General features: G+C 42.9%; 67 protein-coding genes, 1 pseudogene and 2 riboswitches (2 of these 70 cut by a window edge). Of the genes and pseudogenes, 7 read left to right on the top strand and 61 right to left on the bottom strand.

The genetic code is table 11. From position 1 onward, the window contains the following. The 5 genes from SB658_RS04390 to SB658_RS04370 form a co-directional block, all read right to left on the bottom strand. Positions 1 to 259: the 5' portion of an NAD(P)H-dependent glycerol-3-phosphate dehydrogenase gene (locus SB658_RS04390; RefSeq protein WP_015251807.1), read on the bottom strand. Its footprint begins 779 nt before the window's first position; the window shows 259 of its 1,038 coding nt (coding positions 1-259); the start codon lies at positions 257 to 259; the stop codon falls past the left edge of the window. A gap of 17 nt (positions 260 to 276) precedes the next feature. Further along, positions 277 to 1,587, bottom strand: coding sequence for a ribosome biogenesis GTPase Der (gene der, locus SB658_RS04385; RefSeq protein WP_021481550.1), 1,311 nt, complete (start codon positions 1,585 to 1,587; stop codon positions 277 to 279). 153 nt (positions 1,588 to 1,740) lie between these two features. Continuing rightward, entirely contained in the window at positions 1,741 to 1,935 is a 195-nt protein-coding gene (locus SB658_RS04380) for a capping complex subunit for YIEGIA (protein WP_038828580.1), read from the bottom strand. Continuing rightward, positions 1,932 to 2,825 carry a YIEGIA family protein gene (locus SB658_RS04375; protein WP_003230562.1) on the bottom strand — a complete coding sequence of 298 codons (894 nt, stop codon included), beginning with the start codon at positions 2,823 to 2,825 and terminating at the stop codon, positions 1,932 to 1,934. The genes SB658_RS04380 and SB658_RS04375 overlap by 4 nt, the downstream gene beginning before the upstream one ends. Then, positions 2,822 to 3,421: a YphA family membrane protein gene (locus tag SB658_RS04370; RefSeq protein ID WP_144500728.1), complete on the bottom strand. Its 600-nt coding sequence runs from the start codon at positions 3,419 to 3,421 to the stop codon at positions 2,822 to 2,824. Before SB658_RS04370 ends, SB658_RS04375 begins: the two co-directional genes overlap by 4 nt. A 77-nt stretch (positions 3,422 to 3,498) precedes the next feature. Here SB658_RS04370 and SB658_RS04365 point away from each other — a divergent pair, with 77 nt between their 5' ends. Further along, positions 3,499 to 3,630 carry a YpzI family protein gene (locus tag SB658_RS04365; protein ID WP_065423464.1) on the top strand — a complete coding sequence of 44 codons (132 nt, stop codon included), beginning with the start codon at positions 3,499 to 3,501 and terminating at the stop codon, positions 3,628 to 3,630. A gap of 42 nt (positions 3,631 to 3,672) precedes the next feature. Here the strand turns inward: SB658_RS04365 and fni are convergent, their stop codons facing one another. The 17 genes from fni to SB658_RS04280 all read right to left on the bottom strand — a co-directional run bounded on the left by fni (position 3,673) and on the right by SB658_RS04280 (position 19,531). After that, positions 3,673 to 4,722, bottom strand: a complete 1,050-nt coding sequence (fni, locus tag SB658_RS04360; protein ID WP_041850191.1) for a type 2 isopentenyl-diphosphate Delta-isomerase — start codon at positions 4,720 to 4,722, stop codon at positions 3,673 to 3,675. 12 nt (positions 4,723 to 4,734) lie between these two features. Further along, the gene (gene rpsA / locus SB658_RS04355) at positions 4,735 to 5,883 is read right to left on the bottom strand and encodes a 30S ribosomal protein S1 (RefSeq protein ID WP_014477197.1); all 1,149 of its coding nucleotides are present in this window, start codon (positions 5,881 to 5,883) and stop codon (positions 4,735 to 4,737) included. A gap of 232 nt (positions 5,884 to 6,115) precedes the next feature. Further along, on the bottom strand, positions 6,116 to 6,790 hold the full coding sequence (cmk, locus tag SB658_RS04350; protein WP_049141263.1) for a (d)CMP kinase: 675 nt from the start codon (positions 6,788 to 6,790) through the stop codon (positions 6,116 to 6,118). A 78-nt stretch (positions 6,791 to 6,868) separates the two neighbouring features. Further along, entirely contained in the window at positions 6,869 to 7,045 is a 177-nt protein-coding gene (locus SB658_RS04345; protein WP_032726051.1) for a YpfB family protein, read from the bottom strand. A gap of 44 nt (positions 7,046 to 7,089) precedes the next feature. After that, positions 7,090 to 7,743: a cyclic di-GMP receptor DgrA gene (dgrA, locus tag SB658_RS04340; protein ID WP_049141262.1), complete on the bottom strand. Its 654-nt coding sequence runs from the start codon at positions 7,741 to 7,743 to the stop codon at positions 7,090 to 7,092. Positions 7,744 to 7,836: 93 nt separating this feature from the next. After that, entirely contained in the window at positions 7,837 to 9,189 is a 1,353-nt protein-coding gene (gene ypeB / locus SB658_RS04335) for a germination protein YpeB (RefSeq protein WP_029726759.1), read from the bottom strand. Positions 9,190 to 9,223: 34 nt separating this feature from the next. Continuing rightward, entirely contained in the window at positions 9,224 to 10,141 is a 918-nt protein-coding gene (gene sleB / locus SB658_RS04330; protein ID WP_014480142.1) for a spore cortex-lytic enzyme, read from the bottom strand. 138 nt (positions 10,142 to 10,279) lie between these two features. Further along, a complete protein-coding gene (gene prsW / locus SB658_RS04325; RefSeq protein WP_003230542.1) occupies positions 10,280 to 10,936 on the bottom strand; it encodes a glutamic-type intramembrane protease PrsW in 657 nt (218 codons plus the stop codon). Between the two features lie 119 nt (positions 10,937 to 11,055). Next, positions 11,056 to 12,030 carry a YpdA family putative bacillithiol disulfide reductase gene (locus tag SB658_RS04320; protein ID WP_029317974.1) on the bottom strand — a complete coding sequence of 325 codons (975 nt, stop codon included), beginning with the start codon at positions 12,028 to 12,030 and terminating at the stop codon, positions 11,056 to 11,058. A 108-nt stretch (positions 12,031 to 12,138) separates the two neighbouring features. Further along, the gene (gudB, locus tag SB658_RS04315; RefSeq protein WP_003230536.1) at positions 12,139 to 13,413 is read right to left on the bottom strand and encodes an NAD-specific glutamate dehydrogenase; all 1,275 of its coding nucleotides are present in this window, start codon (positions 13,411 to 13,413) and stop codon (positions 12,139 to 12,141) included. Between the two features lie 154 nt (positions 13,414 to 13,567). Further along, a complete protein-coding gene (locus SB658_RS04310) occupies positions 13,568 to 14,152 on the bottom strand; it encodes a genetic competence negative regulator (RefSeq protein WP_003230533.1) in 585 nt (194 codons plus the stop codon). A gap of 158 nt (positions 14,153 to 14,310) precedes the next feature. Further along, positions 14,311 to 15,090 (bottom strand): metallophosphoesterase, encoded by a 780-nt coding sequence (locus SB658_RS04305; RefSeq protein WP_029726758.1) that lies wholly within the window; start codon positions 15,088 to 15,090, stop codon positions 14,311 to 14,313. Between the two features lie 85 nt (positions 15,091 to 15,175). Next, entirely contained in the window at positions 15,176 to 15,619 is a 444-nt protein-coding gene (locus SB658_RS04300) for a YpbF family protein (protein ID WP_014480147.1), read from the bottom strand. A gap of 62 nt (positions 15,620 to 15,681) precedes the next feature. Then, complete coding sequence (locus SB658_RS04295) at positions 15,682 to 16,410, bottom strand: LysM peptidoglycan-binding domain-containing protein (RefSeq protein WP_015251801.1); 729 nt, start codon at positions 16,408 to 16,410, stop codon at positions 15,682 to 15,684. Continuing rightward, positions 16,361 to 16,963 (bottom strand): CPBP family glutamic-type intramembrane protease, encoded by a 603-nt coding sequence (locus SB658_RS04290; protein ID WP_410601206.1) that lies wholly within the window; start codon positions 16,961 to 16,963, stop codon positions 16,361 to 16,363. The genes SB658_RS04295 and SB658_RS04290 overlap by 50 nt, the downstream gene beginning before the upstream one ends. Before the next feature lie 26 nt (positions 16,964 to 16,989). Next, positions 16,990 to 18,480 (bottom strand): RecQ family ATP-dependent DNA helicase, encoded by a 1,491-nt coding sequence (locus SB658_RS04285; RefSeq protein WP_015251799.1) that lies wholly within the window; start codon positions 18,478 to 18,480, stop codon positions 16,990 to 16,992. Next, positions 18,473 to 19,531 (bottom strand): YpbB family protein, encoded by a 1,059-nt coding sequence (locus tag SB658_RS04280; protein WP_029726756.1) that lies wholly within the window; start codon positions 19,529 to 19,531, stop codon positions 18,473 to 18,475. Before SB658_RS04280 ends, SB658_RS04285 begins: the two co-directional genes overlap by 8 nt. 265 nt (positions 19,532 to 19,796) lie before the next feature. Here SB658_RS04280 and SB658_RS04275 point away from each other — a divergent pair, with 265 nt between their 5' ends. Then, on the top strand, positions 19,797 to 20,045 hold the full coding sequence (locus SB658_RS04275; protein WP_003225461.1) for a ferredoxin: 249 nt from the start codon (positions 19,797 to 19,799) through the stop codon (positions 20,043 to 20,045). 39 nt (positions 20,046 to 20,084) lie between these two features. On the opposite strand, the gene fmnP is transcribed toward SB658_RS04275, so the two are convergent. Then, positions 20,085 to 20,657: a riboflavin transporter FmnP gene (gene fmnP / locus SB658_RS04270; protein WP_004399159.1), complete on the bottom strand. Its 573-nt coding sequence runs from the start codon at positions 20,655 to 20,657 to the stop codon at positions 20,085 to 20,087. Between the two features lie 153 nt (positions 20,658 to 20,810). Continuing rightward, positions 20,811 to 20,945: riboswitch (FMN riboswitch) on the bottom strand. A 208-nt stretch (positions 20,946 to 21,153) separates the two neighbouring features. On the opposite strand from fmnP, the gene serA reads away from it, so the two are divergent. Further along, positions 21,154 to 22,731: a phosphoglycerate dehydrogenase gene (gene serA / locus SB658_RS04265; protein ID WP_004398713.1), complete on the top strand. Its 1,578-nt coding sequence runs from the start codon at positions 21,154 to 21,156 to the stop codon at positions 22,729 to 22,731. Between the two features lie 42 nt (positions 22,732 to 22,773). On the opposite strand, the gene aroD is transcribed toward serA, so the two are convergent. The 15 genes from aroD to scpA form a co-directional block, all read right to left on the bottom strand. Then, on the bottom strand, positions 22,774 to 23,541 hold the full coding sequence (aroD, locus tag SB658_RS04260) for a type I 3-dehydroquinate dehydratase (RefSeq protein ID WP_015714185.1): 768 nt from the start codon (positions 23,539 to 23,541) through the stop codon (positions 22,774 to 22,776). Between the two features lie 111 nt (positions 23,542 to 23,652). Further along, complete coding sequence (rsiX, locus tag SB658_RS04255) at positions 23,653 to 24,759, bottom strand: anti-sigma-X factor RsiX (protein WP_144500727.1); 1,107 nt, start codon at positions 24,757 to 24,759, stop codon at positions 23,653 to 23,655. After that, the gene (sigX, locus tag SB658_RS04250) at positions 24,695 to 25,279 is read right to left on the bottom strand and encodes an RNA polymerase sigma factor SigX (RefSeq protein ID WP_003230521.1); all 585 of its coding nucleotides are present in this window, start codon (positions 25,277 to 25,279) and stop codon (positions 24,695 to 24,697) included. The genes rsiX and sigX overlap by 65 nt, the downstream gene beginning before the upstream one ends. A gap of 203 nt (positions 25,280 to 25,482) precedes the next feature. Then, positions 25,483 to 27,252, bottom strand: coding sequence for a sensor histidine kinase ResE (gene resE / locus SB658_RS04245; protein WP_144500726.1), 1,770 nt, complete (start codon positions 27,250 to 27,252; stop codon positions 25,483 to 25,485). After that, positions 27,249 to 27,971, bottom strand: coding sequence for a DNA-binding response regulator ResD (gene resD / locus SB658_RS04240; protein ID WP_003246107.1), 723 nt, complete (start codon positions 27,969 to 27,971; stop codon positions 27,249 to 27,251). Before resD ends, resE begins: the two co-directional genes overlap by 4 nt. 80 nt (positions 27,972 to 28,051) lie before the next feature. Continuing rightward, positions 28,052 to 29,227, bottom strand: a complete 1,176-nt coding sequence (gene resC / locus SB658_RS04235) for a cytochrome c biogenesis protein ResC (protein WP_004398799.1) — start codon at positions 29,225 to 29,227, stop codon at positions 28,052 to 28,054. A 19-nt stretch (positions 29,228 to 29,246) separates the two neighbouring features. Then, the gene (resB, locus tag SB658_RS04230; RefSeq protein WP_069703890.1) at positions 29,247 to 30,875 is read right to left on the bottom strand and encodes a cytochrome c biogenesis protein ResB; all 1,629 of its coding nucleotides are present in this window, start codon (positions 30,873 to 30,875) and stop codon (positions 29,247 to 29,249) included. Then, entirely contained in the window at positions 30,872 to 31,411 is a 540-nt protein-coding gene (resA, locus tag SB658_RS04225) for a thiol-disulfide oxidoreductase ResA (RefSeq protein ID WP_144500725.1), read from the bottom strand. The genes resB and resA overlap by 4 nt, the downstream gene beginning before the upstream one ends. A 94-nt stretch (positions 31,412 to 31,505) precedes the next feature. Next, entirely contained in the window at positions 31,506 to 32,240 is a 735-nt protein-coding gene (gene rluB, locus SB658_RS04220) for a 23S rRNA pseudouridine(2605) synthase RluB (protein WP_069703930.1), read from the bottom strand. Positions 32,241 to 32,331: 91 nt separating this feature from the next. Then, positions 32,332 to 32,868: a spore maturation protein SpmB gene (gene spmB, locus SB658_RS04215; protein WP_003230509.1), complete on the bottom strand. Its 537-nt coding sequence runs from the start codon at positions 32,866 to 32,868 to the stop codon at positions 32,332 to 32,334. A 4-nt stretch (positions 32,869 to 32,872) separates the two neighbouring features. After that, entirely contained in the window at positions 32,873 to 33,463 is a 591-nt protein-coding gene (gene spmA / locus SB658_RS04210) for a spore maturation protein SpmA (RefSeq protein ID WP_004398980.1), read from the bottom strand. Further along, positions 33,451 to 34,599, bottom strand: a complete 1,149-nt coding sequence (dacB, locus tag SB658_RS04205; protein ID WP_003230505.1) for a D-alanyl-D-alanine carboxypeptidase DacB — start codon at positions 34,597 to 34,599, stop codon at positions 33,451 to 33,453. The genes spmA and dacB overlap by 13 nt, the downstream gene beginning before the upstream one ends. 122 nt (positions 34,600 to 34,721) lie before the next feature. After that, entirely contained in the window at positions 34,722 to 35,261 is a 540-nt protein-coding gene (locus SB658_RS04200) for a YpuI family protein (protein ID WP_144500724.1), read from the bottom strand. Between the two features lie 54 nt (positions 35,262 to 35,315). Next, positions 35,316 to 35,909, bottom strand: a complete 594-nt coding sequence (scpB, locus tag SB658_RS04195) for an SMC-Scp complex subunit ScpB (RefSeq protein ID WP_003223904.1) — start codon at positions 35,907 to 35,909, stop codon at positions 35,316 to 35,318. Then, positions 35,899 to 36,654 (bottom strand): segregation/condensation protein A, encoded by a 756-nt coding sequence (scpA, locus tag SB658_RS04190; RefSeq protein WP_144500747.1) that lies wholly within the window; start codon positions 36,652 to 36,654, stop codon positions 35,899 to 35,901. The genes scpB and scpA overlap by 11 nt, the downstream gene beginning before the upstream one ends. Positions 36,655 to 36,935: 281 nt before the next feature. Here scpA and SB658_RS04185 point away from each other — a divergent pair, with 281 nt between their 5' ends. After that, entirely contained in the window at positions 36,936 to 37,460 is a 525-nt protein-coding gene (locus tag SB658_RS04185) for a DUF309 domain-containing protein (RefSeq protein WP_043940148.1), read from the top strand. Between the two features lie 13 nt (positions 37,461 to 37,473). On the opposite strand, the gene ribT is transcribed toward SB658_RS04185, so the two are convergent. The 7 genes from ribT to sipS all read right to left on the bottom strand — a co-directional run bounded on the left by ribT (position 37,474) and on the right by sipS (position 42,940). Beyond that, entirely contained in the window at positions 37,474 to 37,848 is a 375-nt protein-coding gene (gene ribT / locus SB658_RS04180) for a GNAT family N-acetyltransferase RibT (protein WP_003223910.1), read from the bottom strand. A 112-nt stretch (positions 37,849 to 37,960) separates the two neighbouring features. Continuing rightward, complete coding sequence (ribH, locus tag SB658_RS04175; RefSeq protein WP_003223915.1) at positions 37,961 to 38,425, bottom strand: 6,7-dimethyl-8-ribityllumazine synthase; 465 nt, start codon at positions 38,423 to 38,425, stop codon at positions 37,961 to 37,963. Positions 38,426 to 38,457: 32 nt separating this feature from the next. Beyond that, a complete protein-coding gene (locus SB658_RS04170) occupies positions 38,458 to 39,654 on the bottom strand; it encodes a bifunctional 3,4-dihydroxy-2-butanone-4-phosphate synthase/GTP cyclohydrolase II (protein ID WP_032726065.1) in 1,197 nt (398 codons plus the stop codon). Between the two features lie 14 nt (positions 39,655 to 39,668). Then, the gene (gene ribE / locus SB658_RS04165) at positions 39,669 to 40,316 is read right to left on the bottom strand and encodes a riboflavin synthase subunit alpha (protein ID WP_014480161.1); all 648 of its coding nucleotides are present in this window, start codon (positions 40,314 to 40,316) and stop codon (positions 39,669 to 39,671) included. Between the two features lie 10 nt (positions 40,317 to 40,326). Further along, positions 40,327 to 41,412: a bifunctional diaminohydroxyphosphoribosylaminopyrimidine deaminase/5-amino-6-(5-phosphoribosylamino)uracil reductase RibD gene (gene ribD / locus SB658_RS04160; protein WP_077671404.1), complete on the bottom strand. Its 1,086-nt coding sequence runs from the start codon at positions 41,410 to 41,412 to the stop codon at positions 40,327 to 40,329. A 129-nt stretch (positions 41,413 to 41,541) separates the two neighbouring features. Beyond that, positions 41,542 to 41,686: riboswitch (FMN riboswitch) on the bottom strand. A 120-nt stretch (positions 41,687 to 41,806) separates the two neighbouring features. After that, positions 41,807 to 42,151 carry a hypothetical protein gene (locus SB658_RS04155; protein ID WP_003230488.1) on the bottom strand — a complete coding sequence of 115 codons (345 nt, stop codon included), beginning with the start codon at positions 42,149 to 42,151 and terminating at the stop codon, positions 41,807 to 41,809. 234 nt (positions 42,152 to 42,385) lie between these two features. Next, positions 42,386 to 42,940 carry a signal peptidase I sipS gene (sipS, locus tag SB658_RS04150; RefSeq protein WP_003246166.1) on the bottom strand — a complete coding sequence of 185 codons (555 nt, stop codon included), beginning with the start codon at positions 42,938 to 42,940 and terminating at the stop codon, positions 42,386 to 42,388. A gap of 266 nt (positions 42,941 to 43,206) precedes the next feature. Between sipS and SB658_RS04145 the strand changes: the two are divergent. Further along, positions 43,207 to 43,445, top strand: a pseudogene (locus SB658_RS04145) (hypothetical protein). Here the strand turns inward: SB658_RS04145 and SB658_RS04140 are convergent. Next, positions 43,388 to 43,594: a zinc ribbon domain-containing protein gene (locus SB658_RS04140; protein WP_021481576.1), complete on the bottom strand. Its 207-nt coding sequence runs from the start codon at positions 43,592 to 43,594 to the stop codon at positions 43,388 to 43,390. The pseudogene SB658_RS04145 and the gene SB658_RS04140 sit on opposite strands and share 58 nt — an antisense overlap. Before the next feature lie 163 nt (positions 43,595 to 43,757). Here SB658_RS04140 and SB658_RS04135 point away from each other — a divergent pair, with 163 nt between their 5' ends. Further along, a complete protein-coding gene (locus SB658_RS04135; protein WP_003230479.1) occupies positions 43,758 to 43,970 on the top strand; it encodes a spore germination protein in 213 nt (70 codons plus the stop codon). Between the two features lie 135 nt (positions 43,971 to 44,105). Here the strand turns inward: SB658_RS04135 and SB658_RS04130 are convergent, their stop codons facing one another. Then, a complete protein-coding gene (locus SB658_RS04130; RefSeq protein WP_003223931.1) occupies positions 44,106 to 44,537 on the bottom strand; it encodes a peptidylprolyl isomerase in 432 nt (143 codons plus the stop codon). Between the two features lie 256 nt (positions 44,538 to 44,793). Between SB658_RS04130 and SB658_RS04125 the strand changes: the two genes are divergently transcribed. Beyond that, on the top strand, positions 44,794 to 45,666 hold the full coding sequence (locus SB658_RS04125; protein ID WP_014480169.1) for a DUF1002 domain-containing protein: 873 nt from the start codon (positions 44,794 to 44,796) through the stop codon (positions 45,664 to 45,666). A 29-nt stretch (positions 45,667 to 45,695) separates the two neighbouring features. Here the strand turns inward: SB658_RS04125 and lysA are convergent, their stop codons facing one another. From lysA to deoB, 14 genes are all read right to left on the bottom strand, one after another. Beyond that, the gene (lysA, locus tag SB658_RS04120) at positions 45,696 to 47,015 is read right to left on the bottom strand and encodes a diaminopimelate decarboxylase (RefSeq protein WP_038430022.1); all 1,320 of its coding nucleotides are present in this window, start codon (positions 47,013 to 47,015) and stop codon (positions 45,696 to 45,698) included. A 105-nt stretch (positions 47,016 to 47,120) separates the two neighbouring features. Further along, a complete protein-coding gene (gene spoVAF, locus SB658_RS04115; RefSeq protein ID WP_088326393.1) occupies positions 47,121 to 48,602 on the bottom strand; it encodes a spore germination protein SpoVAF in 1,482 nt (493 codons plus the stop codon). Beyond that, the gene (spoVAEA, locus tag SB658_RS04110; RefSeq protein ID WP_003230469.1) at positions 48,553 to 49,164 is read right to left on the bottom strand and encodes a stage V sporulation protein SpoVABEA; all 612 of its coding nucleotides are present in this window, start codon (positions 49,162 to 49,164) and stop codon (positions 48,553 to 48,555) included. Before spoVAEA ends, spoVAF begins: the two co-directional genes overlap by 50 nt. 7 nt (positions 49,165 to 49,171) lie before the next feature. Next, positions 49,172 to 49,522 (bottom strand): stage V sporulation protein AE, encoded by a 351-nt coding sequence (gene spoVAE / locus SB658_RS04105; protein ID WP_003230467.1) that lies wholly within the window; start codon positions 49,520 to 49,522, stop codon positions 49,172 to 49,174. Position 49,523: 1 nt separating this feature from the next. Continuing rightward, the gene (spoVAD, locus tag SB658_RS04100; protein WP_003230465.1) at positions 49,524 to 50,540 is read right to left on the bottom strand and encodes a stage V sporulation protein AD; all 1,017 of its coding nucleotides are present in this window, start codon (positions 50,538 to 50,540) and stop codon (positions 49,524 to 49,526) included. A 12-nt stretch (positions 50,541 to 50,552) separates the two neighbouring features. Further along, a complete protein-coding gene (gene spoVAC, locus SB658_RS04095) occupies positions 50,553 to 51,005 on the bottom strand; it encodes a stage V sporulation protein AC (protein WP_029726751.1) in 453 nt (150 codons plus the stop codon). Positions 51,006 to 51,017: 12 nt separating this feature from the next. Continuing rightward, entirely contained in the window at positions 51,018 to 51,443 is a 426-nt protein-coding gene (gene spoVAB / locus SB658_RS04090) for a stage V sporulation protein SpoVAB (protein WP_003230463.1), read from the bottom strand. After that, a complete protein-coding gene (gene spoVAA, locus SB658_RS04085) occupies positions 51,433 to 52,053 on the bottom strand; it encodes a stage V sporulation protein SpoVAA (RefSeq protein WP_122894955.1) in 621 nt (206 codons plus the stop codon). Before spoVAA ends, spoVAB begins: the two co-directional genes overlap by 11 nt. A gap of 126 nt (positions 52,054 to 52,179) precedes the next feature. Beyond that, positions 52,180 to 52,947, bottom strand: coding sequence for an RNA polymerase sporulation sigma factor SigF (sigF, locus tag SB658_RS04080; protein ID WP_003230458.1), 768 nt, complete (start codon positions 52,945 to 52,947; stop codon positions 52,180 to 52,182). An 11-nt stretch (positions 52,948 to 52,958) separates the two neighbouring features. After that, the gene (gene spoIIAB / locus SB658_RS04075) at positions 52,959 to 53,399 is read right to left on the bottom strand and encodes an anti-sigma F factor (RefSeq protein WP_003230452.1); all 441 of its coding nucleotides are present in this window, start codon (positions 53,397 to 53,399) and stop codon (positions 52,959 to 52,961) included. Continuing rightward, entirely contained in the window at positions 53,396 to 53,749 is a 354-nt protein-coding gene (gene spoIIAA, locus SB658_RS04070) for an anti-sigma F factor antagonist (RefSeq protein WP_004398633.1), read from the bottom strand. Before spoIIAA ends, spoIIAB begins: the two co-directional genes overlap by 4 nt. Positions 53,750 to 53,844: 95 nt before the next feature. Continuing rightward, positions 53,845 to 55,014: a D-alanyl-D-alanine carboxypeptidase DacF gene (gene dacF / locus SB658_RS04065; protein WP_015714206.1), complete on the bottom strand. Its 1,170-nt coding sequence runs from the start codon at positions 55,012 to 55,014 to the stop codon at positions 53,845 to 53,847. A gap of 154 nt (positions 55,015 to 55,168) precedes the next feature. Then, the gene (locus SB658_RS04060) at positions 55,169 to 55,984 is read right to left on the bottom strand and encodes a purine nucleoside phosphorylase I, inosine and guanosine-specific (RefSeq protein ID WP_015714207.1); all 816 of its coding nucleotides are present in this window, start codon (positions 55,982 to 55,984) and stop codon (positions 55,169 to 55,171) included. A 12-nt stretch (positions 55,985 to 55,996) separates the two neighbouring features. After that, positions 55,997 to 56,331, bottom strand: partial view of a phosphopentomutase gene (gene deoB, locus SB658_RS04055; protein WP_144500723.1) — the end only. Its footprint extends 850 nt past the window's final position; the window shows 335 of its 1,185 coding nt (coding positions 851-1,185); its start codon lies beyond the right edge, outside the window — the gene reads right to left on this strand; it ends in the stop codon at positions 55,997 to 55,999.

Raw genomic sequence — 56,331 nt, 5'->3', positions numbered from 1 at the left:
CTTCCCGAATTGCTTTTGTTGGAACAGCAACGATAATGAAATCCGCGTCTGAAACAGCTGTCTTCATATCCGTTGTTGCCTCTATTGATTCTGGAAGCTTGACGTTCGGCAAATAATCTTTATTTTCATGCTGATCATTGATTTGATGGATCAGATCTGCACGGTGCCCCCACATGGTTACATCATGATGATTATCAGCTAACACTAAAGCCAGTGCTGTTCCCCAGCTCCCCGCTCCGAGCATTGTGACTTTTTTCATATTTGCTTCACACCTTTTTATTTTCTAGCTCTTGCAAATATTTTGATTGGTGTCCCCTCAAAACCGAACGCGTCTCTGATTCGGTTTTCTAAAAACCGTTCGTATGAAAAATGCATCAATTCCGGATCGTTTACAAACACAACGAAGCTTGGCGGCTTTACCGACACTTGAGTCGCATAGTAAATCTTCAAACGAGAACCGTTATGAGTCGGTGTCGGATTCATTGCCACAGCGTCCATGATGACATCATTTAAGACGTTTGTTTGAACTCGAAGTGAATGATTTTCACTTGCTTTAATAATCGCAGGCATCAGCGTATGGATCCGTTTTTTCGTTAAGGCAGACATAAATAGGATTGGCGCATAATCCAGAAATTGAAAATGATCGCGAATATTTTCTTCAAATTCTTTCATTGTGCTCTCATCTTTGTCAACAGCATCCCATTTGTTTACGACGATTACGACGGCCTTGCCCGCTTCGTGTGCATAACCGGCGATACGCTTGTCCTGTTCAATAATGCCTTCTTCGCCATCCAGCACAACTGCCACGACTTCTGAGCGGTCAATCGCTTTCAGCGCCCTCAGTACACTATACTTCTCAGTCGTTTCATAGACTTTCCCTTTTTTTCGCATACCTGCAGTATCGACAATGACAAACTCCTGCTGGTTGTAAGTAAATGACGTATCAACAGCATCTCTTGTCGTTCCAGCCACGTTGCTGACAATAACGCGTTCTTCGCCGAGCATTGCGTTCACAAGTGAAGACTTTCCGACATTCGGACGTCCGATCAGACAGAATTGAACAACTTCCTCATTGTATTTCGTTTCTGGAATGTTTTTAAAATGCTCTGCAACGGCATCCAGTAAATCACCCAGTCCGAGTCCGTGTGTTCCCGAAATTGGATATGGCTCGCCAAAGCCTAGCGAATAAAAATCATACATATTCGCTCTCATTTCTGTGTTATCCAGTTTATTAACCGCTAAAACAACAGGCTTTTTTGTGCGGTACAAAATTTTCGCCACTTCTTCATCAGCAGCTGTCACGCCTTCACGGCCGTTCACCATAAAAATAATCACGTCCGCTTCATCCATGGCGATTTCAGCCTGCTGGCGAATCTGCGCTAAGAACGGCTCATCACCGATATCAATACCGCCCGTATCAATCAAATTAAAATCATAATTCAGCCATTCAGCCGAGCTGTATATCCGATCCCTTGTCACGCCAGGGGTATCTTCTACTATTGAAATTCTTTCTCCCGCAATCCGGTTAAAGATTGTGGATTTTCCTACATTTGGTCTCCCGACAATGGCTACGACAGGTTTACCCATAGTACCCTTCCTTTCAATCCAGCCGCTTTCATTTTTACATAAATTTTCAACCGGTTATTAAAATCATTTCATTCACTTTTATGAAAAGAAACCCTTCAGAGGAAGGGCTTAACTCATTTATTATATCAGTTTTTACTGGGATCACAACTATTCTTAAAAATGTTTCACGATCAAATACACGTCATCTCCGATTCTGTGAGCTATTCCATCAAGGATCGCCTCAAGATTTTTAGCGAAAAGCTCCATCTCCTTTTGGTCATTGCAAAAAAAGACAGGTGCTCCCCCTGCAGCCCGGTTTGGATTTGTCGTGATTACAGACAAAATCACTTTCGTAAGAGATTCACTCATCCTATCACCTTATCCTGATTCTTGATAAATTCAGTCGGCATTCTAATCGCATTTTCCAGGGTTGGAACATTGCTAATAATTTGAACAGCCGTTTCGGGATGGTGAATTTGCGGGAGAACAAATACCGCCACTCTCCCATCATTTAAATCCCGTTTTGCAATTGGTGTCAAAGATGGCTCTCCTGAATCCCGATAAACCCCGAGCACATTGGAAACATCAAATAAAATGGCCTGACGCTGCCCTAAATTTGCTATCGTTGCTGCTGAATTAAAGTTTTTTGGCGTTAAAATAAAGCCCATGCCATGCTTTAAAATCAGTTCCTGTTTCTCTGGAAGCCCGATATTCATCATATAAATATTATCAACAAACAGTCCCGGACCGTCAAAGCGCGGCTTTATGTACTCGATGTCTACAATATCCTTCAACACACTGCCCGACATAAATTTCATGGCCAGTAAAAAACAAACGACAGCCGCTATGACAGCAGCCCAGATGGATAAAAACACATACGCAGAGGTTGTCAAAAGCGCTGTAAAGATCACAATATAATTTCTGCTTTCAAACGCAATGGCAATCCCCTCAATATATGTGCTTCCCCTTGAGACAAGTTCATACGAATCCATTTGCGTCAATGTGTTCCGCTCCATGTTTCGGACATCTCTAAATTGCGTCGCTGCCAATGTTAAAAATGTGATGGCCGTAAATTCCTCCTGCAAAAGCGCCGGCATAATAATTGCACCTAAACCAGCCGCTATCAACCCCAGCGCGATGTGAATCACTTTCCCATGAACATAGGTCGGATACTGGCGGTAATCCGTTTTCAGCATATAAAGCCTTGTCGCAATTCCGGCAATGACCCCAGCAATAATCGGATAGATGTAATCACTCATGAAATTTTGGTAGCTCCTTTGTTTGATCTTTTGCTTTTCTGACCAATCTGGCTTGCGAGGTGTTCGTATTTAGATATGCCAAACAGCAATATCATCCCCGCAGAACACGCATTCAGCCATTGAAAGCCGCCGACAGCCATAGCCCCGGCCAACTTCTGGATCACAAATGAATACACCAGTTCGCCTTGGCACATCCCTAGGACAAATAAGACAAGCTGCTTCTCAAAATTCCTTTCAACAGAAGCTGTTAAAAGCACTATTAATATAACAGCAGCCCACTCAGGTTTTATGATGAACCAAACCGGGTCATATAATGCAAAAAGATAAACAAACGCATACGCGGCAACAAGCGTCAAATAGACCATAATGTAACGAAAACGATACATTCCCAAATACCCGGCATAGACACATCCGCAAACGAAAAACATCATATATGCAGCATTCAGGGAAAAATATAAAGCGATGTCATGTATGCTTAGAATAATATTAGTTAAAATAAAGACAGAGACGGCAATTCGTCTTTTCGTCTTTTCAAAAATAAATGTTGTCAAAACCCACAGAAACCACATTGACCAATAGTAATAAAATTGTTCCATTTTACTTCCTCCATATTCCCAGTATGGAGTTCAAGCACATTTTTTAAACAATCGATCTCACATTAAGGAGTATGATCATGGGAAAAGACAGACAAGAGAAAAAACTCAAAGCTTCAGGCAGAGTCGAATCAGACCGCGACCAGTCCATTCACTATGACGGAGCGACAAGCCTTGAACAAAACGGAAGAATCAAAAAGCGAAAATCATAACACAAAAAGCCCAAACCACATATGGTTTTGGGCTTTTATCATTTATCGCACACTATAGCTTGATGTATTGACCCCTCTCTCTGTGAGCCAATGATGGGTTTCACCTTTGATCACAAGGGGCGCCTTTTGTAAATCGTCAATCGTTCTGGCGCCCAGCACGGTCATAATCATCTTTAATTCCTCAAGGATCAGCTGAATCTCCTCAAGCAGTCCTTCCTCACCGCTGTCAGTCAGCGTTTTTAAAAAATGCCCTGCCATTCCGGTGCAAGAGGCCCCAAGCGCAATGGCCTTTGCCACGTCAAGTGCATCTTGCAGACCGCCAGAGGCGATCATGGTGCTTGCAGGAAACTCGGAGCGGATTTCCGCCAAACTTGCAGCTGTCGAAATGCCCCACGAGTTAAAAAAGGAGATTTGCCGCTGTCTTCGGAGATTTTCGATTTTCGAGAAATTTGTTCCCCCGTAACCGCCAATGTCAACAGCTGCAGCACCAGCTTCATACAGCTTTCCTGCTGATTCTTTGCTCATACCGAATCCGACTTCTTTCACAATGACTGGTACACTGACATGACTGCAAATTTGTTCAATACGTTCCAGTGCGCCGCCAAAGCTTCTGTCTCCTTCAGGCATCACAATTTCCTGAATCACATTGAGGTGGATCTGCAGCGCATTTGCTCCAATCATCTCAACGGCTTCCTTTGCCTGAGCAGCCGTTGCCTCGCTTCCCAGGTTGGCAAAAATCAGCCCGTTTGGGTTTTCCTTCCGAACGATTTCATAGGAAAGACGCTCTGATGGATCTTTTAATGCTGACATTTGCGATCCCACAGCAAGGGGAATTCCAGCCTGAGAAGCCGCTCGCGCAAGCGATTTATTAATCTCATATGTAAGTTTTCCGCCGCCGCCAGTCATTGCATTGATAAAAATCGGCGAACTGCTTGAAAGTTCGCCGATTTTTGTGGAAATATCTACTTGTTCTAATGCAAGATCGGGCAGACTGACGTGAACAAACGTAATATCATCAAGACCTGTTTCCCGCTTTTGGCCGGTGGACAGGGCATGATTGATGTGTTGTCTTTTCCGTTCTGCTCGAGTCACGTTTATCACCAATTATTTTAGTTTATTCAGCTTATCTCCGATCAAATCTCCAAGCTGGAAGCCAGTGCTTGTTTCTTCCTTCGCTTGATATTGACGGTAATCTTCCTGATCAGCTTTAGGCGTTTCTTCAAGTTCACGCATGCTTAATGAAATGCGCTCCTCATTTTCATTCACATCAAGAACCTTCACTTTTACAGTCTGTCCTTCTTCAAGAACTTCATGCGGCGTGCCGATGTGTTTATTGGAAATTTGAGAAATATGAACGAGACCTTCAACACCTGGAAGGATTTCAACAAAGGCACCGAAGCTTACAAGACGCTGTACGGTTCCTTCAAGCACATCGCCAGGCTTCACTTTTTCGCCGATTTGGCTCCAAGGTCCAGGCAGTGTATCTTTGATTGATAAAGAAATACGTTCATTATCACGGTCAACCGATAGCACTTTCACTTTTACTTCTTGTCCCTCTTCAACAACGTCAGACGGCTTCTCTACATGAGAGTGGGAAAGCTGTGAAATGTGTACAAGTCCATCGATGCCGCCGATATCAACAAACGCGCCAAAATCAGTCAGGCGCTGTACTTTGCCATCAAGTACACTTCCAACTTCAAGAGACTGAAGAAGTTCTTGTTTTTTATTCGCTTGTTCACTTTCAACAACAGCACGGTGTGAAAGGATCACGCGGTTTTTATCACGGTCAAGCTCTACAACGAGCAGTGACAGTGTTTTTCCTTTATAGTCAGTGAAGTCTTCAACGAAATGTGCTTCAACAAGTGATGCCGGAATAAAACCGCGAACGCCGATATCAACGACAAGGCCGCCTTTCACGACATCTTTCACTTCAGCTTCAAACACTTCTTTTGTTTCAAATTTTTTCTCAAGGTCTTCCCAAGCGCGGTCTGCATCAACAGCACGTTTAGATAAAATCAAAGCATCGTCTTCCACTTTTGTTACTTTCAGGTCAAGCTCGTCGTCTACTTTAACAACATCCGATGCTTTCTCTACATGAAGACTTGATAATTCACTGATTGGAATAATACCGGATTGTTTGACATTGATAATTTCTACATCTACATGTTTGTCTTCTACCTTTGTCACAATCCCTTTAACTACATCTCCAACCTCTGGCACTTGAACATCAATTTGATTCATTTCCTCTGTCATTTGAATAACCTCCTTGGTCCAAACCTACACAGCTTAATTAAAACGGTTTGAAAGCTGAACATATAACATGCCCGCTTTTAGCCGAATATGTATTAAAGAATCATCCAAAAAAGTTTTTTGAATGATCAATAAAAAGTTTTATTAGTATTAACTTCTAATAAAAGGACAGGTTTGTCAAGCAATAACATTCTATCTTCGTTGAAAAATTCAAAAAAAGTGGCATTTGCCATCCTCAGCGGGACTTTTGCTCCACAGCCTCGAGGATTTTATCAGCTACCTCTTGAATGGAAAGCGATGTCGTGTCGATTTCAATAGCGTCTTCTGCTTTACGCAGCGGAGATACTTCGCGCTCTGAATCAAGCTTGTCTCTTCTTGCAATTTCCTCAATTAATGTTTCGTAGTTGACATCAAAGCCTTTTTTCACATTTTCTTCATAACGGCGTTTCGCTCTCTCTTCAACAGATGCCAAAAGAAAGATTTTTACTTCTGCATTTGGCAGCACATGCGTCCCGATGTCACGACCATCCATGACGACGCCGCCTTTTTCCCCAAGCTGCTGCTGGCGTTTCACCATTTCTTCTCTGACACTTCTGTGCTTGGCCGCAATTGAAACTTGGTTGCTGACTTCATCTGTTCTGATCGCCTCAGTTACATCGGTGCCGTTTACAAGCACTTTTTGTCCATCTTTTGTTGTAATCAGCTCAATGTCTGTCCGCTTTAGCAGCTCAGCCAGTTTTTCTTCATTTGTCAGCTCAACGTTTTCCTGTAAAGCCGCGTACGTTATCGCCCGATACATTGCTCCTGTATCAATATATATGTACGATTTTTTCTCAGCCACAATTTTGGCAACGGTGCTTTTCCCTGCAGCTGCCGGGCCGTCAATTGCAATCGATAATTTCTTTTCCATAATTCCTCTCCTTGCTCTTTTCTCCTCTATGGATTGTATCACGAACTTTATGAAAAAGGGTGAAAAATTGATGAATAATTAATGTTTGAAGGTTTCAATCCTATTGTTTTCCTCCATTTTATCCACCCCTTCATATTGAATCACTTTTGATACGTATGGTTCAATATGCTGATAGTGAAAAAGAAATTGGACACCAAGTAAAATGATGGCCTGAATGAACAATATTTTGATCAGCAGCCGTTCAAATGTTTTCATTGGAGCACCTCCATTACAAATAGTATGGAAGTGTTTGCCGATGTTTATTCCATTCGGGCCTTTCTTCTCTTATTTAACTGGCGCCTGATGCAGTATTGAAGCAAAGCCTGCTGGTCACCTGCTGCAATTTCTGAATACTCTAAAGTCATTTTGCGTTTTCCTGACTTGGGGTCATTAAAGATTCGTCTGACAACTGCTTCTGTTTCTATTTGACGTGTGTGCTCCTCTTCAGGAAGACGAATGATCAGACGCAATGATTCCCCCGATTGAAAAGAAAGGCCTTCATCTAAAACCACGGCGATGCCGCCTGCACTGATGTTATAGGATAGTGTGCGGATCTCTTCCTCATTTCCCGGCTGAATTTGCACATCTAATACCGCATCAGTTCTTACATATTGGCGGCGCTGGATTCTTTTCATTTTTTCACGGGGAGGCATTTCAAGACAGATCATTTGAAGTTTGTCCTTCACTTTACCTTTTATACGGCTTATAAAGCGATAAGGAACTTCGTCTTTTCCCACAAACTCTACCGTTACTTCCATATCGTTATGTAAAATCACAGTTCGCCCTGTAACTACATCAACAGGATACGCGATCAAAAGTTCATTGTTTTCGATGCTGACCGCCTTGCTTTTTGCCTTTTTCAATTCATTTTCTTCTATATATTCTAAAAGTACATTTTCTCCAATCTCTATCATTGACTTCACTCTTTCGCATTCAATATACTCACGTTTTTATTAAAGCACGTAATGAAAAAAAGGAAAAGACATTTAGTCCTTCCCTCCTGTTTTTTATAGGTCTTTATATATAGGTTCTGCATTTTTTAGTTTTTCAACCTTTTCTTCCGATCCGTCTTTGGCATTGATATACATTCTGAATGTGTCATTTTCAATTGTCCCAAGCATTTCGTAGCATAACACTTCTTGACCTAGTTCATTTGTAATCAAAGCGAGCCTTGTTTCTCTCACTTGTACATTTTTATTTAATTTAGACTTTGCCTCTGCTTCAGTAATTGCAGGCTTAGGTATGGTTCTTTTTCTGTGAGATGTGAGGAAGTCTCTTGCTGAAAAGCCGACAACCTCACCGTCATCCAAGGCCACTTTCATACGAATTGCCTCGGGGTACATCCGGACTTTATTTTCAACAGGAACATATGAAAATACACCGATTTTATCATATTGGGCACTTTCATCAATTTCCAAATCATCTGTTTCAAATCCGTTTTTCTTTAAAAATGCAAGCGCTCGGTTCGATCCGTCATTTAAACTGATTTTCTGATCTTTCACTTCTCTGTTTTGGATCAAGTATACCGGATGCCCGCCCTTCTTCGTAATATCCATATAAATCACTGCTTTATGGTCTGGATCTTTCATGCTGATGCTATATACATCGCGATTTGTTTTTTTTCCGCTCTTTACCACTTTAATTGAATAATTGTCATCTGGGGCAAAGCGCTCAGCAATTTGTTTTGCTTCCTGTTCGGAAATTTGTTTTCCCTTCAGATGGCTGAAGCCTTTCTCTTCTTTTTTCGTGCTGGTGAAACTCGGACCAAGATCAGTGCCAGTGGAGAATGCACCAACATTTTTTTCGACTGTTTTAAAGCTGTTGATAATCGTATTATCACTTTGTTTTTCGTCAGAAGCCAGGGCCATTTCTACGTCCATCCAGCGAAGGTTTTTGCTCATGACAAGGTGCTGAACATGACGCAATTCATTTTGTATATCTTCGGACTGCTGATATAGCTTATTTAGTGATGTATACTCGTTTTTATCAAGCGGCTTTTGGTCCAAATCTCTGACTGACGTTTTATAGCTGAAATCGCCGATCTTTGATAATAGCTCTTCAGTTTTATTAAACGGCATTAATGTAAGCGGCAGCTGACTGACACTGTTATGAGCTTCTGAAGTAATCCTCCACACATCGATCAATGCAGGCGACAATGATTTTTGGCTGTTCATGGCAAGTGTTGTTCCGATTTTATCATGAAGCTGATCCATCTGATAGGTAAGCTCATGAAACGCCCGCTGATAGTTATTTTCAGCATGAAGAAGAACTGCGTCTTTTTCCTGGTGTTCTTTGTATCCCCAGTAGCCTGTACCGACTATTGCAATACCAAGCACGGCGATTAAAATTCCTCTGATCATTTATCACACCTCTTTTTATGCTTTCTCATATCTGCTACTCACAGAAAATGTGTTTACCGATTCTTTTAATCTGTGGACGCCCCCAAATCCACGGACTTGTAGCCGTATCCGGGTTAAAGTAGTAAAGTGCTTCCTCTGATGGGTCCCAGCCATTGATGGCATCCAGCACTGCTTCTCGGGCCGTTTCATTCGGCTGCATGTAAATTTGTCCGTCGGCTACTGCTGTGAAGGCAAGCGGCTCAAAAATAACCCCCGCTACTGAATTTGGAAATAACGGGCTGTTCAAACGGTTTAAAATGACTGCTGCAATAGCAACCTGCCCCTCGTACGGCTCGCCCCGGGCTTCGCCATAAACCGCTTGAGCAAGCAGCCTGATATCGTTGTTGGAAAATCCGCCAGGCATGTTCGCTGCTACCGCATCCTGTTTTCTTGCTTTTGCTGGTGTATTGTTTTGCTGTTTATTCGCATTCGCTTTAGGCTGCTGCGTTGTTTTTTCCGCAGGCTGTTTCTGCCGTGCTTCTGCTTGTTGTCTTGCCTTTTGTGTTGCTGCTTTTGATGGTTTCGTCTGATACTTTAGCGGAATTTTTCCGTAATGCGTGAATGTATTCCCTTTATTGAGCTGTTCCATGACATATTCACGATAGTATTTTGATTTACATATTAAGGTTTGCTTTGTTTTAGCTCCTACAAGGCCGTCAACCTCTTTTAACCCGAATTGATCCTGAAAATTTCGAACTGCCCAGTACGTCCCCCATCCATAAACCCCGTCAATTTTTCCGTTATAATATCCGTTGTATTGAAGACGCGCCTGAAGTTCGACCACATCGTCCCCGGTTGCCCCTCTTTGAATGACCTGATTCGAAAAGGCAGAGATGGTTTCAGTATTGAAAAACGTCGTTATTGTAAAGGAAAAAAGGATGAGACATGCCATAATCGATCCTTTGGACTTCATCTTTTCAAGCCTCCTACTGCAAATTTTTAAGTGTAATCGTATTTTCTGTAACGAGGTTATTTTTATACACTCTTTCCTTGTTATCCCTCAGAACATAAAAACTGCACACAAAAAAGCCGCACGGTTGCTGTGCGGCTTCTATACTTGCATCATATTAACGGAACGGGCTTTTTTCGCTTTACGCAAACCAAACCACCATAAAAATACCATAAATGGAAGCATATAATAAATCCAATTGCTAAGCGCTGTTAGGATAAAATCATATGATCCATGCAAAAGGGATGGGACAACTAAAGAAAGAGTAAGCCACTTTACACGCGCCTTATCAGCGGAAAAACGGGCTTTTCCAAGGTAAAATCCCATTATAACGCCAATCAAGGCATGGCATGAAACAGGCAGCAGCGCCCTGACAAACGCATGCTCCACGCCGTGGCCAATTAAATAAAGAATATTTTCGAGGGTTGCAAAACCGAGTGATACACTTGCACCGTACACAATCCCGTCATAATGCTCATCAAAGTGGGCGTGCGGGTAGACACTGATCATCAGTATAAACCATTTTAATGATTCCTCCAAAAACCCCGAAGATAAAAAAGAAACGAAAAAGCTTCCGCCTCCTACATTCTCTTTTTCAAGTACATACTGGATAAACATGATGGGAAATACAAGAACAACCCCGAGAAAAAACGACCGTAGCACCATATGTACAGGTTCATTATCATACTGATCTTTTAAATAAAAATAACTTAATAACGCTATGCCGGGGGCAATTCCTGCAGAGATGATTGCAAACATCAGGCAACCTCTTTCCTTTATATTCCTACGTCTATCCTACCATGTTGTTTAAAATTTTACATCTGTCTGCACTTAAAAAAACAAAAAGAGCATACGAATGCATCATATGCTCCTCATCTTTAATGGTTTTCTCTTTTGGCGATTTCCGCTGCGATATGCCCCCCGTGAAACCTGCCGTTTTCAATAAATATTTCATTTGCATTGTTTCCCGCAGCAATAACACCGGCAATAAAGACACCTTCAACGTTCGTTTCCATCGTTTCTTCGTTGAAATATGGACGCCCTGTTTCTTTATCAATTTCAACACCAATTTTTTCTAGAAATTGATGATCAGGATGATAGCCTGTCATGGCAAATACAAAATCATTTTTAATGGTAATGAGTTCTTTCTCTCCGGAGCGAAACACAACTTCATCCTCGGTGATTTTTTCGACACAAGCGCCAAATTCCATACGGATTGTACCGTTTCTGACGAGAGCTTCAAATTCCGGCAGAATCCACGGCTTAATGCTTGGAGAATACTCATTGCCCCTATATAAAACTGTGACACGCGCCCCAGATTTCACGAGTTCAAGGGCGGCGTCCACGCTTGAATTTTTCCCGCCGATAACAACAACATCTTTATCAAAATACGGGTGGCCTTCTTTAAAATAATGAAATACTTTCGGCAAATCCTCACCGGGTATATTCATATAGTTTGGATGATCATAATAGCCTGTGGCGATGATACAATATGGCGTCGTGTAGGTCTCTTTTGACGTCTCAATAACGAATGTGTTTTTTTGCGTTTTCGTCACTTTATGCACCATTTCAAACGCATTAACACGGATGTTTTTCCGTTTAACGACTTCACGGTAATACGATAAAGCCTGGATTCTGACAGGCTTCCTGTTCTCTGTAATAAATGCGACATCTCCGATTTCGAGCTTTTCACTTGAGCTGAAAAAGGTTTGATGCGTCGGATAATTGTAAATACTGTTAACGACATTGCCTTTTTCAATGACGAGGGCATCAATGCCAATTTGTTTTAGGTGAATGGCAGCAGATAGTCCACAAGGTCCTCCGCCTATAATAATTGCTTTTTCTTGAATCATTTCTGTCAACTCCTGCGATTGGCATTTCACTTCATATTTTCTATTTCCGAATAAAAAAATCTCCTATTTTATCATAGGAGATTTTTTATTTTTATGCAAATCATCAACTTATATCCAGCCTCTAAAACGCGAAGCTTCAGCCATTTTGCGAACGCCGACCATATATGCAGCGAGCCTCATGTCAATTCTTCGGTTGTTAGCCATTTCATAAATATTGTTAAATGATTTGACCATCATTTTTTCTAATTTTTCTTCTACCTCTTCTTCACTCCAGTAGAAGCCTTGGTTATTCTGAACCCATTCAAAATAAGAAACTGTTACGCCACCGGCACTTGCCAGCACGTCTGGTACAAGCAGAATGTCCCGGTCTGAAAGAATCTTTGTTCCTTCAAGCGTTGTTGGCCCATTCGCTGCTTCAACGACAATTTTAGCCCGGATATTATGGGCATTTTCTTCTGTAATTTGATTTTCAATCGCAGCAGGAACGAGAATATCACAATCCAGCTCCAGCAGCTCTTGGTTGGTAATGGTATCGTTGAAAAGCTTTGTTACGGTACCGAAGCTGTCGCGTCGGTCGAGTAAATAATCGATATCAAGGCCTTCCGGATCATAAAGTCCGCCATACGCATCTGAGATGCCGACAACTTTTGCCCCTGCATCATGCATAAATTTTGCCAAATAGCTTCCCGCGTTTCCGAAGCCTTGGACAACGACACGGGCACCTTTAATATCGATGCCTCTCTTCTTAGCCGCTTCTTTAATACAGATGGTAACACCTTTTGCTGTCGCAGATTCTCTCCCGTGAGATCCGCCAAGCACAAGCGGTTTGCCTGTAATAAATCCAGGCGAATTAAATTCATCAATTCTTGAATACTCATCCATCATCCAAGCCATGATTTGTGAGTTTGTAAATACATCCGGTGCCGGCACGTCTTTTGTCGGGCCGACAATTTGGCTGATCGCTCTGACATACCCTCTGCTCAGACGCTCCAGCTCTCTAAACGACATATCCCTTGGATCACAAACAATTCCGCCTTTACCACCGCCATATGGAAGATCAATTATGCCGCATTTTAAACTCATCCAAATTGAAAGCGCCTTCACCTCTTTTTCTGTTACGTTCGGGTGAAAACGTATCCCGCCTTTCGTTGGACCGACAGAGTCATTGTGCTGCGCACGATATCCTGTGAAAATCTTTACTGAACCGTCGTCCATACGAACAGGTATTTTTACCGTTAATAATCTCATCGGCTCTTTTAACAATTCGTATACCTCTTCGGGATATCCCAATTTTTCCAGAGCCTTATGTATTACGGTTTGGGTTGATTTTAATACATCAAGTTTGTCCTCTTCTGTATGACCGGTGTTTCGATCGGCTGCCATTTGAGTTAACCTCCTAGAATCTTCTGTTTCTCACATGCTCCCTTTCAGAGAATAGTATACACCTTCATATGATCTGTGCATAGAATAAACGTTATGTTTTTCCATGTTTTTTAACGAAAAAAACTGCTGAAATCAGCAGTTTCCCGTTTCATTCTTATGAAAAATGAGTTTGTATCGTTTCTACGGCATTACCGTCCATAATGAGCTTACCATACTCTTGCAGGCGATAAATCGTTAAAGTTGTCGGATTGCCGTATTCAGCCAGAACCGCCACAACCCCTTCAGCCGTATGTGACCCTAGATCTTCAAGGCTTAAAAAGTACTGCCCGTCATAGTGGTAGACAGTTCCCCCTGTGATACCGATTCGCTGTAAGCTTTCTGAAAGCTGAATGATATCTTCAAAGGAATGGAATTGATATATGATGTCCGCGCTTTCATCAAGCTTGACTTGCATTTCGATGTAATCATCATCATACTCATCGTCTTCTGAATCGGCGTCTTGGTTCTTTGTTACAATCACGACCATCCCTTGTGCTTGGAGAGAATACACTTCCACTGCAATCGGTCCATTCGCTTCAAAGCCGAGCTCTGTATTTGCTTCATTCATCATATCTTTAAATAACTGGTGGACTTTAAATGAGTCCTTCCAGAGGTCTTCTTTTGTCAATCCCCGGTCTGTCAAATCATCGAGGGTTAAAAAGATTTTGATCTTATTATAATTCAGACGCTCAAGCCGCATAACGTTCCCTCCTGCCTCTACTTGCACACAAATCATATAACACATTATATGAGATGATGAGTCATAGGTTCTTAATTGTTATCAGTTTACACTGAGTTCACTAGTAAGACAAGCACAATGCAGTTTTTATTGCCATACGGATTTTTGCTTTTTAGAAGTTATTCTGGCCCGCAAAGAGTCACAATGTGAGTTTCAGGCTCAGCACCTAAACGAAGAGGCACTTTTGTCGTGCCGTAGCCGTTGCTGATCAGATATGCTGCGTTTTTAACAATACCTGTTTTCCCCAGTTCATAAGGGCCGAATTTTCCAAACCTGATCTGGCCTCCATGGGTATGTCCGCTGAGTATCACATCAATACCGTCATCTTCATTGATTTGTTCATGAATCTCCGGATTATGGCAAACCAGAATATTCAGCTGGCTTTCATCAAGTTCTTTGATGGCTTCCTCATAATGATCCATCTCCATCCTGATATCATCAACCCCCGCAATCGCAATCGTATGCCCATTGTATGAAAACGGGACTGACTCATTTCTCAGAGTGATGACGCCGTGCGCTTTAAATATGGAATACAGCTTATGCTGCCTGACTTCATAATCATTATTCCCCCACACAAACACGATAGGGACCCCGAAATGTACGAGCCTTTTGATGTTTTCCTCGATTCTCGCACTGGGCACCCCGCCCTCAGCTAAATCACCGCCGATTATAACCAAGTGGGGGGCATGGCTTCGCGCTTTTTCTAAAAGGTCTTGATCGATGAGACGTTTGTGAATGTCTGAAATAAAAAAGATTGTCAGAGGCGGCTTGCCCTTCATCTTTGATAAAGGAAACGTATGTGTCTTCAAATGATTGCCTTTTGCTGTTGCATACATTTTTGCCGTCATTGCCACTGCCGCAACAGTTAGTACACCGGCAATTTTCACTGATAGCTTCATAAAAAACTCTCCATTCTTTTTAGAACTTATCAATAAGACGGACAATAAAAAAAGACGTTTCTATCGTTTGAGAAAACGCCCCATTTTATTTACTTTCAAAATATAGATTAATGTCATATTTGTGCTTCATCATATGAAAAACAGACTCTCTCGCCTTCCATTTATCGGGCTGCGGCCAGAGATCAGTGCTTTTCTGAATAATTTCACATCTCAGTTTATGGAAATCGGTCTCGGATTTTTCTTCCTTTTTCTTGAAATAATATGAAGTGCAGTAGGCAAAAGCGGTTGCCAGCATCCAAAATAAATAAAAGGTATGGCTGAGTATTTCTTGAAGTATAAGCTGAGGCTCCGGGCTTTTGCTCATGATCATAACACATAATAAGCCTAGGCAGATAAGTGAAGCCCATCGCCATCTGCGGCATTGTGCTGCATAATTTTCGAATTTTTGTTTTCGTTTTACAAGCGCTTGGAGCATCTGTTTGGTCGGCGCGTCTGTAAACTGATCCAGCTGATTCCATAAGGATTCCATACGCTTCACACCTTGTCCATTTTCATTGCTACAATATATGAACGTAAAATAAAAATAATACCCTATTCATCCATTAAAGGGATGTCCAAAACTTGTCCGGTGTAAACATCATTTCCATTCAGATGATTATACGCTCGAATTTTTTCTTCTCCTGTCCGGCTTTTATAATACTTCATGGAAATGCGGTATAGCGTTTCTTTCTTTTGGACGGTGTGCTTGACAACGCGATTCGGCACATTTTGAACTGGCTCAGCTGGCTGTTCTTGCTGTTGTACTGTTGATTGGGAAGAGGAAGCAGCCGCGGCGGTTGCTTCCTCCTTATTTGCCGAGTCTTCTTTTTCCGCTACAGCAGTCTGTTTCTTATCAGCAGCTGTTTTTGCCGGCTCTTTTGGCTTGGAATCTTCAGGCTCTTGTTTTGACTCCTTCTGCAGTGCGGTTTCTTTAGTGTCTGCGGTATCGTTTTTATCCTCTGATTTCGGGACAACCTCATATTTGCTTTGGCTGCTGTCAATAAAAACATCTTCATAATCGTCATGATTATCCGGGTGGCTCTTTAGATAAAATAAGGTGACTAAAACGATAACCGGCACAAATACAAATATTACTGCGAGTACTGTGAATAATGGCGTTTTTGTTTTGCCTTGCTTTTTTTTCTGTTCTCTTTGATTTTTTACAGATTGTCTTGTCGGAAGGCTTTCTCCATCATCGACATAATCGTCCGCCAATGCGGCGTTTTGATCTTCATAAAGATTCTGGGCTTTTCTTCTCTCTACTCTCGACATGTTCGTCATGTTTATCCCTCCTCACATGTTCAAAACGAATCTGACAGGCAAACACGGCATCAATGATAAAATGCGCCGTCATCGGAACAAATAAGTTGCCGGTCCATTCATACATCAGACCGAGCAAAAAGCTGATTGCTGTCACCATAATAAATAACAGCCATTTTGACAAATACCGAAAGTGCAGAGCGGCAAATATAAGGCTGGCCGTCCATAAACCGATATGAGTCTGCAGCACTCCTCTGAATAACATTTCTTCCGCGAAAGCAATCAGAAGCATTAAAAATATAATATGAGGGATTGACCTCTTACTGAATATTTTTTTATTGATTCCGCCGTCATCATATAAATGAGACGGAAACCATTTCATTACTGCCATATCGGCTAAAATAACAATAACAGCTATAGAAACACCATACCAGATGATTCGCATATCGCGAATGTCCCAGAGCTTTAATACGTCCCGTACATCCTCAAAAAAGAACAGTCCTGCTGCAGCAGCGGCAAAGATGATGAGTAGCTGCGTCAAATATAACTGCTTCAGCATATCATGGTCAGTCATATGCTGAATATAATCTTTTTGCTGTTTCAGTTCAGCTCACCTACAGTCTGCAAGCTGAATATCCGGTGCAATTCCGAACTCCAGCTGTCTAATGGCGCCATTTTACTCCGTTCCCCTTTTTGTTCATACAAGGATAAATCAAAACCGCAATGTGAACAGCACGGGAGGTTTCCGTCATCAGGCTCGTATGATTCATCAAAGTAGGTTAACAGTGCCTGCCTTAAACAGCCGTCACGCTGAAGCAAAAATGATACACGGTGCATTTTTTCCAGCTTCAGCTCCATGCGATATGAAATTTCTTTCTTCATCAGTTCAACTGATGTTTTTCCCTGCATAAAGAGATGAATCATCATACGGGCCTGTGTCTCTCCGACGCCATACTGAAGTAATACGTCACGCAGCCTTCTCTCATCCCGCTCCTCCGTCTTCTCTAGCACACGGATCACGTCGGCGATTTCTTCAGCTGTGACACTCTCCATCTGGATAATCTGTTCCTGCAATTCAAAATCCCCTGGCGCCCGCAGCAAAATGCTGACACTCGGCTTTCCGTCGCGTCCCGCTCTGCCGATTTCCTGCATAAAAGCTTCTGCCGTCTGCGGGAGGTGAAAATGAATCACATATCTGATATCAGGTTTATCGACACCCATTCCAAACGCATTCGTACAACATATCACATCAAGCTGGTTATGAATAAACTGCTGCTGAATTAAAATCCTGTCCCCTGACTCCAAACCGCCATGGTAAAAGTCGGCTCTGCTGCTCGTTTTGCTTTTAATTTCACCCGCTAATTCCTCAGCCCATTTCCGTGTCGGACAATAAACAATTCCCGGACCTTGCAGGTTTTCAACCAGCTGAATGACCCTATCTATTTTTTCGGCAGTATCCGCCGCATTTTCAACCCTCAGTGCGATGTTTGGGCGGTTGACTGAGTTGAGATGGCGTACAGCATGCTGCAGCTCCAGCAGGTTCATGACATCTTGCAGCGTTTCCTTTGTAGCCGTGGCGGTCAATGCCAGAACGGGCGGGTGTCCAAGTTTTTTTCTCAGCTGTCCGAGCTTTGAATAATCAGGCCTGAAGTCGTGTCCCCATTCAGAAATACAATGCGCTTCGTCAATAACAAATAGGCTGATCGGGACGCTTTTCAATTTTTCCAATACATATGGAGACTGTAAAGCTTCAGGAGACAAGTACAAAAATTTATATCGATGAATATGTTCTAAAACAAATTGTCTTTCCTGCCTGTTAAGCATGCTGTTCAAAGCTGCAGCACGCTTTTCCCCCCGGGCTTTCAGCTGCTGCACCTGATCCTCCATTAAAGAAAGCAGTGGAGAAACGATTAATACCATGCCGTCAAGCATATAACCAGGCAGCTGGTAGCAAAGCGATTTCCCTCCCCCAGTCGGGAGCATTGCAATGGTATCCTTCCCGCTGAGTATGCTTTCAATAATGTCCTGCTGCCCTTTTTTAAAGGAAGTAAAACCAAAAAACTGATATAACGTTTGCTGTAATTTAGTCATATTGCTGCACCTGCTTTGTCAATGCCAGTCTGATTTGAAAGTAGCTGAACCGCTGTTCCAGCCCGTCGCGAATTTGTTTGATTTTATTCGTCCGCATCCGTTTGGCAAACTCTGCGATTTGAAGCTGGTCTTCTGCTGATACATAGTCATTAATCATAAACGCAGGCTCATAGAGAGAAATCTCGACAATGTGGTCTTCAATCGTCGCTGTTTTCAGCTTTCTGATTTCAGCAATTCGCTGTATCGGAAACCCTTGTTTGACCATCTGCCATGTTTTCCTCGTCGACTCTGTCAGGGCATTATCTAAGTGCACATCAGAAAGGAGATCCTTTAACAAAGCATCTTCACACTCCGGAAGAGAATGAATAAAATAATGTACCGAAGCCCAAAACATGATATAGACATACCATTCGTCTTCTTTCAGCGTATCAGCAAGCTGCCTGCTCGTATAACCGATCCGATGGTGCGAGGTTAAGGAGTAGACAAAAATTTGCGCTGCTTTGTTTTCAATCTTTTTCAAATGCGCCTCAAGCATGGCAAAAAGGCTTTTTGCCATCTCTATATGATCCGTATGCCGGGACAGGTATTTCTTTACCCAGTGAAGTGTCTTATGATCCTTTGTGACAGGGATATACTGCCTGCTCCCTTGCTGTTTATGGGATAGGACCTGCACAAGCAGCGAAAGCCTTTTCCAAAGCACGCCGGCAGCCTGCTGATAATGAGCGCCGTGACAATGAACGGGCCAAGGCCGCTCGCTAAGGGCATGTCTCAAAACTGCTGCGCCGCTGGCTGTCACTTTGTATGTATCTGATTCAGACATTGGCGCGAGATATGAATGCTTTTCAAGCTTGTCAAGCGACGCAGAAATATCGCTTCTCGAACATTTTGCCGCCATTCCAAAGTATTTTGCAGTCTGAAATAAGCCGGCATCTTGAATGGTCTGTGACGATCTCTTGCCTTTGAATAGGTGAAAAACAGCGCTTCCCGACCGTTCCCCGTTTATTTTGCAAAGACAATCGAGAACCATAATATCGAAGTAATTTAATGACAACCTATCCACCTACATTCTTCCTGACAAAAATCGTTGATTTGCTCTTTTTATTTTAACAGATTTCAAACAGAAATCGACGTTTAAAGTCATCATTAAGGGGGATGTTATGTAGATAACCCCTTATGTGATAAGCATTCTCAATCATTTTTCTGTTGAAATGTGGCAGCAACATCATTACAATAAGTAAGAGGAATAGGTGTTAAATTGATTAAATATAAAGATTGATCCATTTGTTCCACCAAGAACAATCTGGGAGGTTTTATTCATGGCAAAGTACACAATCGTAGACAAAGATACATGTATTGCATGCGGCGCTTGCGGAGCTGCTGCACCAGACATTTACGATTACGATGATGAAGGCATCGCGTTCGTAACGCTTGATGAAAACAAAGGTGTTGTCGAAGTTCCTGAGGTACTGGAAGAAGATATGATTGACGCTTTTGAAGGATGCCCTACTGATTCCATCAAAGTGGCGGATGAGCCATTTGAAGGCGACCCGCTTAAATTTGAATAGAAGTAACTAAAAAAAGCTCCCGAACGGGAGCTTTTTTATTTAATGGATATGTGCACTTCGCTGCTGCTCAATCCATGGCTTAAGCTTGATAAAAATTAGTGAGAATACAACCGTAATTACAATACCTTTTATCATGTTAAACGGCAGGATACCTGCGACGACAGCTGTTTTTAGCGCGCTGTCGGATAATGCCGGTGAATGTAAAAACCACGTGTATGCCGGAAGAATCAGAACATAATTTAAAATACTCATTAAAATGGTCATCGCTGCAGTTCCCAAAAGCAGGCTGACAGCCAAGCCCTTTGCTGAGTTGAGTTTTTTAAATAAGAAAGCAGTCGGTAATATAAAGAGTGTTCCTGCAATAAAATTCGCAACTTGCCCTACAGGAACTCCGGCCATGCTTCCCTGAATGATATACTGAAGAACATTTTTTATCGCTTCTACGGCAATACCCGCCAAAGGTCCGTAAATCAGAATGGCAATAATAGCGGGAACGTCGCTAAAATCGATTTTTAAATAATCCGGAAGACCCGGAAACGGGAAATTTAACAGCATCAAAACAAATGCAATGCTGCTCAGCATGCTGACCACAACTAATTTTTTTACTTTCACTTCATTCTCTCCTTTTCGATCACATCTTACTCGAAAACGGAAAGGTTCTTTTCCAGCCAATAAAAAAACCGCTTCATATATAAAAGCGGGGTTTCGAAAATTAGGCTAGGCAAAGAAACGTTTGAAAAATTCAATTTCAAAACGCTTATGAACCTCCATCTTCTCCCATCCAGACTGTACTGTCGGCTCCGGAATCTCACCGAATCCTGCTGTAAAGACAGCTCGCGGGCTTAGAGCCATTGGCTCATCACCGCCGGTAGGGAATTTCACCCTGCCCCGAAGATTGATCATATGAAATTTAATAACATTATAAACGATAACTGGTTGGCTGTATAGAGAATTGCTTCAAATTATATATATTACCTGCAAGCTGTCAAATCATTGATTTATTAGGCTTTACTTTTATCCTTTACTGCGTCAATACACGTTGACACTCTTTTGAGAATATGTTAAATTATCAGATATTTAGTTTGTCAATTTAGGAGGAAATCTAACGATGTTTCGAGTATTGGTCTCAGACAAAATGAGCAACGACGGTTTACAGCCACTTATTGAATCAGACTTTATTGAAATCGTTCAAAAAAACGTAGCAGATGCAGAAGATGAATTACATACTTTTGATGCTCTTTTGGTGCGAAGTGCGACAAAAGTAACAGAAGACCTTTTCAACAAAATGACTTCTTTAAAAATTGTCGGAAGAGCCGGTGTCGGTGTCGATAATATCGATATTGATGAGGCTACGAAACACGGGGTAATCGTGATCAATGCTCCGAACGGCAACACCATTTCGACAGCTGAGCATACATTTGCAATGATCTCTTCTTTAATGAGACACATTCCGCAGGCTAATATCTCAGTGAAATCCAGAGAGTGGAACCGCACAGCTTATGTGGGTTCAGAGCTCTATGGAAAAACGCTTGGTATTGTAGGATTAGGCCGAATCGGAAGTGAAATTGCACAGCGTGCGAGAGCGTTCGGTATGACAGTGCACGTTTTTGATCCTTTCTTAACGGAAGAAAGAGCGAAAAAAATCGGCGTAAACAGCCGTACATTTGAAGAAGTGCTTGAAAGTGCGGATATCATTACCGTTCACACGCCTTTAACAAAAGAAACAAAAGGCTTATTGAATAAAGAAACGATTGCAAAAACGAAAAAAGGCGTTCGCTTAATTAACTGTGCGCGAGGCGGAATTATCGATGAAGCAGCACTTCTCGAAGCTTTGGAAAACGGGCATGTTGCGGGAGCGGCTCTTGACGTTTTCGAAGTTGAACCGCCAGTTGACAACAAACTTGTTGATCATCCGTTAGTCATTGCCACTCCTCACTTGGGAGCATCAACGAAAGAAGCACAGCTCAATGTCGCCGCCCAAGTGTCAGAAGAAGTTCTGCAGTTCGCAAAAGGCCTGCCTGTCATGTCAGCTATCAACCTGCCTGCCATGACAAAAGATGAATTTGCTAAAATTAAGCCTTACCATCAAATTGCAGGAAAAATTGGCAGCCTTGTATCACAGTGCATGAAAGAACCAGTACAGGATGTTGCCATTCAATATGAAGGCACAATTGCTAAACTTGAAACATCGTTCATTACAAAAGCCCTTCTGTCAGGCTTTTTAAAACCGCGCGTAGACTCTACTGTTAATGAGGTCAATGCCGGGGGTGTCGCAAAAGAACGCGGCATCAGCTTCAGTGAAAAAATTTCCTCTTCTGAATCTGGATACGATAACTGCATCAGCGTAAAAGTGACAGGTGACCGCAGCACCTTTACTGTAACGGCTACGTATATTCCTCATTTCGGAGAACGAATTGTCGAGATCAATGGATTTAATATTGATTTTTATCCGACTGGTCACTTGGTGTATATCCAGCATCAAGATACAACAGGTGTCATCGGCCGAGTAGGACGTATTCTCGGAGATAATGATATTAACATTGCAACTATGCAGGTTGGCCGTAAGGAAAAAGGTGGAGAAGCCATCATGATGCTTTCCTTTGACAGACATCTGGAAGATAAAATTGTGAAAGAACTAACAAATGTCCCTGATATTGTGTCTGTGAAGCTCATTGATCTGCCCTAATCAAAAAAACTCAAGCTATAAAGCTTGAGTTTTTTTATTGTTCTATCCTCGTGTGTTTTTATGCAAAATGTCTAAGACACTCCTTAGCTCAGAAACAGGTATTTGACCTGGTGCGGACGCCTCTTCTCCAGCTCCAAAAGTACAAGCCGATCCAAAAACCTCACCGCTCAGCCTGCTGATGAGCCCTGTTGCAGCCATTGACATTGTAATAATGGGGCGGTCTGCATATTTTGTTTTCATTGTATACGTCGCATCAAGCAGTGTTAGGAGATCTCCAGTATCATTCGGCATGACAGCCATTTTTGGAATATGCGCGCCTAAGTCCTGCATTTTTCGAAGTCTGGAAAGAATTTCATCTTTTACAGGTGTTTTTTCAAAGTCGTGATTTGACATCACCACATAGACGTTGTTTTCTTCCGCCAGCGATACTAACGCTTTTACATTTGCATCTCCTGAAAATAATTCGATGTCTATCAGATCGATGTCTTTTGTTTGGATTGCCGATTCTAGCAAAGCAAGATAGGAGCTTTCGTCCATCTCCATGCTCCCGCCCTCTTTGTGGGTTCTGAATGTAAATAGAAATAGCTTGTCTTCTAAAGATTTACGAAGCTTAGAAATGAGCTTTGTGACCGCTTCTCTGTCATTCGCTTTTTCAAATACGTCGACTCTCCATTCAACAATGTCCGGATTCAGTAATTTTACTGCCTCTGCTTCATTCAGAATTTGTTTTTCCGTCTTTCCCATCAGCGGAACGATGATTTTCGGCATTCCTTCCCCGATGGAAACTCCTTTAATTGTTAACACGTTCACTCATCTCAAATCCTTTCAATCGTTACCTTGTTTTATTATACACGTACAACTTTTTTTTGAAAATTTCTATTATATGAATAGCAACTAAAAAAGAGCCTCAAAGGGCCCATTTTAGTTTAAGAAAATCGGATTTGGAGCAGCCGGTACCGGAATTGCATCTGATACGTCATATTTGCCGATTTTGTTTGTTCTGGTTTCGGTAAAGGTCACTTCTGTGAAGCCAAACTCTTTTGCGGTTAAAAGAAGTCCCTCAATCATTAAAATACTGGCAATAGAATCCTCAACTTCTGAGTCCTTTGAGAAACGGATATATAAGTGCTTCTGTTTCTTCGTTACAGATTGGACAGTACCCGCTTGAATAAGCGGTGTTGTATCTTTTTGACTGCTCGATTCCATTTCCTTAATCGCTTCTTTTACTGTATCAAAAGAATGATTTGACGGAACGAGAAAGTCTTGTCCTTGTTTATTTTGGTACAAGTAGTAGGATCGTTTTGACTGTTTGGAAATCGAAATTTCCGTAAAAGTGCCATATGAGCCAATCTGAACCCCACTCTCATTTTGATCCGATAGAAATTTGACTTTTTCATAAGGACTCCATTTTAAGGATTCTTTAAGCAATTTTTTTAACAGTGTATCATCTTTTACAGAAAATGCCGTAGCTGGCTGATGGACTCGTATACTTAATTCCTTCTGCTTTGGTTTTTCTTTTATTTCTACTTCATCTATGAAGGATGGAATTGTAATGGCATGATCAAGGATGCCCAATTCACTACTTTCAAACAGCATATCCTGGATCGTTTGGTCTGCATTTGTTTTTTGGATGCTGACGGGTATGATTGCGGATGTATCGGCATCAGCAACTGCTACAGTGATGTAATTGTCTTGTTCCTTTTCAGGTACAACAAACGATGTATGATCCAAGGACGATGCAGCTTTTGGGCTGTCTTCTGTCTCAGTTTTCGTTACTGCGTTCTCTTGGGACGCTTCTTTTTGTTGAGGCTGTGCCTGATCAAAGAAATGAGGAGAAATAATGAAGGCGATATAAACCGCAATTGCAGCGGCACACGCGGGGCCAATCCACCTGACAGCGGGCTTATTTTTACGCTTTGCCATCGTCAGCCGCTTGTAAATATCCTGAGGCGAACGATGGTCTTTAACTGCCGGAAGTTGACTTAACAACTCCTTTATCTGTTCTTCGTTCCATTCTGACTTCATCATCCATTAGCTCCTCCCTCAAAAGCTCCATATGTTTCCGAAGTACTTTGAGCCCTCTGTGTTGGGTCGTTTTTACTTTGCTTTCCGAGAAGCGCAGAGCCTTGGCTGTTTCCTGTATTGAATATCCCTGAATAAACCGCAAGATAATCACAGCTCTTTGATCGATTGTACATTGATCAAGCGCAGCATAAATTTCCCGGACATTTTCATGTTGAACCGCAAGTTCGTCCGGCAGCAATTGCTGATCCCTGACATCCTGTGTATCCCAGTCAAATGTACCGAGTATACGCTGTCTGATTGTTTGCTGTTTACGGAACCAGTCTATCGCAACATGGCGTGCGATAGACAAAAGCCATGTTTTTTCACTGCTTCTTCCTTCAAACGTATGATAAGAATTTAATACCCGGATATAAACCTCTTGAAGAAGGTCTTCTGTCTGGTTTTTATCCTTTACCATATAAAATAAAAATTGGTACAAATCTTGATGATATGTATCATATAATAATTGAAAGGTTTCTTCCATTTGAAACCCCTCCGTTCACTTTTTTGTCGTATGAATAGCTTGAAAAGTTACATTACAACTATATTACGAGTAACTGGAATTTGGAAGGGAATTTATATTAACATATCCTTAAATTTTATTAATGTTGGCTATTAAAAAAACACCCGCTCAGTCAGCGGGTGTTTCTTATGGAACAAGATTCTTCGGCAAATTCAGACTCGATTTTACCGTTTTGTCGGAATATAAAAAGAAAATGTTGTTCCTTTATCTATTCGGCTGTGCACAGTAATTGATCCGTTGTGGGCTTCCACGATATTTTTAACGATAGCCAGCCCTAAACCGGTTCCTGCTCTGCCCCTTGTCCGCGCTTTATCTGCCTTATAAAACCGCTCAAAGATAAATGGCAGATCTTCTTCCGGTATGCCGGACCCGGAGTCTTTGATATCAATTTTCAATCCATCCTTCACAGAATGGACTGAAATGGAGACACTGCCGCCGGCTGAAGTATGCCGCAGCGCGTTATCAATCAAATTGGTAAATACCTGCTCCATCTTGTCTTCATCAAACAGAAATTCCTCTTCTGTGAGAGAAATGTCATGATCTAAAGCAATATTTTTTTCTTTCGCAACACCCGAAAACTTCCGAATGATCTTTTCTAAAAACTCATTCACATTGATTTTTTCATAATGTAAGCCTGTATGGCCTGATTCCATTCGGGCTAAATCAAGCAAATCATTAACTAAACGGCCCATTCGGAGCGATTCGTCATAAATGATTTGGGCAATTTCTTTCCGGTCTTCTTCAGAGCTTGCAATGTCATCGACAATTGCTTCACTGTATCCCTGAAGCATGGAGATCGGTGTTCTCAGCTCATGACTGACATTTGCGATAAAGTCCTCCCGCAGCTTATCAAGGCGGCGTTCTTCTGTCATGTCACGCAGTACGGCAACCGCTCCTCTTACGTGCGATTCCGCATAAAGCGGCGACATCAAAAGCACCCATGATCTGCCTTGCAGCGTCATCTCAATCATTTGTTCTTTTTCAGTGCTGACAGCGTTTTGAAACAGCTCTTTTGCTTCAGGCGGAAGGTTGTCGCCTTCTTTGATATTCATGTTCTGTTCATAATACCAAGCCTGAAGAAAACGTTCAGCCGGCGGGTTGGTCACAAGAATCGTACCGTCAATATTAATGGTAATAACCCCGTCAGCCATACTGCTCAAAATGTTAGAAAGCTGCTCTTTTTCTTGATTGAGCGCATTGATATGAAAGTTAAGCTGCCGGCCCATTTGATTAAAAGCGGTCGCCAGTTCACCGATTTCATCCTGAGTTAAAATCGGGATTTTTGTATCGAACTTGCCCTTCGCCAAATCCTGCGCGCCTTCTCTCATTTTTCGGAGAGGGTACGTGACCCTGCTTGATAAAAAGAATGCGAAAAATGTGGTCAGCACAATCGCAATTCCAGCGGCAAGAAAAATATAGCGGGTCGTATGTTTTGTTGTATCTTTAACGGCAAGCAAAGACTGGGATAAAAAGACCATGCCTTTCTTTCCGTCTTTTTCATACGGGACACCTACAATCAGGCGTTCATTATCCGTGTCTGTATCGCTCAGTCCCGTCCGTTTGCTTACTTTTTTATGGTCTTTGAGAGCTTTATTTAAGTCTTTGTCATGCTGTATTTGCTCAACCGTAATAGACGACAGGCGATTTTTATCATTCGGAGAATACCAGTGGTTCTTCTCATCCTGGATGATGGCAATGCTTGTTAAGTTATCAGCGAGCTCCCAAGTGATTGACCTTGCCAGTGCCTGGTCCTCGTGATTTTCTAGGATGACAGCAACTTTATTCGCAAGCTGTGTTAAATCATTCTCAGCTTCTTCCACATGGTAGTTTTCAATAAACTCCAGCAAAAGAACCGTTAATATGAACAATACGATCAAGACGAGTGAAAGGATCGTAAACCACAGCTTGCCTACTACGCTTTTCCAAAATTTCATTCAGCGCCGACCTCAAATTTATAACCTACACCCCATACGGTGACAATTTTTTTCGCAGCTTCCGGAGATACCTTGTTCAGCTTCTCTCTCAAGCGTTTGACGTGAGTGTCCACTGTCCGTAAATCACCAAAAAACTCATATTGCCACACTTCTTTCAGAAGCTTTTCCCGATCATACACCTTGTCAGGCGTTTTCGCTAAGAAATATAGAAGCTCATACTCTTTTGGCGTCAGGCTCACTTCTGTTCCATCAGCTGTTACGCGGTGAGCATCATGGTCTATTGACAGATGTGAAAACACGAGCACATTTTTCGTCGGTGTATTGGCATTGAAATAAGAGGTTTGGGATGCTCTTCTCAAAAGGGCCTTTACACGCAGCACGACTTCTCTCGGGCTGAACGGCTTAACAATATAATCATCTGTTCCCGCTTCAAACCCCTGCACCCGGTTTGCTTCTTCTCCTTTTGCGGTCAGCATAATAATGGGTGTCGCTTTTTTTTCACGAATTTGCCGGCACACTTCAATTCCATCAGTCCCCGGCATCATCAGATCAAGCAAAATTAAGTCATAATTGGCTTCAAGCCCTTTGGCAATGGCTTCATCACCATTTTCAGCTTCATCTATAGCATAATTTTCACGTTCAAGATACATTCTTAAAAGGCGGCGAATTCTGGCTTCGTCATCAACTACTAATATTTTTGTTTCGTTCGTTTGGTCCATGTTTTCCCCCTGCTTTCCTTCTGTTACTTTCATTTTATCAAATCGTGAGAAAGTTTGAGAACTGTGTCGCTTTCAAAGGACTATGCATAAGAATGAAGTCCGGCAAGCACAAGATTTACGAATATTAAATTAAACATAATAATAGCAAAACCGATTACGGCCAACCATGCTGACTTCTCACCGTGCCAGCCTCTTGACAGTCTTAAGTGCAAGTAAGCGGCATAGAACAAAAACGTGATCAGCGCCCATACTTCCTTAGGGTCCCAGCCCCAAAATCTGGTCCACGCGAGCTGAGCCCAAATCATTGCAAAGATCAGCGCGCCGAGTGTAAAGATCGGAAATCCGATTGATACGGCCCTGTACCCAACCTCATCCACCAGATCAAGATTGACGTTTTTCACCAGCGGATGTAATAGAGCGCTGATTCTTTTTCTGATGATCAGACGGAGAGCCCCATACAACACAAGACCTGCTCCAAATGACCAAATGACAGTGTTCACTTTTCTGCCTGAGAAAAGCGCGGGAAGATCAACAAGCGGTTCCATTCTTCCTTCGGTCAAAAGCTCTCCCTGATGCGGACCGACAAGCGCGGGCATTTCATACACCATCACGCTTTTTTCTTTACTTTTGTCCACCCAGTTAAACTCCGCTTCATAGCCTGCAAGACGAAATGCTGATGTGATTGCAATAAAGGCGACGGTTGTGACCAGGATAAACATAATCGCTTCAAGCCAGAAGGTCTTTTTGCTTGGCTTTGTCTGGTCTACATGCTTCAAAAGAAAGATGACACCAGCGACAAAGCTGATGGCAAGTATAGCTTGCCCAAGCGCGGCAGTTGTTACGTGAATATACAGCCAGTTGCTTTGGAGCGAAGGAATTAAAGGCGAGATATCTGTCGGAAACATGCTGGCGTAGGCAATCAGCAATAAAGCAATTGACAGCGTAAACAGGCCTAATGAAGGCAATCTATAGAGAAAATAAAGAATGATAAACGCCAAAACAAGCATCATGCCAAAAGCGGTGGTGAATTCAAACATATTGCTGACCGGCGCATGGCCGCTGGCAGCCCACCTTGTGATGAAATATCCTAGGTGGCAGAAAAAACCGACAATAGAAAGGGTGATTCCAATGTTGGCCCATCGGTTTGGCCTGCCCTTTTTATCTTTATTCCCGCGTATGGCCCCGCCGAAGATTGGGACAGCGATTAAATACACAAGAAAGGCCGCATAAAGAAAATTTCCGCTCAGCTCTGCCATGACATCACTCCCTTTTCGCCTATTTCTGTGTTTTGATTAATTCTTTTTGGTCCACCGGTTCAGTCAGTCCGGAATCAGCCAATATAAATGCTAAATCCTTCTTCAGGCCAAACCAGTTTTTATTGGTATGCCCCGCTACCATAACTGCACCGTCCTGTGAGTGCAGCCAAATTCTTCGATGCTGCCAGTACATACCTTGAATAACACCGATCATAAAAATGGCTCCCCCGACAGCAAGCACCCAGAGTGTCAGATCCTTTCTGACTGTAAGTCCAGTAATGTTTTTCGTTTCGACATGGTCAAATTTCAGCTTGTATTTATTATTGCCTGACCCTTCGATGGTTTCTTGGATGGCGACAAAGCTCTTTTCGCCTTTCGGTTTGTCCGGCGTTATGATATTAAAGACAAAAGCCGGATTGTTAGGGATCTTTGTTTTTGTGCTCGGCTCTCCGTCCTGATTAAAATAGAAGTCTGGCAGGTAGCTGGCGATTTCCACTTTGTAACCGTTGCCAAGATCATAGACCGAATCTGGATCCAGAAGGTTGATCTTCAGGCTCCCAAAGGATTTTTTTGTTTTTTTATCAATCAGCTGGAACACCATTTGGTCAAGCTGATTCTCTTTGTAATCCACCTGGTAAACGGAAAAAGAATCAAAACGCAGCGGCTGATTGACACGGATGTCTTCTTCTGTTACTTTTTTCAGCTTCGGCTTCTCGCCATAAACAATTTTCCCTTCTCTCTTGTAGAGTACGGCATCGGTTTGAAAGTTCTTTGCCACTCTACCGTCCCCGACTCTGTCAATGGCATCTGCAAATACCTTTTTTTCCGTTTTGCTGTTATAGGTCTCTACGCTGAATTGATTGTTTTTTAAATAATATTTTCCGTCTGTACCCGGAATTGCTGCGGTTTCGCCTTCTCTGACCCAAAGCGTCTCATCGACGTACATGCCAGGCACAAATCTCAGCATCGCACCAATCAGAAAGATGATCAATCCAATATGGTTGACATACGGGCCCCAGCGGGAAAAACGTCCTTTTTCAGCAAGAATGCTGCCCTCTTTTTCTCTGATTCTATAATGTTTTTTCTTTAATAGAGTAACTATCTTTTCTTTCGATTCCCCGTTCAGTACAGTAACTGTTTCACTGAACAAGCGCTGCCTTCTTAAAAAAGCCGGGCTCCTTCTGACGCCTTGGTTTTTTAACGCTCTGTACAACGGAATGACCCGATCAAGGCTGCAAATCACAAGTGAAATGCCGATCGAGGCAATGAGCAGCAAATACCACCAAGAACCATATAAATGATGAAACCCGAGCAAATAATAAAGCTGGCCGAACGTGCCATACTGCTCCTTGTAATAAGTATCAGCCTGTGCGCCCGGAGGCAGATAGGCTTCCTGGGGAAAAATGGTGCCGAACGCTGATGCGGCAAGGGTTATGACGATAAGCCATATTCCCACCTTAACCGAGGAAAAGAAATTCCAAATTTTATCGATGATCGTTTTGTTATAGGTTTGCGAACGTCTTGCGCTTCCGTCATATCTCATATCAGCGAGCGGAGGTTGAGTTTCCTGAAGAGCTCTTCCGCACGATTCGCATAAAACGGTTCCGACCGGGTTTATATGTCCGCATTCACATTTGACTTGCTTCATCCCGAAGTCTCTCCGGGTTTTATGAGATTCATATAATCGTGTATCATGCTTTCTGTCATAGTGCCGGTCACCACCTTGACAACTTTTCCTTTCGGATTGATCAAAAAGGTTGTCGGAAGCGGAGATACGTCATAGGCATCAAGCACTTGGCGATCTGTATCCAGAACAACCGGGAAATTGACTCCGTAGGATTTCATAAAATTATGTACTGCTATCTTTGACTCCCCAACATTTACAGCGACAATTTCAACACCTTGGCTTTTAAAATGCTTATATTGGTTTGCCATATAAGGGAACTCTTTTTTGCACGGTTCACACCATGTACCCCAGAAATTCAAAAAAACCCCTTTCCCTTTTAAGTCACTGAGCTCGATACGTTTCCCATTCGTATCCTCAAGGACAAAATTCGGTGCGTCGGACCCTTCGGATATACTCTCTTTGCCGGCAAATATAGCATTGTAAATGGTATAGCCGAGTGCGCAGATTAAAACGAGAAGGATGCCGGTCCGAATGAATAAACGCCTTTTTTTCTTCATTGTCCACTGCCCCCTTCCCCCTATTGCAGATCCATTCAATTATATCATTGCACGTTCATTTCACATTTCTTACTTTTTGAAGGTTATGTGAAATTTAGAAAGCGTTTTTACCGTGATCCGCCAGTGCTCTGAGCCTTTTTACTTCGTGAGGCGTAAGCTCTCTGGCATCGCCCGTGTGCAGGCCTCGCAGGTTTAAAAACGCGTATTCCTCACGCTTCAGCTTGATTACCTCATGTCCGATCGCTTCAAACATGCGGCGCACCTGTCTGTTGCGTCCCTCATGGATCGTCAGCTGAATAATGCTTGTCTGCTTTTTCTTATCCAAAGACAGCAGCTTCGCTTTAGCAGGCGCTGTTTTGCCTTCCTCCAGCCTAATTCCGCGCTCCAGCTTTCTGAGCAGCTCTTTAGGCGGGATTCCTTTCACCTTCGCCACGTATGTTTTGTCTATTTCATACTTAGGATGCATTAGCTTATTGGCGAATTCGCCGTCATTGGTTAAAAGCAAAAGACCGCTCGTATCATAGTCCAGACGCCCAATCGGATAAATGCGCTGCGGAATATTTTTAAAAAAGTCCGTCACCACTTTGCGTCCTTTATCATCTTGCGCTGCGGAAATAACGCCTCTTGGTTTATATAAGAGAAAGTAAACCGGCTCTTCGCGTTCAACCTTGAACCCGTTTACCTCAATCTGATCAGAACCGGTGACCTTAACACCTAGCTCTGTTACTACTTTGCCATTCACCTTTACTTTTCCTTCTTTAATCAGCTCTTCTGCCTTTCTGCGCGACGCAACTCCGGCATGAGCAATCACTTTTTGCAGTCTTTCCATGTCTTTCACCTCAAGTATTATCTTACTTTTTTCAACCTTAACAAACAAGCTTTTTCAAATTCCTATGCCAAATCTAAAAAAAACGCCGTTTTCAGGCGCTCCCAAATAATAACGTAACGATGATGATAGATGCAACTACGCCGATTAAATCTGCAAGAAGTCCCACCTTTAATGCATCACCCATTTTTTTAATGCCGACTGCTCCGAAATACACAGTCAGTACGTAAAGCGTTGTATCTGTAGATCCCTGCATGACGGAAGCCAGCCTGCCGATAAAGGAATCGGGCCCGTATACTGCAATTAAATCGGTCGTCATTCCAAGTGCGGCCGTACCGGAGATCGGGCGGATCAGAGCAAGCGGCACTACTTCAGCAGGGATGCCGATAGCGGAGAAAGCCGGTTTTAAAAGATCCATTATAAAATCAAGCGCGCCTGATGATCTGAAAACAGTTATAGCGACAAGCATTCCGACTAAATAGGGGATAATGGAAAAGGCAATTTCTATCCCCTCTTTCCCGCCTTCGACAAACGATTCATATGTCGGAACCTTTTTGATCGTTCCATAAAGAAGAATTCCGGCAATAATGATTGGAATCATGGCTAAAGACAGCCAGTTGATGATTTCCATCCGCTCACCTTCCCTTCTTTTTGCGGCGGTAATAAAAATACCGATCAATGATAATGGCACCGATTCCGGAAATAAGCGTTGCCAAAATGCTTGGCCCGACGATATCTGTCGGCGTTTTGGAGGAATAAGCCATTCGGACAGCGATCACCGTTGTCGGGATGAGTGTGATGCAGGACGTATTAACAGCTAAAAAAGTAATCATCGACCGGCTTGCTTCCGATCGGTTTCCGTTCAGCTTTTTCATTTGTTCCATTGCTTTAATGCCAAGCGGAGTTGCTGCATTTCCGAGGCCGAAGAAATTCGCCATAAGATTAGATAAAATATAGCCCATCGCCGGGTGATCCGGCGGTATATCAGGGAACAGTTTAGATATAAAAGGTCTGCACATCCGGCTGAAAATATCCAAAAGCCCTGACTGCTCGGCGATTTTCATTAAGCCAAGCCAGAAAACAAGCACGCTCATCAATCCAAATGAGATCGTAATCGCTTCTTTCGCACCCTTAAACACGGCTTCATTTACATCTTGCAGAGTTCCGTTGCACATCGCAAAAACGAGTCCGATCACGGTTAAACTGACCCAAATTATATTGACCATTTTGCTCCGCCTGCCGCATTCAGAAAGATTGATTTAAACGTTTCAAAAAATTGTTTCTTCGGTTTTTGATGCCGCTCATTTTCATAATAGATCGGCACTTTTGCGATGGTTGCATCGTTGAACATGATCTCCATGTGCCCTACGATGTCAGGGATTTTCGAGGCATCTTTTTCCCATGCTTTTTTCGGCTTGAGCAGTGTGGTATTAATTTTTACATTTTCTTTTTCCTCTTCGGTCAGTAAATAGGTGATATCACGTTTGATAAAAGCCTTCGATTCATAAAATGTGCCTTTCAGCTTTGGAATATCCCCTTTTTTTGCAATTAAATAGGTTTGATAATGCTCAAACACATAGTTAAACATCTTCATATGGTCATCCCAATCATTAGGGTCATTAATGGTGACGGCTATCAGGTCAATGCCGTCCTTTGAAGCCGTAGAGACCAGTGTCCGTTTTGCAAGTTTTGTATAGCCTGTTTTTCCTCCTGTGCTGTACGGATAAAGCATGGTCAGCAGTTTGTTTTTGTTTTTCCATACGCTTTCCATCGTTTCCGCTTTGTATATTTTTGTGCCTGAAATCTTTTGATAGTCTTTCAGCTTCATAGCATACTTAGTTAAAATGGCCATGTCATAGGCTGTTGAATAATGATTTTCATGGTCGTCCAATCCGTGCGGGTTTTGAAAACGGGTGTTTTTCATACCAAGCTGCTCGGCTTTTTGATTCATCATATAAACAAACCCATCGAGGCTCCCACCGACATGCTCAGCAATCGCGACAGCGGCATCGTTTCCTGATCTTAGCATCAGGCCATACACAAGATCTTTCAGCTTCACTTTTTGACCTTCTGTTAAATAAATGGCGGAGCCTTCTGTTCTGACAGCATTTGCCGAAACCGTCACTGTTTGATCCATTTTGCCGGATTCGATGGCGAGGACGGCGGTCATAATTTTTGTGATGCTCGCGATCCGCCTTTTTTGATGCTCATCCTTGGCATATAACACTCTGCCTGACGCACCGTCAATAATGATCGCGCTTTTTGCACTGACATCTATAGCAGCATGTGCTGTATTCACATTTACGGTTGCAATAAGAAAAGAAATCATGATCACGAATACTGCTTTTTTGAAAATGCGCATGTTTGCTCACGTCCTTGTGGTGGTTTGTACAAGTTTATGCGCATGTCCATCAGTTATGAATAACAATTATATTTCTGGAAGCAAACATAAAAAAACTCTCCCTGAAAAAGGGAGAGTAAACGTTATCTGATTGGCGCCATGCTTGATCCGGACGCTTCGTAATGAGCCAGCTCTTCCCTCATCTTCAGAAAGGCCGCGCTCAACGGCAATAATAATTGCTCAAGCGACGCAGGAACAGCATGATAAAACTCAATTGCGCTGACCCCGGTATAAGACGCCCGGCTATTTTCACACCACGTGTCTTTTTTCGGCATAAAGAACTCTTCAATGCATTGGTGATACACATTATAAAGTGTTTTTTCCGCTCTGGCTTCCTGAAAAGGCTCCTGCATCAGGAGACGGCGGCACGCTTCTGCGCCTCCTTCACAAAATACTGCCATTCTTCTCAGAGTGCTCAGCACATCACAGCAGTATCCTTTTTCAATAGGCAATTCAGCCTGTAAGGACTCAAGCGTCGTTTGATTTAGGTAATCGTTCACGGTATTGACAACCATTGATAAGAATTCGCCTGTTTTTTGAGTCTGCGCTCGCACAATCGAATGTCCCATTTCGTTTGGTATCTTCCCCTCATGTATTTGTCTCTCACATTTTGCTTTTTTCATGATAGCTTCTTCCTTATATCTTATGATGATGAAAAAGCGCGATTCATTAAACTTCTATTTTATATCTTCGAAGGTTTGGTTAAAGTTTTCAAAAAATAAATCTGCTTCTTCTTGAAGAACGTCTTCTTCCGCATTTTCAGGCAGCGGCGGAAGCTCGTCCAGCGTTTTCAGACCGAATTGTTCAAGAAAAGTCGGCGTAGTACCGTATAAAATGGCCCGCCCCGGACCATCGGCACGCCCTACTTCACACAATAGCGCCTTCGCGACAAGACTGTGTAAAATCCGCTCTGATTTTACTCCTCTGATTTCTTCAATTTCTGCTCTCGTAATTGGCTGTTTGTATGAAACAATGGCCAGCACTTCTAAAGATGCTTGAGAAAGGCCCTTTGACGGCACTTCAATCAGTTTTTTCAAGTAGGGCGCAAAGTCTTTTTTGGTAGAGAGCATGTACGTATCTGCATACTCAATAAGTTCAATCCCTCGTGTATCTCCGCGGTATTCGTCCGCCACATCCGCCATGATCGTGTTCAGTTCAGGCTCTTCGATTTCAAGCACTGTTAACAGCTGCTTTTTTGTAAGCCCTTCATCGCCTGCCGCATAAAGAAGGGCTTCCACAATAGCTTTCCAATTCACGATATCAAGCCCCATGAATGGATTCACTCCCCGTAATGTAAATATCTGAAAAATTGTGCTCCTGTTCAATGAGGACCAGCTGATTTTTCATCAGCTCAAGAACAGCTAGAAAGGTCACTACTAAATGTTCTTTTTGCTCATATGGAAACAGATCCATAAAGTTGATTCTCGTTCCTCTAGATTTCAAGCTGTGCACGATTTCGTTCATTCTGGCTTCGATTGGTATGTCCTGTCTTGTAATTGTTGTTTCCATCGGCCTGTTTATTTTTTTGCGTTTCAGCACTTTTTGAAAAGCTCCGATCATATCATAGACCGTGACAGAGAGCTTTTGCTCAGACTGTTTTACTTCTTTTGCATATTCACTCAAATCACTCGGCGGTTTCGTGAACGATTTTTGTCTTTCTTCTTCCCGTTCTTTTAAATCCTTCGCCGCATCTTTATATTTTCGATACTCAATCAGCTTTTCAATCAGTTCCTCCCGCGGATCTTCTTCTTCAAGTAATTCATCTTCAAAAAGCTCCTCCTCTTGCTTCGGGAGCAGCATTCTGCTTTTAATGCTGAGCAGCGTGGCAGCCATAACCAAATACTCGCTGGCAATGTCGAGCTCAAGCACACGCATCGTATGTACATATAATAAATATTGTTCAGTGATCTTCGCCACAGGTATATCATATATGTCAATTTCAAGACGATTGATTAAATGAAGCAGCAGGTCCAATGGGCCCTCAAACGTATCAATTTTCACTTGATATTCTTTCATCATCTCACCATTTTCAAGTATCACTCTCATTGCCGGAAAAACTGGCTACCCTATAGTATAAGCCACCAAAAAGCTCTCGTCCAATACTATTTCATTTCCTGTTTTGAACAAGTTTTGTACAGAATATTCAAAACACGAGAGGTGTTTGCTGGGAGCGCAGAAGCGGGAGAAAAAGCCTTAGCTTCTGGTTTTCCTTTCTAAGAAGCAATAGAGGCCGAGCGTTCTTTTTTCCTTTTATCCCTTCTATGGTACACTAAAAGCACATTAAAGGAGGAAACACCTTGTATCCGAAAGCTTATATAGATTATCTCGTTGAGTTTCACGCGACACGGGATTATTTTGAATGCCATGAAATATTAGAAGAATTTTGGAAGGAAGATCCGCCAAAGAAACGAAAACGCTATTGGGTGGGCTTTATTCAGCTTGCAGTGGCTTTATATCATCACAGAAGGCAGAATACAGCCGGGGCAAAAAGACTGATGGCGAACAGCATCCGGATTCTTCAAGCAGAACACCGGGCAGTCGAAGACTTAGGGCTTGATCATGGCCGTTTGCTCGAACTTATGCAATCGGTTTACGAACAAATCGAGACGGGCTCTGCCTATAGAAGCATTATGCTGCCAATCAAAGATGAGAAACTGGAGGAAGCATGCAGGATCGAATGCAGGAAAAAAAAGTATACATGGGGGCAGCCCAGTGCACTCAGGAACATATTTCTTATCGACAAACACCGTTTGCGGGATCGGACTGACGTCATCCGTGAACGTGAAAAAGAAATAGAACGCAGAAAAAAAAGCAGAGGCTGATTACAGCCTCTGCTTAATTATTGTATGAAATGTCTTGATCCTGCTGACCTTGACAACGTTCGAAAAAGCTCTGCGTTAATTCATTTGGAACCAGTACTTGCGTTTTGAATAAATGCTTTAAAGCATCCATCATCTGTTTTCCGATTCCTTGATGGCGATGAGAAGGATTCACACTGATATGCCGGATCTCAACCTCAGAATCCTTTTTTTCGACTCCGATTGCTCCGACGATATCCTCGTCCTCTTTCCAAAGAAAGAGCTGGCGGTCTGTATCCGTTTCGTAGTCCTTAATTGTCTGCTGAAGCTGCTTAAGGTCTTTTTCATTCGGCATAAACGAAAGAAGCCCCATCGCAATCTTTTCAAACGATTTTTTATAACGAATTAACATAAAAACCCCTCTATATCCAAAATGTCCAGTCTGCTATTAACGGATACGAATAGGCGATCCGTTTTCTCACATTATATCATTTTCGCCATATTTTTAAACTGTTTTCAGCAAATTATTCAAATGAGCGGTTTAAATTTGCCATTTCAATGGCAGAAACAGCACAATCTACACCTTTGTTGCCCGCTTTTGTGCCCGCACGCTCGATGGCCTGTTCGATGTTTTCAGTTGTTACAATTCCAAAGATGACAGGTACACCAGTAGTGTTTGCTGCTTGCGCGATGCCTTTTGCAGCTTCATTGCAGACATAATCGTAATGCGTCGTCGCGCCTCTGATGACAGTGCCCAATGTGATAATAGCATCATATTTTTTTGTTTCCGCCATTTTTTTCGCAGCAAACGGTATTTCAAATGCGCCTGGAACCCAAGCCACATCAATGTCATTTGTGTCTACGCCATGTCTGAGCAGCGCATCTTCTGCTCCGCTCAGCAGCTTGCTCGTAATAAAATCATTAAATCTTCCTACTACGATTCCGATTTTAAGACCTGTACCAACTAAATTTCCTTGTATGATATTCATATGATTCCCATCCTTTTTTGTGATATTTGTGATTAGAAATGAAGTAAATGACCTAGCTTGTTCATTTTGGTTTGCAAATATTTTTTATTGTGTTCTTTCGCCTCCATTTGAAGCGGCACTCTTTCTGAAATACTGAGTCCGTAGCCTTCAAGGCCTGCGATTTTTCGCGGATTATTCGTCAAAAGCTTCATATTCCGGACACCGAGGTCGCGTAAAATTTGTGCTCCGATGCCATAGTTGCGAAGATCCGGCAAGAATCCAAGCGCCTCATTGGCTTCTACGGTGTCATAACCTTGTTCCTGAAGCTTATAAGCTTTTAATTTATTGATTAAACCGATGCCTCGTCCTTCTTGGCGCAAGTACAGAAGCACTCCACGGCCTTCTGCGGCAATTTGGTTCAGCGCGGCGTGCAGCTGCGGTCCACAATCACAGCGATGAGAGCCAAACACGTCACCTGTGAGACATTCTGAATGTACCCGGACCAATACCGGTTCTTCTCCGAACGGCACATCTCCCATCACAAATGCGACATGCTCTTTTCCATCTACCTCATTTGTGTATCCATAAACCTTAAATGTCCCAAAATCAGTAGGCAGCGTAATGTCAACTTCACGCTCGACAAGTGTTGTCAGATTGTAACGGTATTGAATCAAATCCTTAATGGTGATCATTTTTAATTGATGCTTTTTCGCAATTTCAATGAGCTCAGGCACTCTCGCCATCGTTCCGTCTTCATTCATAATTTCACAAATGACGCCGGCTCCTGGAGATCCGCAGGCTTCAGCAAGATCAACAGCAGCTTCTGTATGGCCCGCTCTTTTCAGGACACCTCCTTTTTTCGCAATCAGCGGAAAAATGTGCCCCGGACGCTGAAAATCAGATGGCACGGATGTGCTGTCCAGCAATGCTTGAACGGTAAAAGATCTTTCTTGAGCGCTGATACCTGTTTTCGTTTCACGATGGTCTATGCTTACGGTAAATGCAGTATGGTGAGAATCTGTATTATGCTCCACCATAGGGTGAAGATCAAGCCTGTCTGCGATTTCCTCACTGAGCGGCGTGCAGATCAGTCCTCTCCCATGTGTCGCCATAAAGTTAATGACTTCCGGCGTTGCATGCTCGGCAAGAGCCACAAAGTCTCCTTCATTTTCTCTGTCTTCATCATCTACAACGATGATGACTTCGCCTTTTTTTAAAGCGTCCAGTGCTTCTTCTATCGGATGAAACATGCAAATCTTCCTCTCTAAAAGCCGTTTTCGCTTAAGAAGGCTTTTGTAATGGTTTGTTGGGTCTTATTTTCATTGGCTTTATGCAAAAATCGATACATATATTTTCCGATCATATCGCATTCGATATTCACTTTAGAGCCGATCGTTTTTTCTGAAAAGATCGTTTCGCTGATTGTATGCGGTATTAAGGAGATCGTCACTGTGTCTTCTGTCAGGCCGAATATGGTTAAGCTCACGCCATCCACAGTAATTGATCCCTTTAAAACCAATGTTTTTGTTAATGACGGGTCCATTTTTAAATCATAGTAAACTGCGTTGCTTTTCTCTTCAATTCGTGTGATTTCCGCAGTTCCGTCGACATGGCCTGAGACGAAATGGCCTCCGAAACGGCCGTTTGCCGCCATTGCTCTTTCCAGATTTACTTTGCTTCCTTTTGTTAAATCATTCAGTGACGTAGCTTTGACTGTTTCAGGCATAACATCCACTGTGAATTGATTTTTTGTAAAATCAGTGACAGTCAGACAAATGCCGTTCACTGCAATGCTGTCGCCAAGATGAACATCCTCTAAAATCTTTGAGCATTTAATTGTTAAGGCCATTGAATGCCCTGCTTTTTTCATGGATTCGATTGTGCCTGTTTCTTCGATAATTCCTGTAAACATGGTCACCATCCTATTCCTTTGTCGGTTTTGCCGTCAGTTTGATATCACGGCCGATTTGGGTTATATCAGTGAATTGTAATAAGGGGACATCTTTCATTGATTGAAAACCTTCACCGGAGATTAAGCTGGGAGCATGCGTTCCTCCGATTAGTTTAGGGGCAAAATAGAAGATGATTTCTTGAAAACAGCCTTCTTTGACAAAGCTTCCGTGAACAGCTGAACCGCCTTCCACATACACCGACATGATGCCTTCTTCCGCTAGGATCTTCAAAACATCGGGAATTTGAATGCGCTCGGTTTCAAGTGTAAATATGTTCACTCCGAAAGCTGAAAGCCGTTTTTTCTTTTCCTCGTCTGCGCGTGCCGTCGTAAAAATCCATGTCGGCGCTATTTGATCGCAAATCACTTTAGCGTCCTCAGGAATCGAGAGTACGGTATCAAGTATGACCCGAACCGGCTGTTTTGTTACATTCGGCAGTCTGCAGGTTAAGCTCGGATTGTCGGCTTTCACTGTGCCAACTCCGACTAAAATGCTTTGGTGTGTTTTCCTGTATTGCTGAGCATCCTGTCTTGCAGCCTCTGACGTGATCCATTTGCTGTCACCCGTGCTGGTAGCTATCTTGCCGTCAAGGCTGGCAGCCGCTTTTAGCGTGACGTACGGAAGGCCTGTCCTCATAAAGTGCAGAAATTTTTCATTCAGCCTCTCCGCCTGGTCTGCCAGGATGCCTTCCCTTACCTCAATGCCGGCTTCTTTCATCATGCTGATCCCTCTTCCAGCCACAAGCGGATTAGGATCTCTCATCGCTACGAACACTCTTTTGATGCCAGAGTTGATAATCAATTCTGCACATGGCGGTGTTTTTCCGTAATGGCTGCACGGTTCGAGTGTAACGTAAATATCGGCACTCTCTGCATGTGCTCCAGCCATATGGATGGCATGAACTTCTGCATGAGCTTCACCATATTTTAAATGGGCGCCCATTCCGACAATTTGTCCGTCCTTTACGACAACAGCGCCGACGAGCGGATTGGATTCGGTCTGTCCTTCGCCCTGCTTCGCAAGATCTAACGCCAGCTTCATATAATACTCTTCCATTTGTTTCCCTCCCCTCTTTTGTTATTTACCGTCAAAAAAGCCCCGAATTTATAAAAAATTCGGGGCTTTAGGTATTTTACGCAATAGGAAATAACACTATGCATTTTTGAACCATTTGCATAGCGGTTCATCATCCTTCTCCCATCCAGACTTTCACTGTCGGCTTCAGCTTAAACTGAATCCACCGCGTGCTTATGCACACGGGTCACGGGCTCTAAAGCAAATGTGCTTTACTACCGCCGGTCGGGATTTCCACCCTGCCCCGAAGGATACAATCTTTATTCATTTGTCCTTATTGGCTATTATAGCGATCCTTTTTAAAGTACGCAATGAAATAAACTTACAATTTGAGAAAAACAAAACATCACCCTTCGATCCGAAAGGTGATGTTTTGTTAATCATTCACTTTTGCAACCTTGATTAATCCGTCGATCCGCTTTGATTTGCTGAAGTATGCCTTAATCTTGTCACCTTCTTTTATATCAGATAAATCCTGATTTAATTTTTTTCCGTTGAAGATGATTTTCGTTCCGTTTTCTGCTACTCCATGATACTCTGAGCCGTCAATTTTCGTCACTTTATATTCCTGGATGGTGTATTCCTCTTCTTCCGAGGACAAGGTTTGTCCAATTGCTGTCGGAACATCCTTCAGCTCAACATCATTTATGTACATATAACCGCCTGCAAGTAAAAGCAAAAGCACTAACAGAATGGTAATCTTGGTTTTTATTCTTCCCATTTCTAAACCTCCAGCCAATATGAATCTATTCATTCATATGAGTTATTCCTTTTTTTCATGAATAAAAAACCGTAAATTCTCGTAAATTATTAATATAACGATGCATAACGGGAATATGTTTCACATTTCTGCAAAAATTTCTTTTCTATAGATATACGAATTTATGTTCTGTTTTTAGGGGATGACCGTAAAAAAGATATAAAAAAAGCAGCCCCAATGGGAAACTGCTTGATCCTAATTTGTTTTGCGCATTTCGTTAAACGGGTAGAAAACAAACTTTGACGTACCCGCAATTTGTTTTTTCGTGAAGAGGCCAAGTCCGTTACGGCTGTCCATGGAATTCCGACGATTGTCACCCATCACAAAATACTTGTTATCAGGCACTTTAACCGGGCCGAAATCATCGGTCAAATGGTCAAAACCGTCCTGTTTCGCTCTCTTTTTATTAGCCGCCAAATAAGGTTCGTCCACCTTTTTCCCGTTGATATAGAGCTGGTCATTTTTCATCTCAACCGTATCGCCGGGAAGGCCAATAATACGTTTGACATAGTGAACATCATCTCCATTTAACACGACGATGTCTCCTCTATCAAACTCGCCGATGTATTTGACTGTCATATTGACAAAGACCCTTTCACGGTTGTGAAGTGTAGGATACATAGAGTCACCATCAACGACATACGGCGCAAAAATAAAGTTGCGGATGAGCAAAGCAAGAACGACAGCAATCACAATTGCTTTTGCCCATTCTAATATTGATTTTTTCTTCGAAACATTTTCTGATTTCAACTGATTTCCTCCAATAAACAACGGTCTTCAATTTATGTTATCACGAATCGAAAAAAAATCCCATTAGGACCATTGAAGTGATTTTACAAACTGTTAATCTTCATCTTCTACCCACATCATGCCTATTTTTTCTTGTCGATCATAACTAAGCCTGCAAATATTGAAAGAAATGAATCGCATAATTCAGAAGCGGTGGACTCAGAAGAAAGAGAGTTCTCATATGCTAAATCTTTAGATCGTATATAAGGCATGAGGTTAGGAACAGTTTGTTCATTTACTGCATTCCATTGATGTCCCAGTCCATGATACCCATGGCATTTGACAAAAAACAATTCACGTCATAAAGGTTACTGGAATGTTGGCGGCAACCTATTTCGCAGGTGATAACCGCACCCCATTTTTTGCTTTCATAATATGTTTAAAATCATTCAAGCTCGAAAACATGGATCAGCCTCCAAAAAATAAATCGAATATATTCCCAGCAGTTGAAGACTCTTTATTATAAAACTCTGAATATCCGCAGTTCTTACAGTAAACCACTAGAAATCGGTTATGCTGCACGTCAAACAGCTTTGATAATCCCGTGCCGGTTGTGGCTATTTCTTTTTGTCCTGCTTCAGTACTGCCGCATTTTCTACAGCCTTTGTTGTCCATATCGCGATCTCCTTTTCATTACATCACGTTTATTTGATTTATTTTACCACAAAATACCAATGGGCAGGCATCTCCTAAATATTTTTGCCATTAAGTTTACGCTAATCAACTCTAGCACTAATACATATAAAAAATAGAATGATATGAAAGGAGACTTGATAGTATGATTGATTATCCCATTAATATAAACAACGTTTCCGGGAACAGTGTAATTAACGTAGGCGGCGCTTTTATGATCAGGCCTTTAACTTTGTCCAAATCTGTGTTTGGCTCCGGAGGTTTAAACACAGGAATTGTCTTTGAAAATAACTTTGTAAGCAAGGCTAAAATGATTAATCATCAATTTACTGATCAGAACGTCACCAAAACTTTTTAATGTATTCAATACACGGGGGTCACTAATTAAACATCTGGTTTTGCCAACCGCCATCAGCATTCGGCGGTTTTTTATTGAACATTTTTGGCCAATAAAAAAAGCTTCCTCTCTAAGAGGAAGCCTTTTGCCTGCCGATTAGCCTTCTACACGAACTTCTTTCATGACGTCGCCATTAGACATGTTTTTCGCGAATTCTAATCCGCTTGTTACTTTACCAAATACAGTGTGAACACCGTTCAAATGAGGCTGTGGCTCATGAACGATGAAAAATTGGCTGCCGCCAGTGTCTTTTCCGGCATGTGCCATAGAAAGTGCGCCCGCCTCATGTGTATGCGGGTTTCCTTCTGTTTCACATTTGATTGTGTATCCTGGGCCGCCAGTACCAGTTCCGTGCGGGCATCCGCCTTGGCTCACGAAGCCAGGGATCACTCGGTGGAATGTAAGCCCGTCATAAAAGCCTTCGTTTGCAAGCTTTTCAAAGTTTGCAACAGTTCCAGGTGCAGCTTCAGGATAAAGTTCAAATTCAATTTTGTTCCCGTCTTCTAATAAAAAGTAACCTGTTTTCAATTGTATGCCTACTTTCTTTATTTTAATTTTCAAAGGAGATTATGTATGATAGGTTATAGCCTGTCTCTCCTTGTCGCGGCTATTATACCACACCTTTCGGGGGAAAACGAATCTCCCGAGCTTTACTAAAAAATAAAAATGAAACCTGAATCTCTTTATCTCCGTCTAACCTAACGGAACTGTATTTTTCATGATTCAGGTCCTCACAAAGCAGCACTATCCAGCTGCTTGTGAAATTGAAGGAGGTCAAACTGCTTTGAAGAAAATTTGGATTGGAATGCTGGCAGCGGCCGTTTTGCTGCTGACGGTTCCGAAGGTCAGTCTCGCGGATGCCGCAGTTGGAGATGTCATTGTAACACTGGGTGCTGATTTGTCAGAATCCGACAAACAAAAAGTGCTTGATGAAATGAATGTCCCTGATAATGCCACAACAGTAACCGTGACCAATAAAGAAGAACATGAATATTTAGGAAAATATATATCAAACGCGCAAATCGGATCGAGAGCGATTTCTTCATCGTCAATCACCATTGCCAAAAAAGGCTCCGGATTGAATGTTGAGACCCATAATATCAGCGGCATCACAGATGAAATGTACCTGAATGCACTGATGACAGCCGGTGTGAAAGATGCGAAGGTGTATGTTACAGCACCGTTTGAAGTATCCGGGACTGCCGCTTTAACTGGATTGATTAAGGCGTATGAAGTTTCTTCTGACGAAGCGATCTCGGAGGATGTTAAGCAGGTCGCCAACCAAGAGCTTGTCACGACATCAGAGCTTGGAGACAAAATCGGTAACGAAAATGCGGCAGCCCTGATTGCAAAAATCAAAGAAGAGTTTGCTAAAAACGGGGTGCCTGATAATAAAGCTGACATCGAAAAACAAGTGGATGACGCAGCTTCTGATTTAAACGTCACACTTACAGACAGCCAAAAGAATCAGCTTGTCTCCCTATTCAATAAGATGAAAAACGCTGACATTGACTGGGGACAGGTCAGTGACCAGCTAGATAAAGCGAAAGATAAGATTACGAAATTCATAGAATCAGATGAAGGCAAAAACTTCATCCAGAAAGTCATTGATTTCTTCGTATCTATCTGGAATGCGATTGTATCTATATTCAAATAAGAAAAGCGCCGAAAAATCGGCGCTTTCTTTTATTGCTTTACACCCGTTTTAAATGGCAGATCAAGTTTTACAATATCTTCGTATGTTTCTCGCTTCACGACTAAATGAGCCTCACCGTTTTCGACAAATACAACGGCGGGTCTCGGAATACGGTTATAATTGTTGGCCATGCTGTATCCATAAGCGCCTGTACAAAAAACGGCAAGAAGATCGCCTTCTTTTACTTCCGGCAGGTCAATATCCCAAATCAGCATATCTCCGCTTTCACAGCACTTTCCGGCAATTGATACCGTTTTGTCATGCGCTTCTCCGATCCTGTTGGCTGCCGCAGCTTCATATTTAGCTTGGTAAAGCGCAGGACGAATATTGTCGTTCATGCCTCCGTCTACAGCCACATATTGGCGGACACCCGGCACTTCTTTTTGAGAGCCAACCGTATAAAGAGTTGTGCCTGCGTCTCCCACGAGAGAACGGCCCGGTTCGATCCAAATTTCCGGGATGTCAAAACCGTAACGGGAAGCATTTTCTTTCACAGCTTCGATAATTTTTTCAACGTATTCAGTGGCATGAAGCGGTTCATCATCTTCCGTATAACGAATGCCGAAACCTCCTCCAAGATTCAGCACCTTGGATACAAATGAATATGAATCTCTCCATTCGTCTAGTTTTTTGAAGATTTTTTCCGCTGCTAACACAAAACCGGCCGTATCAAAGATTTGCGAGCCGATATGGCAATGGACACCCAGCAGCTGAATGTGTTCCGATTGTAATACTTGTTCAATGGCCCGTTCAGTTTGTCCGTTATGAAGATCGAAACCAAACTTTGAATCTTCCTGGCCCGTTGTAATGTAGTCATGCGTATGCGCTTCTACTCCGGGCGTGATCCGAAGAAGAACGTCGATGGAGTGACCCGTTTCTTTACATAGGTCTTCAAGAAGCGCAATTTCATAGAAATTATCCACCACAATGCAGCCGATGCGGTGCTCAAGCGCCATCCGCAGTTCTTCCCTGCTCTTATTGTTCCCATGAAAGTGGATGCGTTCTGCCGGAAAGCCTGCCGCAACAGCCGTATATAGCTCTCCTCCGGATACGACATCTAAAGAAAGTCCCTCTTCCTCAGCGAGCTGAATCATTGCGACTGATGAGAATGCTTTGCTCGCATATGCCACCTGTGCTTTCAGCCCTGCAGAAACAAACGCCTGCTTAAAGCTTTTAGCACGCTCACGTATTAAAGCCACATCATATACGTAAAGAGGTGTACCATATTTCTCCGCTAAATAGAGAGCATCCACACCTCCGATTTCTAAATGACCATGTTGATTTTGTCTGCTTGTGCCGTGTAAGAACAATGTCATTCCCTCTTTCTCCGCTTATGGATGAAAGGACAGTTTTATGGACTGTCCCTTCATAATTAAGACATACATTATCATACTCTTCAGTCAGTTTCAATGCGATTATGAATTGGTAGGCTGCCTTAAGCGATTTTTGGGGTGAACGATACTGGGTCTTACTTTTGCGCCAGGTTTCGCTGTGCGGACAAGAACCTGCCACAGCGCCTTTCCGTTAAAGGGAATCAGCGGCCATAAGTACGGTGTCTGAAGGGATTTGATGCTTGTCATGGCAATAATTAGCACTGTAAATCCGATGACGAGCCCTTTTATATGAAATAAGGCAACGAGTATCATGAGGACAAGACGGCTCATTTTGTTTGCCAAGCTTAATTCATAACTAGGCGTCGTAAAGGTTCCAATCGCCGCAAGTGAGACGTACAGAATCACCTCAGGCGAAAAAAGGCCGACCTCAATCGCAATCTGCCCGATCAGAACAGCGGCAATTAAACCCATTGCTGTCGATAAAGCCGTCGGGGTGTGAATGGCAGCCATTCTGAGAAACTCGATTCCTAAGTCAGCTAAAAATATCTGCAGGATGATCGGGATATGCGTATCTTTATTTAAACCGATAAATTTCATGTTGTCCGGGAGCAGATCAGGCTGAAGCACAAAGAGAAACCAGATCGGAAGAAATAAAGTAGAAGCAAGAATACCGAAAAATCTTACCCATCTTAAAAAGGTCCCGACTGAAGGCGCCTGCCTATATTCTTCAGCATGCTGCACATGGTGAAATAAAGTCGTCGGGGTAATGATCACACTCGGCGATGTGTCCACTATAATGATAACATGGCCTTCTAGAACATGATTTGCGGCCACATCCGGTCTTTCTGTATAGCGCACGAGCGGAAAAGGATTATAGCTTTGATTAACAATGAATTCCTCGACAGTTTTGTCTGCCATTGTTAATCCATCGACATCAATGGATGCAATTTCTTTTTCTACGATCTCAACCAGATCCGGATCAGCTATATCTTCTATATAACAAATGCTTAAATCCGTCTTTGACCGCTCACCAACTTTAGTCATCTTGACTCGAAGGCGTTCGTCTCTGATCCGCCTTCTGAGAAGGGCCGTATTGACGACGATATTTTCAACAAATCCGTCTCTGGCTCCCCTGACTACCTTTTCCGTATCAGGTTCTTCCGGGTTTCTGCCCGGATAGCTTCTGACGTCAATTATAAATGCGAATCCTGCACCTTCAACAATGACAGCGACGAGCCCGGACAGCACTTGGTCGGTGGTTTCATCCAAGGTTTTTACCTTTTCGACCTGGGCGTTAAGCAGCCTGTTTTCGACGATGTCGACCAGCTCATCAGGGTCTTCTTTCCGATTGTTAATGGCAACAAGCTCTCTCATTAAATGAATAATATAGGCTGTATCGCATAATCCATTTAGATAGTAAAGCTGGATCTCTTTATCTAAAATCGTGAGCTTGCGAACACCTACATCATAGCTCGTCCCCATCCCAACACGGTTTTTGAAATACTCTTCATTTTTAGCTGGATTCCGATAAACCCGAATTTTCTCTTCCTTGTGGTCCGGCATGATACCCGCTCCTTTCTAAAATAAACTCGACCGCTTTCATGGTGATTGGCGACCCTTTTGAGATATCGTCTTTTCTGCCCATTTTGCCGATATCCCCGATACCGACAATAAGCGGGAGATCAAGTTTATCAAGGCAATAGACTGTATCTCCACTCATTCTGTGGTCATCAAATTCCCTTTCCCCGACTTTATCGACGCCGTATTCAGTTATTTCTCCATTGCGGTCAATGCTTACATCGACCCTGGTCCATTCAGCCTGATGTGTTTTTGACGCGACCGCAATCACACCGAGCACTTCAATAGACGGATGGGTTGCGACATAGGTCAGAGCGGCTTCTCCCGGACCCTCTCCTTGAAGGCCGGAGTCGTCAAACATGACAAATACAGGATCATACGGTGCTGAGGCGATCAGCTTGACAAGCTCGGCGCCGCTGCGGGTGGAAGGATTCCCTTTTGATTGTGAAATACATCGGCCTCCCACTTTGCTTGCGGCGTATTCAATTGTTTTAGCGGCATAAACATCCCCGTCTGTTACCAGTATGACCTTGCGTTTTGTCGTCATGTCGGCATTATCCTTTCGGTTTGAAAATAACAGCTACGATAAAGGCGAAAAGAATAGCGGCTGAGATACCGGCCGAGGTCAGCTCAAAAATCCCCATGCCGATTCCGATAAATCCGTGTATATGCGCCTGATGCATGGCGCCGTGCAGAAGACTGTGACCGAAGCTGACGATCGGAACGGTGGCGCCTCCTCCGGCAAATTCAATAAATTTATCGTAAATGCCGAAACCATCTAATATTGCACCGATTACAACAAATGATGTCATGACATGAGCTGGCGTCAATTTAAAAATATCCAAGAGCAGCTGGCCGACGATACAAATGGCCCCGCCGCAGACAAAAGCCAAAAGGTAGTCCATATTAAGATGCACCTCCTGCACGCTCAAATACAACCCCGTGGGCGATAGTCGGGATGGTTTCTTTTTGCTGGATCATCGTCGGGCTTAATAGCGCCCCGGTCGCCACGACAAATACACGGTTTAGTTTTCCTTCTCTCAGCTGCTTAAAAATATGAGAGTAGGTGACAACCGCTGAACAAGCACAGCCGCTCCCCCCGGCAAAGACCTGCTGATCCGGAGTGTAAATCAGAAGCCCGCAATCATCATGCTTTGTGCCGACTGGATATCCATCTTCTTTTAAAATGTCTTTTACGATTGGAGAACCGACGCCTGACAGGTCACCTGTCAGGATTAGATCATAGTCATCCGCTGTCCGGTTGAGATCTTTAAAGTGCTGCTTAATCGTATCAGCTGCAGCCGGAGCCATAGCCGATCCCATATCAAAAGGATCTGTAATTCCTAAATCAGAAACCTTCCCGACAGTCGCACTTGTGATTTGGATATCACCCGGTGTCTGACTGATGACAACTGCACCGCTTCCGGTTACAGTGGAGGTAGCAGTGTCCGGTTTTTGGCCTCCGTATTCTGTCGGATAGCGAAACTGTCTTTCAGCAGTTGCATTGTGACTGCTAGTGGCAGCGAGTGCCCTTTTGGCAAACCCACCATCAACTAAGGCTGATGCGACAGCCACTGTTTCCATTGATGTTGAACAGGCGCCAAACATACAAAGAAATGGGATTTTCAAGTGTCTTGCCACATAGTTAGCCGTCACGTTTTGGTTCAGCAAGTCGCCTGCCAGCAATAGGTCAATATCATCTTTTGTCAGATTGTTTTTTTGAAGCGCAACATTAACAGCGTCTTCCATCAGCTGCCGTTCCGCCATTTCCCAGCTCTTTTGATTACAATGCATTTCGTCATAGGTTTTATCAAATAAAGAGCCGAGCGGTCCGTCTTTTTCCTTTGGTCCTGCTGCCGTTCCCGCTGAGTTGACAAATATGGGATGTTCAAATACCCAGGTTTGCTTTCCTGTTAATTTCATTTTCTTCTCCTCCTATGACATCAGTTTCTCAAAAGCAAACCGAATCATTCCAACGATGTATGCAGCTACAACTCCGAAAACAATAACATTTCCTGCCAGTTTAAACATATTTGTCGCTACTCCAAGCACTAATCCTTCGCTTTTATATTCAAGAGCCGCGCTTGCCATACTGTTGGCAAAACCTGTGACAGGTACGGCTGAACCTGCGCCTGCGAATTGTCCGATTCTGTCATAGATGCCAAGCCCTGTAAGCAGGGCAGAGATTAATATCAGCGTTGCAGCTGTTGGATTCCCCGCAGTTTTTTCATTGAAATCAAAAAAATGGATATAAAAATTTTGCAGACCTTGCCCGATTGCACAAATCAGTCCGCCCACTAAAAAGGCTTTTACACAGTTCCAGACGTAAGGCGGCTTAGGCTGATATGTTTTCACTTTTGATTTGTAATTTTCTTTTATGTTTGTCATCTTGAAACCTCCTTATGAATGGTCAATAAAGTACAGCCAGTGAAATAAAGATCCCGCGATTTTCCCAATCACGATGGCCATTAACAGAATAATGATTTTACTTCTGAGCCCGATTCGTTTCGCCAAAATCGGCAGGACATTTAAAACCTCTGTAAGAGCAGCCGCTAGCATCCCGACGAACAAACCTGCCAGAAGCCCGACCGGCACAGCTATCCATTTTGTTAGATAAAGATGATTCATATGAAGCGTCTCCCATCCCCCGCAAACCGCGCCAAGAATAACAGCCGCTTCATAAGCCTGAACAAATCTCATTGTTTTGGTGAGCTGCATCAGCCGCGGAATGATTCCCATTACGGTTAAAAAAGCAACGAAACCCGCCCCCACCGTTATGCCTCCGCCGAGCCCGACAAAAATAATGAACAATACACTAACGATCATGCAGATCCTTTATGGTTTCTTGATTCTCATGCATGGCCACATATTGATCGAGATCAAGCTGATAGTTAAACATCTCAACCTCCAGCGGGCTGGGCTCTTCATTTAGGCGCTTTTTAAATATGTGGTTAAAAAACACGATCATCCCCAGTCCCAAACCGATGCTGTATGGGATTTGAAGCAAATATGGATAGTCATTCCTCTCTCCGGTTATGATTTCATATAGTGCGATATGAACATCTCTCATGCTTACATCCTCATGAAAGTTCATGATGGCAAGACACGATCCAATAAACAGAAGCAGCCAGACACCGATAAATAGAACCGTTGATAAATTTCGCTTTCGATACTGAATTTCAACAATGGTTTCTGCTCCGCCTACGGTTTGAACATCAAGTGTCGGGTCTTGTAAATGAATGGCTCTGAGGACTTGTATGATATCCAGAATTACGATATTTTTATCTTTTTCGCTCACCTGATAAAGCGGCATAGCCGAAAGTTTCTTTATCAGCTGAAGCTGCCCTTCTATTTGCGCGGCATCTCCAACGGTAATAATATCCCCTGGATGTGCCAGCACTCGGTGGCGAAGCCGGATAAATATTCGTCGTTCCATCATTGATCACCATCTTTCGGTGGTTATATATGTAGTATGTGGTTCGATTTTGTTCTCATTCATCCGCTCGAAAAGACCATAAATTACCACGCTTTTGCACACAAAAAAGCTAGCCTGCACTGCAGGCTAGCCATCCGTATGATCCATTTGAACCTTGATCTGTTTTAATATTTTCTTTTCAAGCCTGGAAACCTGCACCTGAGAGATCCCGAGCCGCTCAGCCACCTCGGACTGTGTCTGGTCTTTATAATATCTGAGATAGACGATTAGTTTTTCCCTTTCCTCCAAATCGCTGATTGCTTCTTTCAGCGCAATTTTGTCAAACCATTTTTCTTCTGAGTTGTCAGCGATTTGATCAAGCAGGGTAATCGGATCTCCGTCATTTTCATAAACGGTTTCGTGAATCGAAGATGGAGCCCTTACCGCCTCTTGGGCCAGTACAACATCCTCAGCTTCAATCTCCAAATGGTCAGCGATCTCCTGCACCGTCGGCACTCTGCCCAGTGTTTTCGAAAGCTCATCCTTCGCGCGCCGGATTTTGTTTCCAAGCTCTTTTAATGACCGTGATACCTTTACGGTTCCGTCATCACGGATAAATCGTTGGATTTCTCCGATAATCATCGGCACTGCATACGTTGAAAAACGCACATCATAGGTTAAATCAAATTTGTCAACAGATTTTAACAGCCCGATGCAGCCGATCTGGAAGAGATCGTCAGGCTCATATCCTCTGTTTAAAAACCGCTGTACGACAGACCAAACAAGACGCATGTTTTTTTCTATGAGGAGGTCTCTTGCCTGCTGGTCGCCATTTTGGCTTTGTTTGATTAATTCCTTTACTTCATGATCCTTCAGCTGAGCGTTTTTGCCGTTTTTCTTAACCTCCACATCCATAACAAATCTCCTTAATTACAAAGCGCTTTGCTTTTTGATAAGTGCTTTGTTAAGCGAATCGTTGTTCCCATTTCAGGCGATGAATCGATACTGACATCATCCATGAAATTTTCCATAATGGTAAAGCCCATTCCAGAGCGCTCAAGCTCAGGCTTAGTCGTAAATAGAGGCTGACGGGCTTCTTCAAGATCTGTAATGCCTAAGCCTTCATCACGAATAGTCATATATACGACATGATCTTCCAGCGTCACTGAAATGTAAACTTTCCCTTCACAGTTCTCTTCATATCCATGGATAATCGCATTCGTGACAGCCTCTGACACGACTGTTTTGATTTCAGTCAGTTCATCCATTGTCGGGTCCAGCTGAGCTATAAATGAAGCAACTGTCACACGGGCGAACGATTCATTCTGACTGAGGGCAGAAAACTCAAGGTGCATTTCATTTTTCATGATGCCACCCCCAGTGTCAGGAGTGCCTGCTGTTCAGATTGTTCAAATCGGATAATTTTAAACAGACCCGACATATCAAACAATCGCTTCACCGCAGGAGAGATAGCGCAAACAACCATTTCTCCGCCAATTTGCTTAATTTGCTTGTATCTTCCTAAAATAACGCCAAGCCCCGAGCTGTCCATAAAGGAAAGGTCCTCCAAGTTCAGCACGATATGGCGAATATCATCCTTCTCCAATGATTGAGTCACTTTTTGCTTCAGGGTTTCAGCCGTATGGTGATCGAGTTCGCCTGTTAATCGAATACAAAGCACAGATTCTTTGACATTCATGTCAATTCCAAGGCTCATGCTCATTCCTCCTTGATATGATCGGATAATGAGTGTTTCGATTTCGACGGAATGAATTCCTTCACCGTGACAAAACTAGTGGTCATTCGGCATAATTACTTAAATTTTGTCCAGTCTCCCATCGTCCGCTTTAAGAATGTGATAAACCCGGCTTTCTTCATATCTTCTTTTGCAGCAACAGGACTTTCAGCGAGTACTTCTCCATCCTTTTTCAGAACAAGAGTGCCAAGCTCTTGGCCTTTTTGAATCGGAGCACTAATATTGTCCTTCATCTTGATTTCTTTTTTCACATCGTTCATATCCTCGCCTTTTTTCGTCAATATTGAAATCGGCTCAGATGTAGTGAGTTCGATAAATTTTTGTTTCCCTTTTTTGACCTTTACTTTTGCTACTGTTTGATTTCGTTTATATAAAGGATGCGTTTCATATTGGCTAAAGGCGAAGTCAAGCATTTTTGTCACTTGCGCGTTTCTTTCTTTAGGCGTGCTCGCTCCGAATACAACCGCTATGGCCCGCATGTTTCCTTTTTTAGCCGAAGCAGTCAGACAATATTTCGCTTCGCCTGTATAGCCTGTTTTTACGCCGTCTACACCAGGATAAAATTTGATAAGGCGATTTGTATTTACAAGCCAAAACTTTTTATCTGTATTTTCACGAAGGTAATCTTCATACGTGCCGGTAAACTTCGTAATTGATTCGTATTTCAATAATTCCTTAGCCATGATTGCCATGTCATAAGCAGAGCTGTAATGTCCTTCCTCGGTCAATCCGGTCGGGTTTTTGAAGGATGTATTTTTCAATCCCAGCTCTTTTGCTTTTTTGTTCATTTTCTGAACAAATTCTTCTTCAGAGCCGGAAATAAATTCAGCCATGGCGACGGAAGCGTCATTTCCCGAAGCGATTGCGATACCCTTCAGCATTTCTTTGACAGTCATTTCTTCGCCGGGCTCAAGGAAGATCTGTGAGCCGCCCATTGACGCCGCATGCTCGCTTGTACGGACCTTATCACTCATTTTGATTTTGCCTTTATCTAAAGCTTCCATAATCAAAAGCATCGTCATAATTTTCGTCATGCTTGCAGGCGCCAGTCTCTCATTGCTGTTCTTGTTGTAAAGCACTTTTCCCGTGTCACGTTCTATCAGCACCGCAGACTTCGCTTCATGAGCAAGCTCCGATGTACGTTTTCCGTCTTGTTTTGCAAATGCAGACGGTGCAAATGTAAGCAGCATTATACCAATCAACAAAGTGGATAAAAGACGTTTCATCTCAAAAGCCCTCCATTTCATAATCCTTTTTATTTTTTCCAAGCGGGATGGTTTTATACGCCACTGATGGAAAATGTTTCGAATTTTGGGCATAAAAAAAGACAGCTGTGTGATATCAGTCACAGCTGTCTTTTGGTCCTGCATTGATTCATATTTATTCGTACTGAGCGACGATCGCTTTAACAAGCTTCAAGAATCCAGCTTTTACTTTTTCGGTCACTTCCATAACTTCATCGTGACTTAAAGGCTGATCCAGAATTCCGGCTGCCGCGTTAGAGATGCAGGAAATGCCAAGAACCCGCATTCCCGCATGATTCGCCACAATGACTTCCGGAACAGTAGACATGCCGACAGCATCAGAGCCCATCGTTCTTAAGAAACGGACTTCTGCCGGTGTTTCGTAAGAAGGTCCTGTCACAGCAGTGTACACGCCTTTTTGAATTGGGATATTAAGGTCTCTCGCAATCTTTTCAGCCAGGCTGGACAGATCTTTATCATAGGCTGAAGACATATCTGGAAATCTGGCGCCGAAATCAGCTTCGTTTGGCCCGATTAACGGGTTTGTTCCCATAAAGTTGATATGATCGGTAATAATCATTAAGTCTCCCGCACGGAATTCAGTGTTGACACCGCCTGCGGCATTTGTCACGATCAACGCTTCCACACCGAGCGCTTTCATCACGCGTACAGGGAATGTGACTTTCTCCATTGAGTAGCCTTCATAAAAATGAAAGCGGCCCTGCATTGCAATGACGGAAACTCCTTCAAGAGTGCCAAGCACAAGTTGTCCGGCATGCCCTTCAACAGTAGATACCGGGAATTCAGGTATATCTTCATATTTCAGCTTGACCGGATTTTCAATTTCGTCCGCCAAAATGCCAAGACCTGAGCCTAAAATAAGGCCGATCTTCGGAGATTCCGGCAGGTTTTGTTTAATAAAAGCGGCTGCGCGTTCAATTCTGTCCTTCAAGAAACAGTCCCCCTATTGTAATAAAGATAAAAAGCTTTTCCCGTATTTCGGTTTATTCGTTTGGAAATTATCAGCGATCGTTGCGCCGATATCAGCAAATGTATCTGCAAGCGGCAGCATTTGCGCTTTCTTATGTTTTTTGCTGTAAGCGAGAATCGGCACATACTCGCGTGTATGGTCAGTCCCATGATGAATCGGATCATTGCCATGGTCGGCTGTAATAATTAACAGATCGTCTTCTCTCATTTTTTCAAACACTTCCGGAAGCCGCGCATCAAATTCTTCAAGCGCGCGTCCGTAGCCTTCAGGGTCACGGCGGTGTCCGAATAACGCGTCAAAATCAACAA

This window comes from Bacillus sp. SIMBA_008, from assembly GCF_046535495.1.
Classification (GTDB): Bacteria; Bacillota; Bacilli; order Bacillales; family Bacillaceae; genus Bacillus; species Bacillus subtilis.
Note: the sequence above shows the minus strand (reverse complement) of the source record. Positions and strands in the feature narration are given on the sequence as shown.

Coding starts and splice junctions, on each gene's coding strand:
- der (WP_021481550.1), bottom strand. CDS start 1,587: ATGGGTAAACCTGTCGTAGCCATTGTCGGGAGACCAAATGTAGGAAAA.
- SB658_RS04380 (WP_038828580.1), bottom strand. CDS start 1,935: ATGAGTGAATCTCTTACGAAAGTGATTTTGTCTGTAATCACGACAAAT.
- SB658_RS04375 (WP_003230562.1), bottom strand. CDS start 2,825: ATGAGTGATTACATCTATCCGATTATTGCTGGGGTCATTGCCGGAATT.
- SB658_RS04370 (WP_144500728.1), bottom strand. CDS start 3,421: ATGGAACAATTTTATTACTATTGGTCAATGTGGTTTCTGTGGGTTTTG.
- SB658_RS04365 (WP_065423464.1), top strand. CDS start 3,499: ATGGGAAAAGACAGACAAGAGAAAAAACTCAAAGCTTCAGGCAGAGTC.
- rpsA (WP_014477197.1), bottom strand. CDS start 5,883: ATGACAGAGGAAATGAATCAAATTGATGTTCAAGTGCCAGAGGTTGGA.
- cmk (WP_049141263.1), bottom strand. CDS start 6,790: ATGGAAAAGAAATTATCGATTGCAATTGACGGCCCGGCAGCTGCAGGG.
- SB658_RS04345 (WP_032726051.1), bottom strand. CDS start 7,045: ATGAAAACATTTGAACGGCTGCTGATCAAAATATTGTTCATTCAGGCC.
- dgrA (WP_049141262.1), bottom strand. CDS start 7,743: ATGATAGAGATTGGAGAAAATGTACTTTTAGAATATATAGAAGAAAAT.
- ypeB (WP_029726759.1), bottom strand. CDS start 9,189: ATGATCAGAGGAATTTTAATCGCCGTGCTTGGTATTGCAATAGTCGGT.
- sleB (WP_014480142.1), bottom strand. CDS start 10,141: ATGAAGTCCAAAGGATCGATTATGGCATGTCTCATCCTTTTTTCCTTT.
- prsW (WP_003230542.1), bottom strand. CDS start 10,936: ATGTTTGCAATCATCTCTGCAGGAATTGCCCCCGGCATAGCGTTATTA.
- SB658_RS04320 (WP_029317974.1), bottom strand. CDS start 12,030: ATGATTCAAGAAAAAGCAATTATTATAGGCGGAGGACCTTGTGGACTA.
- gudB (WP_003230536.1), bottom strand. CDS start 13,413: ATGGCAGCCGATCGAAACACCGGTCATACAGAAGAGGACAAACTTGAT.
- SB658_RS04310 (WP_003230533.1), bottom strand. CDS start 14,152: ATGCGGCTTGAGCGTCTGAATTATAATAAGATCAAAATCTTTTTAACC.
- SB658_RS04305 (WP_029726758.1), bottom strand. CDS start 15,090: ATGAAGCTATCAGTGAAAATTGCCGGTGTACTAACTGTTGCGGCAGTG.
- SB658_RS04300 (WP_014480147.1), bottom strand. CDS start 15,619: ATGGAATCCTTATGGAATCAGCTGGATCAGTTTACAGACGCGCCGACC.
- SB658_RS04295 (WP_015251801.1), bottom strand. CDS start 16,410: ATGACGAACATGTCGAGAGTAGAGAGAAGAAAAGCCCAGAATCTTTAT.
- SB658_RS04290 (WP_410601206.1), bottom strand. CDS start 16,963: ATGACTGACCATGATATGCTGAAGCAGTTATATTTGACGCAGCTACTC.
- SB658_RS04285 (WP_015251799.1), bottom strand. CDS start 18,480: ATGACTAAATTACAGCAAACGTTATATCAGTTTTTTGGTTTTACTTCC.
- SB658_RS04275 (WP_003225461.1), top strand. CDS start 19,797: ATGGCAAAGTACACAATCGTAGACAAAGATACATGTATTGCATGCGGC.
- serA (WP_004398713.1), top strand. CDS start 21,154: ATGTTTCGAGTATTGGTCTCAGACAAAATGAGCAACGACGGTTTACAG.
- rsiX (WP_144500727.1), bottom strand. CDS start 24,759: ATGATGAAGTCAGAATGGAACGAAGAACAGATAAAGGAGTTGTTAAGT.
- sigX (WP_003230521.1), bottom strand. CDS start 25,279: ATGGAAGAAACCTTTCAATTATTATATGATACATATCATCAAGATTTG.
- resE (WP_144500726.1), bottom strand. CDS start 27,252: ATGAAATTTTGGAAAAGCGTAGTAGGCAAGCTGTGGTTTACGATCCTT.
- resD (WP_003246107.1), bottom strand. CDS start 27,971: ATGGACCAAACGAACGAAACAAAAATATTAGTAGTTGATGACGAAGCC.
- resC (WP_004398799.1), bottom strand. CDS start 29,227: ATGGCAGAGCTGAGCGGAAATTTTCTTTATGCGGCCTTTCTTGTGTAT.
- resB (WP_069703890.1), bottom strand. CDS start 30,875: ATGAAGCAAGTCAAATGTGAATGCGGACATATAAACCCGGTCGGAACC.
- resA (WP_144500725.1), bottom strand. CDS start 31,411: ATGAAGAAAAAAAGGCGTTTATTCATTCGGACCGGCATCCTTCTCGTT.
- rluB (WP_069703930.1), bottom strand. CDS start 32,240: ATGGAAAGACTGCAAAAAGTGATTGCTCATGCCGGAGTTGCGTCGCGC.
- spmB (WP_003230509.1), bottom strand. CDS start 32,868: ATGGAAATCATCAACTGGCTGTCTTTAGCCATGATTCCAATCATTATT.
- spmA (WP_004398980.1), bottom strand. CDS start 33,463: ATGGTCAATATAATTTGGGTCAGTTTAACCGTGATCGGACTCGTTTTT.
- dacB (WP_003230505.1), bottom strand. CDS start 34,599: ATGCGCATTTTCAAAAAAGCAGTATTCGTGATCATGATTTCTTTTCTT.
- SB658_RS04200 (WP_144500724.1), bottom strand. CDS start 35,261: ATGAAAAAAGCAAAATGTGAGAGACAAATACATGAGGGGAAGATACCA.
- scpB (WP_003223904.1), bottom strand. CDS start 35,909: ATGGGGCTTGATATCGTGAATTGGAAAGCTATTGTGGAAGCCCTTCTT.
- scpA (WP_144500747.1), bottom strand. CDS start 36,654: ATGAAAGAATATCAAGTGAAAATTGATACGTTTGAGGGCCCATTGGAC.
- ribT (WP_003223910.1), bottom strand. CDS start 37,848: ATGTTAATTCGTTATAAAAAATCGTTTGAAAAGATTGCGATGGGGCTT.
- ribH (WP_003223915.1), bottom strand. CDS start 38,425: ATGAATATCATACAAGGAAATTTAGTTGGTACAGGTCTTAAAATCGGA.
- SB658_RS04170 (WP_032726065.1), bottom strand. CDS start 39,654: ATGTTTCATCCGATAGAAGAAGCACTGGACGCTTTAAAAAAAGGCGAA.
- ribE (WP_014480161.1), bottom strand. CDS start 40,316: ATGTTTACAGGAATTATCGAAGAAACAGGCACAATCGAATCCATGAAA.
- ribD (WP_077671404.1), bottom strand. CDS start 41,412: ATGGAAGAGTATTATATGAAGCTGGCGTTAGATCTTGCGAAGCAGGGC.
- SB658_RS04155 (WP_003230488.1), bottom strand. CDS start 42,151: ATGGGAAGAATAAAAACCAAGATTACCATTCTGTTAGTGCTTTTGCTT.
- SB658_RS04140 (WP_021481576.1), bottom strand. CDS start 43,594: ATGGACAACAAAGGCTGTAGAAAATGCGGCAGTACTGAAGCAGGACAA.
- SB658_RS04135 (WP_003230479.1), top strand. CDS start 43,758: ATGATTGATTATCCCATTAATATAAACAACGTTTCCGGGAACAGTGTA.
- spoVAF (WP_088326393.1), bottom strand. CDS start 48,602: ATGCCGGACCACAAGGAAGAGAAAATTCGGGTTTATCGGAATCCAGCT.
- spoVAEA (WP_003230469.1), bottom strand. CDS start 49,164: ATGACGACAAAACGCAAGGTCATACTGGTAACAGACGGGGATGTTTAT.
- spoVAE (WP_003230467.1), bottom strand. CDS start 49,522: ATGGACTACCTTTTGGCTTTTGTCTGCGGCGGGGCCATTTGTATCGTC.
- spoVAD (WP_003230465.1), bottom strand. CDS start 50,540: ATGAAATTAACAGGAAAGCAAACCTGGGTATTTGAACATCCCATATTT.
- spoVAC (WP_029726751.1), bottom strand. CDS start 51,005: ATGACAAACATAAAAGAAAATTACAAATCAAAAGTGAAAACATATCAG.
- spoVAB (WP_003230463.1), bottom strand. CDS start 51,443: ATGATCGTTAGTGTATTGTTCATTATTTTTGTCGGGCTCGGCGGAGGC.
- spoVAA (WP_122894955.1), bottom strand. CDS start 52,053: ATGGAACGACGAATATTTATCCGGCTTCGCCACCGAGTGCTGGCACAT.
- sigF (WP_003230458.1), bottom strand. CDS start 52,947: ATGGATGTGGAGGTTAAGAAAAACGGCAAAAACGCTCAGCTGAAGGAT.
- spoIIAB (WP_003230452.1), bottom strand. CDS start 53,399: ATGAAAAATGAAATGCACCTTGAGTTTTCTGCCCTCAGTCAGAATGAA.
- spoIIAA (WP_004398633.1), bottom strand. CDS start 53,749: ATGAGCCTTGGAATTGACATGAATGTCAAAGAATCTGTGCTTTGTATT.
- dacF (WP_015714206.1), bottom strand. CDS start 55,014: ATGAAACGTCTTTTATCCACTTTGTTGATTGGTATAATGCTGCTTACA.